This is a genomic window from Frankia sp. BMG5.23, assembly GCF_000685765.2.
Taxonomy (GTDB): domain Bacteria; phylum Actinomycetota; class Actinomycetes; order Frankiales; family Frankiaceae; genus Frankia; species Frankia casuarinae.
Window position 1 is genome coordinate 1 of record NZ_JDWE01000018.1, and the last position, 57671, is coordinate 57671.

A 57671-nucleotide genomic window follows, 5' to 3' on the forward strand; every position below is an offset into this window, starting at 1 on the left:
AGCCTCGCCGGGCGCCCCGGGCACCGAGCCTCGCCGGGCGCCCCGGGCACCGAGCCTCGCCGGGCGCCCCGGGCACCGAGCCTCGCCGGGCGCCCCGGGCACCGAGCCTCGCCTCTACACCGCGTGTGCACAACCCGACTTGCAACGGTCATTGTCGACGTAAACCACCCGGGTGTCGGGGGCGAGGCCCTGGGCGATCTCGTGCAGGTTCGGGCTGGTGGGGATGCCGGTACCGATATCCAGGAACTGGCGGATCCCGACCTCCCCGGCCAGAAACCGGGTCGCCCGCGTCATGAACGCCCGGTTCTCCCGGGCCGTGACGCGGGCGTTGGGGAACGCGGCGATGACCTGCTCGGCGGCCTCCCGGTCGGCCGGGAAGTTGTCCTTCCCGCCCAGGTAGTAGTCATACATCCGGGCCGTATGAGGAAGATCCATCCGCAGGTTCACCGGCTCCCGGTCCCCCGTCGTCGCTACCCACGCCGGGTCCCGTGTTTCCGTCACCGCTCCTCCATCCCCTTGCCACTCGGACATCCGCTCGCCACTCGGATGCCACTCGGATGCCACTGACGAGCACCCTAACGGCACGGGCAGGCACCATCCACAGCAACCCTGGAGAAGGCCCGACCCTGGAGAAGGCGGCCGCTGGAAACGGGCCCGGCCCGGCAGATCCCGTCGCCTTTCCCACCCACACCCGGCTACGGAAATGGGAACGTCCCCACCGCCGCAACGCCGGCTCCACGCACCCGAACCGCCCAGTCCAGGCGCGATACCAAAACTTTAGGTTCATGTCCATTCACGGGTGAACCCGTGGTTTTCCCGTCCGGCGATCGCCGGGTGGGTAGCCAGGGGCGGCCAGCCAGCGGCGGCCGGCCGCCATCCCGGTCCTGCACGCAGGCGAGCCGCACCAACACCGTCAGCAACGGGAGCACCGTCGGCGGACGTGGACGTTCGTGCCCTTGAGGTGGTGCCCGCCGGTCTTTCGACGGTGGCGGGAGCTCGGATTCGACCACCGCCCATGCTTCTCGCCACGCTCCGCATAAAAAAAGAAGATCTAAACCAGGATCTCCGGGAAGAGTGGCTTCGCTCAGGACACTGACCACCCGATTTCCAGCTATTGACTACCCGGAGGGGTGGTGCACCACCCCCCACCGACTGCAAGGCTGTGACTCACTTCATACAACAAGGCAGCGGAAAGCCGATGGGAACCCTTGTCAACGTCGACAACGCTGACACGCTCACCGACCTGTATGCGACGGACGGTGAACCTGTCACGCAGGTCAAGACGGTGACAGCACTGCACGATCAGGCGCGGTGTTTCGTCGACCGCCAACCGTCATGATCGTCGCTGGCTGTGCACGCAATACGGCGATCCGGGTTGACACCCCGCCAAGGAGAAATAATGACCCCCGTATACCCGATCACCCACGATAGGTGGTACACGCTGGCGAGGACGCCCGCCGTCGAGTTCTTCCAGACGAGGACTCGGGAACTTGCCCCGCAGCGGCCAGCCGAATCCGGCAAGACCTGGGGAAAACTGGTCGTAAATCCGGAGACCCCCCGAATCGCGTCGATTTTCCTCGACGCCGCTGCCCAACTGGCCACTGCGGCCGCCTGCTTCCGGACCGCCCGGCAGGTTCGCGGGACGGAGCGCCGCCGGCGGTTCGCCCGCCTCGCCGCTGGCGGCGTGCTGGTCGCCAACCTCGCGACGGCGGCGACGTTCCTCGCCGGCGGCTTCCTGACTGGCCGCATGTCCCCGAGCTATGCCATCTTCCTCGTTCTCTACGGGGTGGCCCTGGCCGGGCTGCTGTCCCTACCCACCGCACCGGTGGAAGGCCAGGGCGAGAACACCAGGACCGCGCGACACAGCGGATACCGCTGGCATACGATCACCCTGCTGGACTGTGTGCTGATCGTCGGCTCGATCATCCTGCTGGCGTGGGGGACGACTCTCGCCGCGCTCGTCCCGGCCGGCCCGCCCGACCCCATCCAGCTCTTGGCCGCCCTGCTCCACCCGGTCGCCAGCCTGATCCTCGCCACGGCGGTGCTGCTGATCACCTGCTTCCGCCGGCCGCGTTCCCCGGCGGCGTCGGTACTGCTCAGCACGGGCCTGCTGATCGACGGACTCACCAGCAACATCTCCGTCTACAGCACCGCGCCGGACAGCCACCACCTTCCCCCCTGGGCCATGATCGGATTCACCCTCGCCTTTATGATGATCTTCCTTGCCGCTCTGCTACCGGCGCGCACGCACCCGGACAACCCCACACCCGACAGCCTCACGACCGACAGCCTCACGACCGACAGCCTCACCCCGGGCGGCCCCCGGGCGGTGTGGGCGCACGCCGTGCTGCCTTACGCCGTGCTCGGTGCGGCCGGCCTGCTGATCCTGGGCAAACTGTCGACCGGTGCGCAGCTCGACCGGTTCGAGGCGTACGGCATGGTCGGACTGCTGCTGGTGGCGCTGGTCCGGCAGATGGTCACCCTGGCGGAGAGTAACCGACTGTTGGCCGAGGTACGCCAGCGCGCACGGCAGCTTCACCATCAGGCGTTCCACGACCCGTTGACCGGCCTGGCGAACCGGGCGCTGTTCACTCGGCGGCTGCAACGAGCCCTCACCCACGACCCCGACAACCCCGACAACCCCGACGCCTGCCACGCCGGCGACTCCGGGACGGTGTCCGTCCTGTTTTTGGATCTCGACGGGTTCAAGCTGGTGAACGACACGCTCGGCCATGCCGCCGGGGACGAACTCCTCAAAATCAGCGCGGAGCGACTGCGGGCGGACACCCGCGCGGTGGACACCGTCGCCCGGCTCGGCGGGGACGAGTTCGCCATCATTCTCGGCAGCGGCGGCGTCGACGCCCGGAAGGTGGGTGAGCGGCTCGCGATGGCAGTCCAGGAGCCGTGCCTGCTGGCCGGGCAGATCTACACCCCGCGGGCCAGCTTCGGCCTAGTCACGCTCGACGGCTCCACCACCCGGCCGGCCAGTCCCGACAGCCTGCTGCACCAGGCCGACCTGGCCATGTACGCGGCCAAGCGGGAACGCGCGGGCAGGCTGGTCGTCTACCGGCCGGAGCTGTCCGCCCTCCCCGAGCACCGCCACCCGGACCCACCCAGCCAGGACGACCCGGTGGGCGCCTACGGCCGAGTAGTAGGCCTGATGTGATCCATCTGCCTGCCCCGTTCCGCGCGCGTATCACCGGCCTGGGGAGGAGCGCCCCGTTCAGGTCGGTCGCCGTCTGATCGAGGTATCCAGTGACCGACCGCACCGTTCACCCCGGTGCTCGACTGGCCGGACCGCCAGTCGAGCCGGAACCCAATTTGGATCTTGAGTGGATCCTCGGCGACCTGCTCCGGTTCTTCACGGGTGGACCGGTGCGCCCACGCTGGTAGTGATCCGCCCCAGCGGCGAAGCGCCGAAGTTCGCCAGGGTTTCCTCGTTGTGTCTCCCTAGAGGTGATCTGGGGAGACACAGCTTCTCTGGAGGTGGGTACCGCCAGCATCGGGGCCGATCGGAGGGACGTTACGGTTTGCGGCCTACGGCGCCGTAGTTGTTGACCTGGGCGTCGGTGACGTCTTTCGGCGTGGTGTCGTCCGGCCGCCAGCGATGCACGACCTGCACGCCCGGCTCGACGAGTTCCAGGCCAGCCAGGAAACGTTCCACCTCGGCGCGGCTGCGTGGCTGCGTGGGATGCCGCGTTGCCGATAGGTCTCGGTCGCCGCCAGCAGGGTCGGGTCGAAGTCGACAGTGGCATGGGTGAGGGCGAGGTAGCTGCCGGACAGCAGGGCGTCGACGAGCCGTCCCCGATGCCGTACGGGTCGTCGGCATCGGGGACGAAGGGAAGGACCGCGATCCTGAATCATCGCGTCTCCTCTCAAGCCTGCTGGATCCGAAGGTCCCTGCCGCGCAACACCATGATCATAGCTCCTTGCTGGCTCGACGACGCCGGGGAGGAGACCACGGCGAGCCGTGCTGTCGCAGTTTCTCTGGGGCTGGATCGGGTCGACATCGTCAACAAGGGTCCGGCGGTGCGGTGGTCGGTGTACGGCGTCCGAGCCGTGCGGCATGTGCAACTCGGGTGCGGACCAGGGGCCGGCCAGCAGCAGTTCCAGGCCACGGTGCGCATCCCCAGGTCCGGGAAGAAGCCCGGCGACCTCATCTTCTTCGGGACTCCCGGCAACATCACCCACCTGGGCATCTACGCAGGCAACGGCTATATGTGGGCCGCGCCACAAACTCGACGAAATGTCAACCTACAGCCCATCTACAGCAGCAGCTACTACGTCGGCAGGGTCCGGTAAGCCGCTCTTTCGACCGTGCGAGAGACGAGCCGGCCCGGGCGCGGGTTTTACCGAGCGCCTGCGCGTGGAGCATCATGCAACGGTGAGGGTCCGGCGCCGAGGAAGAGAAAAGAGCACCCCGGGCAGGCTGCATCTGCTCCCGCTTCTCGTGCCCGTGCTCCTCGGCATTCTGCTCATGCACGGCGGCCTGTCCGCGCACGCCGGCCATACCGACTCCGGCACGCACGGGCTCCCCGCGGCCCGGAGCGAATCAATGACGATGCCCGACGCGACGATGCCCGACGGTGGGATGAATCCGCGCTCCGCGCCCGTCCACCTGGCCGGTCTCGACCCGCGGACCAGGGTCACGATGCCGGCCACAGACGCAGGCCACGACGGGCATGCCGGTCAGCTGTGCCTGGCGTTCCTTCGCCTGGCCGGCGTCCTGTTCATCGCCTTGCTGCTCACCCGCGCCGTCCGCTCGACCTTCACCGCCCGGAGCCGGCTACGTGTGGCGTCATCCCGGCCTGGACGATCGCCCCCCGGCGGACCGCCACCGTCCCACGCACCCTCACTCGTCTGCCTCTGCGTGCTCCGCCTGTAGACCGGTCGGCTTTCGCCTGCGCGTCCCCACGGACTTCCGCACGGCGAACCCGCACAAGGATCTACCGACACCTGGCAGACGAGGAACCAGCATGAGACGACTCATCCTGCTCATCCCGGCGCTTCTGGCCGCAGCCGTTCTTACCGCGTGCGGCAGCGGGGGAAGCAGCACCGGTGCCACCGGTGCCACCAGTGCCACCGGCAGCACCGACTACAACGCCGCCGACGTCACCTTCGCCCAGAACATGATCCCCCATCACCGGCAGGCCATCGAGATGGCCGACCTGGCCGGCACCCACGCCCAGAACCCGGAGGTGAAGACCCTCGCGCCGCAGATCCGCGCCGCGCAGACTCCGGAGATCACCACGATGGTCGGCTGGCTCACGGCCTGGAAGCAGCCCACCGCTCCCCCCGCCGGCGGCGGCGGATCGGGCCCCGGCATGGGCGGCCCCGGCATGAACGGCCACGGCATGAACGGCCACGGATCAGAAACCATGATGCCGGGCGACACCATGGAAGGAATGATGTCCAGCGCGGACATGACCGCGCTGGGGAACGCGACCGGACCCGCCTTCGACAAGATGTTCCTCACCATGATGATCGCACATCACCAGGGAGCCGTCACCATGGCGAAGACGGAAATCCGCGACGGACGCTATACCCCGGCGCAGCAGCTCGCCGAGAATATTCAGAACACCCAGAACGCCGAGATCACGAGTATGCGGAACCTCCTCGCTAAAATCTGAAAGATCTGACCGAGCTGCCTGGCTCGCAGAGATGGTGGCCGCGACACACCCTCGCGGCCACCATCTCGCGGCCAGCCGGTCGAGTGCTTCAGTCGAGTGCTTCAGGGGAGGGAGGGTTCGTGGATCGGCGCCGACCCTGACCACCCGGCCGGGTGCCGCGAGGCCCGGGAATCCCCTCCCTCGGGGGAGGAGAGGATGTCAACCGTGGAGCTCGATGCGCCGTCCGCGGCCACCCCCGCTCACCCGAGCCTGCTCGCCGTGTTACGGGAATGGGGCCGGATCGGCTGCCTCGGCTTCGGCGGCCCGCCGACGCACATCGCGCTGCTGCGCCAGCTCTGCGTGGAGCGACGGCGGTGGCTGACCGCCACCGAATTCGAAGACGCCGTAGCGGTCTGTAACCTGCTGCCCGGACCGGCGTCCACCCAGCTGGCGATCTACTGCGCTTGGCGGCTCCGGGGCCGGCCGGGTGCGCTCGTTGGCGGGATCGCGTTCATCGTGCCAGGTCTGATCCTGATTCTCGCGCTGGCGGCGATCTTCCTCGCCGGCTCGCCGCCGCGGTGGGTGCGCGCCGCCGGCGCCGGGGCGGGTTCCGCGGTCGCGGCCGTCGCCGTCCAGACCGGCGTCGCGTTGCTGCCGGCAAGCTGGCGGCGGGCCCGCACGGTCAGCCGCCTGCGCTGGCCGTGCTACCTGGCCACCGGGGCGACGGCTGCCGCCGCTGTCGGCCCGTGGCTGGTGCTCGTCCTGCTCGGCTGCGGCGCGTTCGAGCTGGCCGCCCGCCGCCACCATCGGCCCGGCCGCCAGCCGGGCGCTGCCGCGCCACCCATGCCCTTGCTCGCCGCCGCGGCAACCGGCACCGGCGGGCTGCTCGCGCTGATCTGGGTTGCCTTCAAGGTTGGTGCCCTGTCCTACGGCGGCGGCTTCGTCATCATCCCGCTGATGCAGACCGACGCGGTCGACCACTATCACTGGATGACCGCCGACCAGTTCCTCAACGCGGTCGCGCTCGGACAGATCACCCCCGGCCCCGTCGTGCAGACCGTCGCCGCCGTCGGGTACGCGGCAGCCGGGATTGACGGCGGGCTACTGGCCGCAGCCGTCGCCTTCGGTCCGTCGTTCGCGTTCATCCTGCTCGGCGGTCCCCACTTCGCCCGGCTGCGGGCCGAACCGCGAATCCGCGCCTTCCTCGATGGCGCCGCCCCCGCCGCGGCCGGCGCCATCCTCGGCTCCGCCATCCCGCTAGCCGGCGCGCTCGACCGGCCCTGGCAGTATGCCACCCTCGGCGGCGCCATGATCCTCCTGCTGCCCCTGCGCCGCGGCGTCGTTCTCACCCTGCTCATCGCCGCCGCGGTCGGGGTGGTCGTCACCGCCGCCGGCGGGCCTCTCCCTCAATGAGGGAGAGGCCGGTCGGCCTTCTCGGTCTCCTCGTCCTTCCCGTCCTTCCCGTTCTTCTCGTCGTCCGTTCGCGTTCCCTTCATCGGGAGTCCGGTTCGCCCTGCAAACGTCCTTCACGGTCGCACGCAGCGGCGGCGGCGCGGCTGCGGGGTCACCGACCACCGGAAGCGAGGAGCTGACAATGGATGCCGATTCCCCGTCCGGTGCGGCCGCGGTCGGCACGCCGCCGGCCTTCGGCGCGTTCGATCCGGCCCGACGCCATGATCCCTACCCCAGCTACCACGCCCTACGGGAGGCGGATCCGTTCTACCGTCTGCCGCTGGGCGCCCAGCAGGTCACGCTGCTCACCCGCTACCAGGACTGCATGCACGTTCTGCAGGACGCCGCCTGGGGCCGGGGTGAGGGGGGAACCAACGCCTGGCGTTCCGCCAACAGCTTCGACGGCGGGCTGCGGTCGCTCCTCGGCGTGAACCCGCCCGATCACACCCGGCTGCGCGGGCTGGTCAGCAAGGCGTTCACTCCCCGGGTCATCTCCGGGCTGCGGCCACAGATCACCGTCCTGGTCGAGTCGCTGCTCGACGCCGCGCTCGCGGCTGGCGAGGTGGATCTGATCGACGCGTTCGCCCGTCCCCTTCCCCTGAGAATCATCTGCGATCTGCTGGGTGTGCCCGTGCGGGACGAGGAGACGTTCCGGGCCTGGGGAACCGCCCTCACCCGCGGCCTCGATCCGGACTATCTGCTCACACCCGACGAGCTGGCCCTGCGAGGGAAGGCCACCGTCGAGTTCGACGCCTACTTCACGGATCTGATCGCGGCCAGACGGGCTCGGCCGACCGACGACCTGCTCGGTCTTCTCGTGGCGGTGCGGGAGCAGGGTGACAGCCTGACCGAGGCCGAACTGCTGGAGCTGTGCGCTCTGCTGCTGGTCGCCGGGTACGAGACCACGATCAACCTGATCGGCAACGCGGTGCTCGCCCTGCTGCGTGACACCGACCAGCTCACCGCGCTGCGGGCCGACCCCGACCTGGCGCCCGCACTCGTTGACGAGACGCTGCGCCACGACCCGCCCGTCCAGTTCGTCGGGCGTCTCGCGCTGCGTGGCACCGAGGTCGCCGGGCACTCCTTCGCCGCGGGCGAGGTCGGCGTCATCATGCTGGCCGCCGCCGGGCGGGATCCGCGGACCTTCGCGGAGCCGGACCGGTTCGACATCCGCCGGTACGCCGGGCCGACACCCGCCCCCCGTCATCTCGGCTTCGGGTTGGGGATCCACTACTGTCTCGGCGCGCCGCTCGCCCGACTGGAGGCGGAGATCGCCCTGCAGGCACTCGTGCGCCGGGCCGGTAGCCTCACGCCGGCCAGCGACCCTCCCTCCTATCGCCCGCATCTGGCCGTGCGTGGCCTGGAGACACTCCCCATCCGGCTGTCGCCCTGACCATGCGGTGTCGCCCTATGACGGTGCTGGGCGACACCCCGCACTACCGCGGCACCCGCACTACCGCGGCATCCGCACTACCGCGGCATCCGCACTACCGCGGCACCCGCACTATCCGTGGGCCGGAGAGCCGGCGGGTGCGGCTCAGCAGCGGACGATAACGAAACACAATCTCACGATCGATTACTCCGGCGCATGTTCCGGAACCGGCCACGACGGCTGTTACGATCGGAAAAGTTCGGGCCGACGACCCATCCGCAGCCCTCCGGAGGAGGCGGTCGAGAATGGCTGGCTTCCAGCCTGCAACGCACATTCCTGAAACCGGGTACTCTGAAAACGGGTACGGAGCCGATGGATCCACTCCCCGCCGGAAGACGATCAGCAATTCCTACCTGCATCGCCTGCAGCGCCGGCACTTCCTGCTGTTCGACGTCCTCCCGATTGCCGGCACCGCCGCCGCCATCGCGTTTCTCGCGGTACATCCGATCGGGGCCACCGAACTCGCCCTACTCTTCTCGATGTGGCTCCTGACCGGTCTGGGCATCACCGTCGGCTATCACCGGCTCTTCACGCACCGCGCGTTCAAGGCGGCGCCGGCCGCGGCGGCCGCGCTCGCGGTACTCGGCTCGATGGCCGGCCAGGGCGGCGTGGTGTCCTGGGTCGCTCTGCACCGGCGGCACCACGAGTGCAGCGATCGCGACGGAGACCCGCACTCGCCGAATCTCGCCGGCAACGGTCTGAAGGGCCGGCTCCGCGGCCTGGCCCACTCGCACTTCCTGTGGATGCGCCGCCACGAATATCCCAACGTCGTCCACTACGCGCCGGATCTGATCAAGAACCGCGCGCTGGTCCGGGTGGCCCGCCTCTACTACTACTGGGTGACGCTCGGGCTTCTGCTCCCGGCGCTCGTCGGTGGCCTCGTCTACCAAAGCTGGACCGGGGCGGTGAGCGGCTTCCTCTGGGGTGGTCTCGTACGGATGTTCGTCCTCGAACACGTCATCTGGGGGATCAACTCCTTCCTGCACATGTTCGGCACCCGCCCCTACGAGTCCCGGGAGAACAGCAGGAACGGCGGGATCTTCGCCCTGCTGAGCCTGGGCGAATCGTGGCACAACAATCACCACGCGTTCCCCGATTCGCCCTCCTTCGGGCTGCGGTGGTACCGCCTCGATCCGGGTTACTGGCTCATCAGGCTGCTCGCGGTCAGTGGCCTCGCCTGGGATGTCAAACTTCCGTCCGAAGAGCGGATGGCGGCGAAGCGCATCGCCGCCAGAAGATCCGCTCCGAGTACCGCGGTATAAGGAGCGAGCACGGTGGAGCCAAGCAGGGAAGAGATTGTCACCTGGTGCCAGGAGTATGTCGCGGGTCTCCTCGAGATACCCGCGGAGGAGGTCGATCCGGACGCGGACTTCGATCGACTGGGAATCGATTCCGCCCTCGCCGTCTCCCTGCTGATCGAGGTTGAGGAACGCTACGGCGTCGACCTACCGCCCGAGGCGTTGTTCGAGAACCCGAACCTCAACGCGGTCGCCACGTACCTGCACACGCAGCTCCCGCGGCACGTGGCATAGTCGTCATGGCCACCTCGGTCGGACACGATCGGACGGTCGGAGCGGCGGCGGCCATCCGCCACCACTACGACGTCGGAAATGATTTCTACCGGCTCTGGCTGGACCGCTCGCTGACCTACTCCTGCGCGCTGCGGGAAGGCGCGGACGACACCCTGGAAACAGCCCAGGAAAGGAAGCTGCGGTTCCACCTGGACGCGATTCGCGCCGACCGCGCCGAAAGCGTTCTGGACATCGGCTGCGGGTGGGGCTCGATCCTGGGGCGACTGGCGGAAACGCACGGGGTGCGACGCTCCGTCGGTCTCACCCTCAGTGCGGAGCAGGCGGCCTTCGTCCGGTCCCGCGGCTATCCCGGTGTCGAGGTGCGCACGGAGAACTGGGCGCACTACGAACCCGGCACCCGGTTCGACGGGATCATCTCCATCGGTGCCTTCGAGCACTTCGCCGGACCCGACGACTCGTCCGCCGAGAAGATCCGCCTGTACCGGGAGTTCTTCACCCGCTGCCACGGCTGGCTGAAGCGGGACGGCGTGTTGTCGCTGCAGACGATCGCCTACGCGAACATGTCCCGCGAGAACGCGAGCGCCTTCATTCAGCAGGAGATATTTCCGGCGGCGGATCTGCCGACGCTCACGGAGATCACCGCCGCGGCGGAGGGTGTCTTCGAGATCCAGTCGGTGCACAACGGTCGGCTCGACTACGCCTGGACATGCGAGGAGTGGGCCCGCCGACTGCGCCGACACCGCGAGGAGGCCGTGGGTGTCGTCGGACCGGAGGTGGTCGCCCGGTACGAGCGTTACCTGAAGCTGTCCGCCCTGGGGTTCCGGATGGGAAAGATCTGCCTGCTCAGGCTCGTCCTTCAGCCCTTCGGGAGCGGATACTTCGAGGGCCGCGGGGTGCGGGCGGGATGAGCACGGGCGGGATGACGTCCCCGACACCCAGCACCGCGACCGCCGACACCGCGACCGCCGACACCGCGACCGCCGAAGCCACCCGGGCACCGATCCGCTTCAACCCCTTCGGCGCCGAGTTCCGGCGCAGTCCGTACCCGCTCTATGCGCGGCTTCGAGGCGCGCAGCCCGTCCACCGGACGCTGGGCATGTGGGTGCTCACGCGGCACGCCGACGTGCGCGGTGTCCTGCACGACCGGACGTTCAGCGCCGGGCTCATCCCCCAGCTGGTCAGCCGGCAGGCGTCGCGGCTGTCGCGGGACGACGTGGCGCGGATCGGGCGGCTGGCGACCAAGTCGCTCGTCTTCACCGACAACCCCGACCACGCCCGGCTGCGTGGCCTGGTGAACCGGGTATTCACGGCGCAGGCGGTCGCCGAGCTGCGCCCCCGCGTCCACGAGGTCGCGGAGCGGCTGGTGCGGCGAGCCTGGGACGACGGCGGCATGGACGTCGTCGCCGATCTCGCGGGGCCCCTACCGCTCACGGTCATGTGCGACTGGATGGCCCTTCCGGACAGCCTGCGCGAGCGCGTCGGGCCTTGGACGCATGACATCCGCTTCCTGCTCGAGCCGGGGCTGATGAAGACCGAGGACTTCACCCGGGTATCCGACGTCGTCGAGACATTCGCGCAGGCCCTGGACGACGTGGTCACCGAACGCCGGTCCCGGCCGGGTGACGATCTGATCAGCCGGCTGCTCGCCGCGCGGACGGCCGGGGGCGACCGGCTCAGCGATGAGGAAGTCGTCTTCGTCTGCATCATGTGCTTCGTGGCCGGCAACGAGACCACGAAATCCCTCATCGGCAACGGTCTCCTCGCGTTGCTCCAGCACCCGGATCAGGACGCGCGCCTGCGCCGTCGGCCGGAGCTGCTGGGCGGCGCCGTCGACGAGGCTCTGCGCTACGACAGTCCCCTGCAGCTGACCAAGCGCGTCGCGACGCGCGAGGTCGAGATCGACGGAAGCCGGATCCGGGCAGGCGATCAGGTTCTGCTGTGCCTCGGCGCCGCGAACCGCGACCCCGCGGTGTTCAGCCGGCCGGACGAGTTCGACATCACCCGCGACGCACGAGGGCATCTCGCCTTCGGCCACGGGATGCACGGGTGCCTGGGCGGGATTCTGGCGCAGTTGCAGGCCCAGGTCGCCCTTGATCGGTTGTACCGGCGAGCCGAACGCCTGGAACTCCTGGTCACGCAACCCGACTGGCAGGATCACAGCTTCATCGTCCGCGGGCTGAAGCAGCTTCCGGTCTCGGTGCGGGGTGTCGGGTGACGGGCACCGGGGTGACGGGCACCGGGCTGACGGGCACCGGGCTGACGGGCCGGACGTGGCTGCGGTACGAACCGACGGATGCCGCCGTGCGGCTCATCTGCCTCCCGCACGCCGGTGCCGGAGCCAGTTCCTTCGCCAGATGGCTTGGGCTGTTCCCGTCGACCGTCGCGGCGGTGCGGGTCCAGCTGCCCGGTCGTGAGGACGTGGTGGCCGAGCCCGCGCTGCGCCTGGTGCACGATGCCGTCGACGCGTTGCTACCACAGGTGACCCGGCTGATCGACCCGCCCGTGGCGTTGTATGGCCACAGCATGGGAGCACTGGTCGCCTTCGAGCTGGCCCGCGCGCTGAGTGCGGCGGGTATCCCACCGGTGCATCTGTTCGTCTCCGGCCGCCGGGCGCCACACCGGCCCGCCAGCAGGGCACCGATCCATCACCTGCCGGACGACGCGCTCGTTGCCGCGCTGAAGACGATGGGTGACACGGGGGGCTCACATCGGAGTGCGGCCTTCCTGCGCTACACGCTACGGCTCACCAGAGTCGATCTGACGCTCAGCGAGGAGTACGCGTACCGCTCCGAACCCAGGCTGCGCTGCCCGATCACGGCCTTCTACGGAACCGCGGACCCGGTTGTCGACCTGGCCGAGATCGAAGCCTGGCGGGACGAGACGGACGCGGCCTTCGCGGTCCACACCTTCCCGGGCGATCACTTCTTCCATCAACGCCACCGGGTGGCCATCGCGGCGCGCATCGCCGCGGCGTTGGAATGAGCTCCGTCGAGCCGCTCCCGGGGCGGGAGGGAAAGTCGAGGGAAGGAAAAAGGGTGCCGCACGCGACATTGCTGCCGGAAGTCCTACAGAACCGCGCCGCCCGCCAGCCGGCCAGGCGGGCCTACGTGTTCGTGGATGAACACGAGGCGGAAAAGGCGGTACTGACGTACGGCGACCTGCACGCGCGGGCGCTCGCCGTGGCCGGGGAGCTGATCCGGCACTGCCGGCCCGGCGACCGGGCGCTGCTGCTCTTCCCGCCGGGTCTGGATTTCATCGTCGCCTACTTCGGCTGCCTCTACGCGCAGGTGATCGCGGTCCCCGTCAACCCCCCGCGCAGGAACCTGATCCAGGACGCGACCCGGAGCATCATCAAGGACTGCGAGCCTTCGGCCGTGCTCACCGTCGGCGCGATGGTCGAGCACATCAGGCCCGTCGTGGAATCGATCCGTGGCCCCCTCCCCTGGCTGCCGGTCGACCAGGTGGCGGACGAGACGAACGAGACGGACCAGGCGGGCACGAGCTTCCGCCCCCGGCCCTGTCCGCCGGATTCCGTCGCCTTCCTTCAGTACACCTCCGGTTCCACGTCCGATCCGAAGGGGGTCATGGTCTCCCACCGGAACCTCGCCGCGAACCAGGAGATGATCCGGCGCGCGTTCGACCACGATCAGGACTCGACGTTCGTCGGCTGGGCACCGTTCTTCCATGACCAGGGGCTGATCGGCAACATCCTGCAGCCGCTCTACCTCGGGGCGACCAGCATCCTCATGGCGCCGATGACGTTCATCCGGTGGCCCCTGCGCTGGCTGTCGGCCATCTCCCGGTACCGGGCCCACACCAGCGGCGGGCCCAACTTCGCCTTCGATGTCTGCGTCGCACGGGCCGCCCGGGGGGATGTGCCGGACCTCGACCTCAGCTGTTGGAAGGTCGCGTTCAACGGGGCCGAGCCCATCCGTCACGAGACCCTGCGCCGGTTCTCGACGATCTTCGCGCCCCACGGGTTCGACGAGAAGGCGTTCTACCCGTGCTACGGCCTGGCCGAGGCGACCCTGCTCGTGACCGGCAGCCGGAAGGGCCGCGGTCCCCGCGCCCTCGAGGCGGACGTCGAGGCGCTCGGTCACCGGCGCTATGTGCCGGCATCGGGCGGACGCGGCCGGAGTCTCGTCGGATCCGGGCTCGTCCTCCCGGAGGAGGAGCTCCGGATAGTGGACCCCGAAACGGGACGCCCGTGCCCCGCGGACGAGGTGGGCGAGATCTGGGTCTCCGGCGACCAGGTGGCGCAGGGATACTGGCGCCGCCCGGAGGCGACGGCCGAGGTGTTCCACGCCGAGTTCGACGGCGAGACCGGCCGGGCTTACCTGCGCACCGGCGATCTCGGCCTGCTGGTCGACGGCGAGGTCTACGTCGTGGGCAGGCTGAAGGACCTGGTGATCATTCGGGGCCGGAACTACTATCCCCACGACATCGAGCTCACCGTCCAGTCGGCCCACCCCGCGTTGCGCCCCGGCGGGTGCGCCGCGTTCTCGGTTCCCGGTGCCGACAGCGAGAAGCTGGTCGTCGTGCAGGAGATCAGGGACGAGCAGCGCCTCACCGCCGACGCGAGGGACGTCGCTGCGTCGATCCGGGCGGCGGTGACGCGGGAACACGACCTCTCGGTGAACGACCTCGTGCTGGCCCTGCCGGGCCGGCTACAGAAGACCAGCAGCGGCAAGATCATGCGAGCCGCGGCCAGGAACCGCTACCTGGCGGCCGGGTTCGAGATCTGGGAACCGGGGATGTCCTCCGTCGCCTGACGGATCCGCCGGTCCGCCTGGCGGAATGCCGCCAGGAAAGCCGGACCGCGGCCCGGCGGCTACGTGCGCCGCCGGGCCGCGGGCGCGGACCTACCGCCGCAGCGCGGCGGCGGGAACGGACTCGGGTCGGTAGGTGGCGATGATCTTGCAGAAGTCGAACGGGTTCTGCTCGACGTAGGTGCACTTCGCCAGGTCGTTCCCGTTGAAGTCGGCGCATTCGGGCAGGCGGCCCTGGTTGTAGTCCCGGGTGGCGTCCCAACCGGAGACGGCGCCGATGTTGTGGGTACGGGCGAACTCCACGAGCCGGCGCATGTGGTCCAGCGTGAAGATCCGGCCGTTGATGTGGCGGCCGAACATCGGGCAGGCGCCGATCCGCCGCCAGACCTTCTGCTCGTCCCAGTCGCGCCAAGCCCCGGCGATGTGCGTGAACATGCCGTTAAGCGCGATCACGCAGCACTCATAGGCGTCCGAGGGGGCCGTCTGGCCGAACTCCATCAGCATGCCGTTGATCAGCGATGGCTGGACGCCCGCGTCGGCGAGCAGATGCAGCAGACGCACCCCGTCGGGGTTGAAACCCACCAGGCTGCCGGGAGCGCCGTCGACGGGAAGCGTGTAGGAGATCTTCAGGCCGGGGTAGGCCGGGAGCACCTGGGAGATGGCGGCGACGTGCCGCTCCAACCCCGCCCGGTTCTGGATGAACGCTCCCTCGAAGTCGAAGTCGACATGGCTGACCCCGTAGTTCGCGAGGATCGCCCGATACGTCGCCACAATCTTGGAAACGTCGGTCTCCACATCCTCCAGGGGGACGTTGGAAGCACCCCCGAAGGAGAGGATGACCTTCCCGCCCTGCGCGGTGAACGCGGCGAAGTCCTCCTTGCCGAAATCGCCTGTCGCGGCCTCCCCGTAGCTCGGATAGCCGCCCCAGTACACCTTCTTGTCGCCGCCCGGCTGCGCCACCAGGAAGCCGACGAAGAAACTGTCGATTCCGGACAGGGAGCCGTATTCGGCGAGCTTCGGGTTCGGCCATGCGGTGTAGTCGACGAAGGGCGCTCGCGGCGCATCCCAGGTACCGGGGTCCGGGAGGGGGGCGGTAGTCGACGCGGCTACCTCCTCGGACAGCTCCGACCGGTTGCCGCTGACGTCGAACGCGCGGACCCGCAGAATGTACTCCGTCAACGAGTTCAGCCCCGACACCGTGGCCTCGGCGGCGGTGGTCGCCAGGACACGGGGTTCTCCACCCGGAGTCCGGTAGAACACCTCGTAGCCCGCCACCGCGATGTTGTCCGTGGACGGATCCCAGGTCAGGTGCAGGCTGTGCGGCGCCCAGCCGGTGATGCGCAGCTTCTCCGGCACCGTGGGCGGATCGGTGTCCTCGGGTGGGTTGGCGTTCTCCCCGTTGACCGTGAAGCCGTTCGGCAGCAGGGCGGGATCCGAGCCGGCGCCCGTACCACCGTTCTGCATCGCGAGGGTGAACTCCTGCGATCCCCTCGCCTGGATGATCTTCCGTTCGGACACCAGGCGGCCAGTGACGACGTCAGTCGGCCGATCAACCGGGTTGAACACCAGTCCGTAAACATTCCGGATGAGCCGGGGCGCGGCGAACGTACAGGATATCTCCGGATCCACCACGTCCTCGGTGGAGTAGTTGGAGATGGTCACCTTGAAGTTGGCCCAATGTTCGGTTCCGTTGGGCAGCCACTCCGCTGACGCGAACACAAGACCTTGCGAATCCGACACAGTCTGTCTCCTCCGAGGGTTTTGTCGGGTTCAGCCGGCATATCAGCGTGGCACCGCTAAGGAGACGTTACTCCGGACGCCGGACTGATACGACGCGACCCCAAGATATACGCCGTCGTCTCGGTGGACGTGCGGACGCGCCCGTTGGCTCATGGACCACCTTCGGCCGAGCGGGCCTACGGAAATTCTCGGTCGGGAAAGCCCCCAAAACCGGAAGCACGGTACCCCTGGAACACGGCGGTCCGGAACACGGCACCCCGGAACACGGCACCCCGGAACACGGCACCCCGGAGCGGCACGGAACCACGCATCAGGGTCTTGATGCGCCGCGATCCGTCAGCTCATCAACCTATTATGATCAGCGGAGACCGGATCTCGCCCGCCATCCGGACGTGCGCCCGATGACCCCGGTCGCGACGCATCGGAGGTGCCATGTCCACGCCCCCGGGATCCACGCCGCCCACGGATGGCTTCACCAGCAACTGCACCGCGTGACGCCCGCCGGGCGGCCGACCCGTTCGTCAGTCGTCCAGCACGCGCAGCGCCTTCGACGGACACAGCGCGACCGATCGGCGCACAGCGTCCAGCCGACCGGCGGCGACCTCTTCGATCAGGGTGACGACGAGGCCGTCGTCACCCTGATCGAAGACCTCCGGCGCGGTCATCACGCACATCCCAGCGCCGACACAGACGGCGCGATCAGCGACAATCTTCATGCGACACCCTCCTGTTCCGCCCTCTTCCACCAGGGACCGGGTCTCACCAGGTGACCGGGAGTGCGTGCAGCCCGTGTACGACATGATGGGCACGGAACGCGACCTGTTCGTAGGGCACGGCCAGCGCGAGATCGGGGAAGCGTCGCAGCAGCGCGGGGAACGCGATGCGCATCTCCATCCGGGCCAGCGGCGCTCCCAGGCAGTGGTGCACGCCGTGGCCGAAAGCGACGTGGCCGGGAGCGCCACGGGTGATGTCGAGCCGGTCCGGATCCCCGACGAGAGCCGGGTCTCGGTTGGCCGCGGGTAGCGCCAGGAGCAGTTGTTCGCCCGCCGGGATGCGGTGACCGGCGATCTCCACCTCGGTCGTCGTCGTGCGGGGCACACCGGAGGGCACGATGGACAGCCACCGCAGCAGTTCCTCGACGGCGGGCTCGACCTGGGCCGGATCGTCGCGGACCATGGCGAGCTGGTCGGGATGGCGCAGCAGCGCCAGGGTGCCGAGAGCAAGCATGTTCGACGTCGTCTCGTGCCCGGCGACCAGCAGCAGCGAGGCGATGCCGACCAGCTCGGCGGTGCTCAGTTCGTCGCCGTGCTCGCGCACCAGCATGCCCAGCAGGTCCTCGCCCGGGGCGGCCTGCGCCCGCGTGACCAGCCCGGCCATGTACGCACGGGCCTCGCGCTGCAGGGCCAGCCGCTGCTCGATCGGCAACGAGGCGTCGATCTGCCGGCGGGTGCGCTGCTGGAACTCCGCGCGGTCGGAATACGGCACCCCCAGCAACTCGCAGATCACCAGCGACGGCACCGGAAGCGCGAAGGTCGCGACCAGATCGGCAGGCCGGCCGGCCCGTTCCACCTCGTCGAGCGCCGCGTCGACGATGTCCCGGATCCGCGGCTCCAACCCGCGCATCCGGCGCACGGTGAACTCCGGGGTGAGCATCCGGCGCAGCCGGGTGTGATCTGGCGGATCGAACGCGAGCATCTGCCCCGCCCGCAGTTCGGCGATTTCCTCATCACTCAGGACGGGACCGCCAGGACCTACGACCCACTGATTGACGTTGCTGAACCTGCCCGGATCCGCGAGTATCTCGCGGACGTCCTCGTACCGGCTGACCAGATACGCGGGTATCCCGAACACGGTGACAACGCGGCAGACGCCGTCGGTGTCCCGGATCCGGACGAGTTCCTCGATCGGATCGAACTGCGCTCGCCGTATATGCAGCGGAACTATCGGTGCCGCGGCCATCGCCTGTCCACCCTTCGTCGTTCACGCGGGACCTCGGACACCGACGACGCTACCATCCACGCGAAAAATTGCTGTCGTTTGAACGGACCGCATCCGGATATCCACCGCCGAAGATAACCCCGAGGAAGAGAACATCCATCAACAAGTGGATCGGCATTGTTCGACACGTCAGTATTATTTTATATTTTTTGACAAAATTCACCATAGTTCAATATTGTCTACCATTTTTGATTTCCCATCTATCGCCATCGGGAAAAATGCCATGGTGAATCATCCGTAGAGAATCGGCCTTCCCCACGCCAGGCTCGCGCCCGGGCGCGGATGATGATCCGACCACCCGCCGAGTGGGCCTGGACCGGTCAGATCGACCGAGGACAAGATCCGTGTTGCGGAGGGTAACCGCGGCTCCTACAGTTCGGTAGTACCACCGGATGCCGCGGAATCCGCGCCCTCCGGTGAGTTCTGACCCCGCCCCGCGCCGGCCGATTCCTCGCCACCGGCCGGTGCCCACATCCTGCGTCATGACGGGTACCGAGCGACACACAGGGGAGCCAGAAGATGAGGGACCGCAGGGAGACAGACGTCGTCGAGCTGGCGCAAGAACACGCGGAGCTGCTGCCCGAGCGCATGACCCTGGCGGCGATCGAGATAAACCGCACCGAGTTCGACCCCACCTTCTACCCGGTCGGCTCGCCGGGCAGCAACAATGCCCAAATCGATAATCATCCGGAGCCGCAGACCGCCTACAGCGACGGAGCGTTCGTCAAGACCATCGCCAACAGCTGGAACCGCATCGAGCAGTGGTGAACTCCGGAACGATTCTGCTCCTCACGCCGGTCTCCCCGGCCGGGTAACCGCACCCGACCACGTTCTCCCGAGGTCGCCAAGGGCACCGTGCACCCGCGGCCACCGGCCGGCCGACTATCCTTCGGCCGGCCGGAAGGCATGCCCTCGCCTCGGTCAGGCCGATCCGAGAAGGCCAGCCGAAGTTTCGACCGACGCTGGCACGACCGTGACACACCTTGTGCAGGTGCTGGCCACCAGGTTGAGCGGTGGCTAGCGTTCCCACCGCCCGAATATCCGAGGCAACTCAGATCGGTGGGAAACAAGGATGAACGATATCACGGGCAACTGCGCCGGCGAGCTGAATGGAGAACTGTTCTTGGAATGGGCGGAACTACTACCCGAACGGACGACTCTCGCCGCGGTCGAGATCGGTCGGAAGGAGTTTGACCCAACCTTCTTTCCGGTCGGCTCCCCCTGGTCGAAAATGGCACAGATCGACGCTCATGCGGAGCCGCAGGTCGCCGGTGGATTCCTGCCCATTCTCATCACACTGGTACCGAGCATCAACATCATCATACAGAAATAACACCGACCGCTTTACCGCTTTACCGCTTTACCGCTACGACCGACAGATACACCGCCGGATTCCTCCGGGGTGGTCACCCGGCCTGCCGCCGGTCGACGGACCGGCGGCCGGCTTCCCGCCAGTTCATGACAATGAGGATGGGACGCAGATGACCGAGTCCACCCGGTCGTCCACCCGGCCGACAACGATGCCGCCGGTGCCTTCCAAACCGGACCGGACGCCCGACCTCACCGATATCACCGGCGTCACCGATATCACCGGCGTCACCGGCGTCACCGATCCGACGGGCGTTCCCGGGCCGACCGAGGTACCCGCCAGACCGAGCCGGGCCGACGGCCTGGCGCTACTCGGCGAGTTCACCGGGTCGGGCCTGGCCCGACCCGTCTTCCTGGCCCGCCGCGCCGACGGTCAGGTCGTCGCACTCACCGAACTGCTCGCGCACATCCTCGAAGCGGCGGACGGCGCCCGCGACGTCGCCGCGATTGCCGACCGGGTCACGGTGGTCTGCGCCCGCCGGATGAGTGGCGCCGACGTCGCGTACCTCGTAGCGGATCGGCTCATGCCACTCGGCCTGATCGCCAGCGAGAACGGCGTCACCCCGGCACCACGGGCGAAGGCGCTGTTCACACTCGCAGCCCGGCACACCCTGCTACCCGCGCCGGCCGTGCACCGGGTCAGCCGGGTGTTCGCGATGCTGTTCCGGCCAGCGGCCGTGGCCCTGCTGCTGGCCCTGCTGGTGGTCACCGACGTGTGGACGTTCGGCCGGCACAGCGTCCGAGACAGCGCGGCGGAGGTGCTCGCGACCCCGGCGCTGATCCTGGTGGTGGTCGGCCTGGCCCTCGCCGGCGCACTGTTCCACGAATGCGGGCACGCCGCGGCCTGCCACTACGGCGGTGCCCGCCCGGGAGTCATCGGTTTCGGCATGTACCTGGTGTGGCCGGCCTTCTTCACCGACGTCACCGACTCCTACCGGCTGAGCCGGCTCGGCCGGCTGCGCACCGACCTCGGCGGCATCTATTTCAACGGACTGTTCGTTCTGCTGCTCGCCGGGGCTCTCGCGCTCACCCACGCCGGTGTGCTGGTGACCGCCGTCGTCCTTGTCCACCTGGATGCCATGCGCCAGCTTGCGCCCTTCGTCCGGCTCGACGGCTACTACATCGTCAGCGACCTGGCCGGGGTACCGGACCTGTTCAACCGGATGGGGCCGGCGCTACGCGCGACGCTGCCACGGCGGCGCAACCGCGTCCCGCGCGGGCGGCCTGCCCGATCAGCAGGACGGAGCCGACCGGACGGGCTGACCCCGCCGGACATCCGAAGCCGACCGGACGGGCTGACCCGGCCGGCCCGGATCGTGGTGACCGCCTGGGCGCTGCTCGCGGCGCCGCTGATCCTGGTGAACCTGGTCGTGCTCATGGTCTCGGTTCCGTTCGTGCTTACCCGGACGACCCGGGCCATGTGGGACTATCTCGGGCTGGCGGGCCGGGCGACCCGTGACGGGAAGCTGGTCACCGCATTCGCGGAGGTCGTCTCCGCGCTGCTGGTCGCGCTGCCGGCCGGCGGGATGCTGTTCGTGCTGTTCCTGCTCGCCCGGGGCGTGCTACGGGCGGTCCGGGCGCACCGGGAAGGCTGCCGACGCGGGTAACGGCCTCCCGCCGGCCAGCTCGCGACGGCACCACCACCGACAGCCCCCACCCGATCAGACGACGGTGGGCCGGTAGAGGCGGGCGTAGGCGCCGCCGTCGGCGAGCAGCTCGCTGTGCGTGCCGTCCTCGACGATCTGGCCGTGGTCCATCACGTAGATGCGGTCGGCGTCAATCACCGTGGACAGCCGGTGCGCGATCACCAGGCACGTCCGCCCCACCGCGAGCCGGTCCAGGGCGGTGCGCACGGCGGCCTCGGAGACGGTGTCCAGCGCCGAGGTCGCCTCGTCCAGCACCAGCACCCGTGGTGACTGCAGCAGGACCCGGGCGATGGCCAACCGCTGCCGCTCACCACCGGACAACCGGTAGCCCCGGGCGCCGACCCGGGTCGCCAGGCCCTCGGGCAGCCGGTCGAGCAGGGCGGAGAGGCTGGCGGCCGCCAGGGCGGCACGCAGCTCGTCGTCGGTTGCGTCCAACCGGCCGTAACGGAGGTTCGCCGCGATCGTGTCATGGAACAGATGCGGGTCCTGAGGGACGACGCCGATCATCGTGTGCAGACTATCCGGCGGGATGTCGTCGAGGGGAACCCCGCCGAGACGGATGCCGCCGCGCCGCGGCCGGTGCATGCCGCTGGCCAGATAGGTGATGGTCGTCTTGCCGGCCCCGCTGGCCCCGACGATCGCCGTCGTCGTCCCCGCGGCGACTTTCAGGGTCACCCCGCGCAGGTTCCACGTCGGGTCGTCGTCCGGCCAGTCGCCGTCCGGCCGGTCCTCGGCCGTGGCAAGATCGTAAGAGAACCATACGTCGTCGAACGTCAGATCGAGTCCCCGGCCGGCATCGACTCCCCAGCGAGCGGCGGCCGGCACCGGTTCCGTCCCGGACCGCGGTGCGCGGGGGACGGTCAGCGCGGGGGCCCGGGCCCCTTCGAACCTCAGGCGTACCTCGTCCTGCGGGACGTCAAGCAGGGAGAAGATCCGCCGGAAGGACGCGCCCGCACCCGCGAGCTCCGCACGCAGGTTGACAGCGGACGACAGTGGTCCGAAGGCCACCAGCAACGCGCCGCCCAGGGCTGCGACCGTCCCGAGCGTGATGCGACCGCTGGAGACCAGCCAGGCCCCCAGCGCCAGCACCGCCGTCATCGTCGCGATAATCCCGAGGTTGACCAGGAACCGGACCCGCGACATCAGCCGGGCCTGATCCTCGGCGGCGGCGAGCAGCTCGGCGCCCGCCGCGTCGAAGCGGGTCTGCTCGTAGTCGACCCGGTCGAACAGCCGCACGTGCAGCGCCCCGGAGACCGACGAGGTGTCGGCGACCTGGACCATGAGCAGACCGTCGAGCTCCCGCTGGCGGATGGACAGCGCGGCGAGCCGCCGCCGGCCCGAGCGGACGATCAGCAGCGTGGCCGGCGCGAAGACCATCACCGCCAGGCTCAGACGCCAGTCCAGCACGAAGACGACGATCGAGCCGACGACGATGTCCGCGATCCGGCAGACCACCGCCTGCACGGTGGCGGAAATCGCGTTCTGGGCGTTCAGGACGTCGGTGGACATCACCGTCATCACCTCCCCCTGCTGGCTGCGGGGAAAGAAGGCGAAGGGCAGGCGCTGCAGGTGAGCGTTCACCGTCTGACGGATCCGCACGGAGACAACGCCGCCGAGCCGAGCGATGAGCGCCATGCGCACCGAAAGCACGCTCGACTCGAACACCAGCACCGCGCACAGCAGCAGAACGGGGACGACGAGGTCACGCACCTGGCCGGTGGGCAACGACGTGTCGATGAGATGGCGCAGGACGAACGGCCCGACGGCGACGGCGGCCGAACCGAGAACGGACAGCCCGACGAGGACCGCGACGACCCGGCCCTGGTCGGCGAAGAACCGGACGCTGCGCCGCGCCTCGGGCGCGCCGGTCAACCGCGCGAGCGCACGCGCATGCAAGCGGATCACCCACGACGGGACGGGCAGCGACTCACGGATCACGCCGCCGAGGCTATGCCGACGCGCGCCGAGGCGGCGAGGGGCCTCCCGCGGGGCACAACCCTGACGCCCCACCGCCCTGACGCGAGTCGGGGCGGTGGGGCGTCAGGGTCAGACCGACCGCGGTGGCGGAAGCCGATGGGCCGGGAAGAAACCGGGGCCGGGATCCGGGGACCACCCGGGATCGTCAACGGTTCCCGGACACGGGTCGTTGGACGCGCCCCTCCTCCAGCCGCCTGCCTTCCACCGCGCCGGCGCCGAAGCCGGGAATCGCCAGGCCCTCCAGCGAGGCGGGCGGTCGGGAAACGCCCCGCAGCCGGAACCCCATGGCAATCTTGGTCAGCCCGATCGCCAGGGCCGTGAGGCCCACCCACAGGGCCAGCAGCGGCAACGAGACCCGCTGGGAACCCACCACCCAGAACGCCGCCCCGATCTCCAACGCACCGACGATCAGCGGCATCCACCACTGGGCCGGGGTGGGGCGGCCCTCCGCCGCGGTGGCGTACTGCCCGGCCGCGGCCTGCTGCTCAGTCCGTCGGGCGACGAACGAGTTGACGACGTCGTAGAGACCCTTGATCAAAAAGAACCAGGCCGCGATCCGGCCCACTGCCTTGACCGTGGGATCCGGCCAGACCAGCGCCACCACCCCGCCGGCCACGAACAGCACCGCGAGCAGCGCATGGGACCAGCGCCAGTCCCGGGCCGTCGCCGCCGCCGCCAGCAACTCACTCACCGCACCGAGGAGCAGGACGATCCCGAGAAGCACGGCGATCGACCATACCGTGGTCAGATCGAACTGCGGAATGGCCAGCGCGAACAGGGCAAAAGCTGCTCCAACGGCGAGAAAACCAAACCAGGGCACATTTGTGGATCTTTCATGTGTACGACGATCTGAGGCAGTTATGTCGCTCACGATCCTATTCTCCCCTCGTCGGTCACCGATACAAGGACCTTGCCGTCAGCTGGCGCTCGACATCACAGGTCAACAAGCTGATGCCCGCCACCCGGCGAACCACGCTTATCCGCTGGACATCATTCCGAACCGACGACGACGCCATATCGCCCGCGGCGTTACTCAACTCCTCCCAGCAGGTGGGTGCCGCCCTGGGGCGGGGGGCCACCATCACCACCGCTGCCGCCGCCACTGCCACCGCCACACAGCAAGATCATCCATGGGCGGCTGCGGCACCGAACGTCACAGGTCGATGACGTAGGCGCAGTGAGAGGTATGACTTAGGGTAGGCTTTCCTTACTTGTACATTGGCTGGGTGACCAAGGCAGGCCCGTCCCTCGCAAGCTCGACTGTGTTCCTCGCCCGCCACCTTGAACGGCACGGTGACCGCACGGCCGTTGTCACGGCTGAGGGCCGGCTGTCCTACCGCGAACTGGCGGCACGCGTCGACGCCGCCGCCGGTCGGCTCGGCGCCGGGCGGCGGCTGGTGCTCCTCGCGGCGGTCAACACGATCGACGTCCTCGTCCTGTACCTGGCGGCGCTGTCCGCCGGGCACGCGGTCCTGCTGGTGCCGGGTGACAACGCCGCGTCGACCGACGCCCTGATCACGTCCTATGACCCCGACGTGGTGATCCGCCCGGCCGGCACGCGGACCCGCGTCGAGCAGCGGCGGGAGGGCTCGAAGCACGACCTTCATCCGGACCTCGCGCTGCTGCTGAGCACGTCGGGCTCGACGGGCTCACCGAAACTGGTCCGGCTGTCGTACACGAACCTGCAGGCCAATGCCGAGTCGATCGTCGAGTGCCTCGGCCTTCGCCCCGGCGACCGCGCCGCGACGACCCTGCCCCTGTACTACTGCTACGGGCTGTCGGTCGTGCACAGTCACCTCCTGTGCGGGGCCGGTCTGATCCTGACGTCCCTGTCCGTCGTGGACGCCTGCTTCTGGAACCTCTTCCGGGACGGGCAGGGAACCTCGCTGGCTGGCGTCCCCTACACGTTCGACCTGCTCGACAGGATCGGTTTCGACGCGATGTCGCTGCCGCATCTGCGCTACATCACGCAGGCCGGCGGTCGACTGGCGCCGGACCGGGTGGCCCGCTACGCCGAGCTCGGACGACGCAACGGCTGGGACTTCGTCGTGATGTACGGCCAGACCGAGGCCACGGCGCGGATGTCCTGCCTGCCGCCGCACCTCGCGCCGACCCACCCCCACACCATCGGAGTCCCGGTCCCGGGCGGGTCGTTCCGGCTCGAGCCGCTGGCCGACCGCACCGGGAGCACCGACAGCACCGGGGATCTGGGGCAGCTCGTCTATTCCGGGCCCAACGTCATGATGGGTTACGCGCGGACGGCCTCGGACCTCGCGCTCGGTCCGACGCTCGACGAGCTGCGCACCGGGGACGTCGCGCGCCGCACCGATGACGGCCTGTACGAGATCGTGGGACGGCAGACCAGATTCGCCAAGGTCTTCGGGATCCGGATCGACCTGCAACACGTGGAAGACACCCTCGCCGGCCAGGGGCTCAGCGCCTGCTGCGTGACCGGCGACGACGCCGTTGACGTGATGATCGAGGGTGACCGGGACACGCCTTCGGTCCGCCGGCTGGTCGCGCGGGCCTGCCGGCTGCCGGAGAACGCCGTCCGCGTCCACCGCCTGGCCGCCCTGCCCCGCCTGGCCACCGGCAAACCGGATCTGGTCGCGCTGCAGGAGATCGCCCGCGACGCGCGACCGGCGCGCACGACCGCGCCCACCGGACGGGACGGACCGTCGGACGGAACAGCCGACGTACGCCGGCTGTTCGCCGAGCTGCTCCACCGCGACGATGTCACCGACGACAGCACCTTCGTGAGCCTGGGCGGCGACTCGCTGTCCTACGTGGAACTGTCACTGCGGCTGGAGGACGCCCTCGGACACCTGCCCGCCGGCTGGCACACCATGGCCGTGCGGGACCTGAAGCCGGCCACGCGACCGAAGCGCCGGGCTGGCGGCTCTGGCAGCTCGATCGAGACCAGCGTGCTGCTCCGGGCGGTTGCGATCGTGCTGATCGTCGGGACGCACGCCAACACCTTCGACGCCGTCGGCGGCATCCTCGGGGGCGCCCATCTCCTCATCGCCGTCGCCGGCTACAACTTCGCCCGTTTCCACCTGACCGCGGCGCCGCGGCGCGACCGGGTCCGCGGGCTGCTCCGCAGCATCGCGTACCTCGCGATGCCGAGCATCGTCTTCATCACCGTACTCGTGCTCGTCATGGACGAACACGAACCCGCCAACATCGTGCTGCTCAACAGCGTGTTCGGGCCGGACCGCGCGGGCCCACCCTGGGAGTTCTGGTTCGTCGAAGCCCTGGTCCAGATCCTGCTGGTCCTCGCGGCCCTGCTCGGCGTGCCGGCGTTCGACCGCTGGCAGCGGCGCCGCCCGTGGGCCGTCGCCGCCGGTGTCCTCGCCGCCGGTCTGCTCACCCGCTTCGACGTCGTGGCCCTACCGCCGGGACCACGCCACACCCAGACGTCGGTGGCGGTGCTCTGGCTGTTCGCGCTGGGATGGGCCACCGCCGCCGCGACCACGGTACGGCAGCGGCTGGCCCTCACCGCGGCGGCGGCGCTCACCATCCCCGGGTTCTTCGCTGACGCACGCCGGGAGCACGTGGTGCTCGGCGGCGTGCTCCTGCTGGCCTGGACCACGAGCGTCCGCTGCCCACGCCCGCTGCGCCGGCTGGCGGGCCCGCTGGCCGGCAGCTCGCTCTACATCTACCTGACCCACTGGCAGGTGTTCCCCCTTCTGCAGGACGACCATCCGGTCCTGGCGCTGCTGGCCTCGCTCACCGTCGGCGTCGCCGCGTGGAAGGTCTCGTTCCATGCCATGGGCCTTCTCAGCCGGCTCACGGCGGGCGTGCCGATCCCACTCGGCGCCAGGCGTCCGCTCCGCGGTTCGCCCGCCAGCGCTCCCGACTTGTGCCACTCGTCACATTCTACGGCGCTAAGGTAAGCATGAGTTAACTTCTACACCGATTAGGGGTTCGAGGTCGGTCGGACGTGTCTGTCCAGGTGGAGGGTTCAGGTGGAGTGTTCAGCTGGAGGAGCCCGATGGGTTCGTTAGGAAGAACCTTGGTCGTGCTGGTGACGGCCACCTGCCTGGCCGGCCTGTCAGCGTGCGGCTCGGGGGACGACGGGAAGACGATCACGCTCTACAACGCGCAGCACCAGGACCTGATGCGGGTGATGGTGGACGCGTTCACCAAGCAGACCGGCATCAAGGTCGAGTTGCGTCGCGGCGGCGACCCCGAGCTGGCGAACCAGATCGTCCAGGAAGGCGACAGCTCGCCGGCGGACGTCTTCGTCACCGAGAACTCGCCGGCCATGACGCTGGTCGACCGCGCCGGCCGCTTCAGCAAACTGGACCGGGCCACCTTGGGCCAGGTGCCTGACCAGTACGTCCCGAGCACCGGCAACTGGGTCGGTTTCGCGGCCCGGTCGACGGTGTTCATCTACAACCGTGGGCAGGTCGCCAAGAACGAGCTGCCCACGTCGATCATGGACCTGGCGGGACCGGCGTGGAAGGGGAAGGTCGGTGTCGCGGCGGCCGGAGCGGACTTCCAGGCCATCGTCAGCGCCGTACTCGCGGTGAAGGGCGAGGGGGCCACCGCCGAGTGGCTCGCCGGGCTGAAACGCAATGCGAAGATCTACGACAACAACATCGCCGCGCTGCGCGCCGTGAACGCGGGCGAGGTCCCCGCCGCTGTGATCTACCATTACTACTGGTACCAGGACCAGGCGGAGTCGGGCAAGGACAGCAGGAACGTCGACCTGCACTTCTTCGGCCACCGGGACCCGGGCGCGTTCGTCAGCGTCTCCGGCGCCGGCGTCCTCGCGGCCAGCGACCAGCAGGCCGAGGCGCAGCGGCTGGTCGCCTTCCTCACCAGCGACGCCGGGCAGAAGGCGCTGGTCGACAGCGGTGCCCTGGAGTACGCCGTGTCCGACGCGGTCCCCACGAACCCTGCGCTGAAGCCGCTGTCGACCCTCGATCCGCCCGACATCGACATCTCGACCCTGAACGGACCAAAGGTCGTCGAACTGATGCAGCGGGCGGGCCTGCTCTGAACGGCCAGCCCACGACGGCGGGATGGTGGGTACGCACCGGCCCGGCGTACCCGCGCCCGCTGCTGCTGGCCTGCGTGCTCGTCGCGCTGCTCGCGGCCGTCCCACTGTTCTTCGTCGTCGGATACACGGTCAGTGTGGGCTGGTCGGAGGCCTGGCGGCTGCTGATCCGGCCCAGGGTCGGCGAGCTGCTGGTCAACACCACCAAGCTCGTGACCGGCGGGATGGCGGCCAGCGCCGTCCTGGGCACGGCCGCCGCCTGGCTGGTGGAACGGACGGCCCTGCCGGGACGACGGGTCTGGCACGTGCTGCTCGCCGCTCCGCTGGCACTGCCCGCGTTTGTCGTCAGCTACGGTTGGGTTTCGCTGACCGCGGACGTCGAGGGATACCCGGGCGCCCTGCTGATCGTGACACTCGCCTACTACCCGCTGGTCTACCTCCCCGTCGGCGCGACCCTGCGGGGGCTGGACCCGGCGCTGGAGGAATCCGCCAGGTCACTCGGGCTCGGCCCGTGGCGGACGTTCACCAGGGTCGTGCTCCCGCAGTTGCGCCCGGCCGTCCTCGGCGGGTCGCTGCTGGTCGGCCTGCACCTGCTCGCCGAGTTCGGCGCCCTGCAGATGCTGCGGTTCCCCACCTTCACCACGGCCATCTACGACCAGTACCGCTCGTCGTTCAACAGCCCGGCGGCGAACATGCTCGCCGGCGTCCTGGTGCTGTACTGCGCGGTCCTGGTCGGCACCGAGCTGAGCCTGCGCGGTCGGCACCGCTACGCCCGGCTCGGGCCCGGAGCCAGCCGCACCGCGCAACCCGCCCGGCTCGGCCGGCTCACCGCCCCCGCCGTCGGCGGGCTCGGCGCGGTCGTGGGCCTGGCGCTCGGCGTGCCGCTGGTGAGCCTCGTCCGCTGGCTGCTGGTGGGTGCCTCCGCCGCCTTCCCCGCCGTCGAACTGGCCACCGCCGCCGCGACCGCGGCCGGACTCGGCCTCGCCGGCGCGCTGTGCACCGTCCTGTTGGCGCTTCCGGTGGCGTGGCTCGCGGTACGCCACCCGGGCCGGATCGGGACGCTGCTTGAACGCAGCACCTACACGGCCAACGCGCTGCCGGGCATCGTGGTGGCGCTCGCTCTCGTCACGGTATCGCTGCACATCCTGCCGGCCGTGTACCAGACCACCACCCTCCTGATCGCCGCCTACGCGATCATGTTCCTGCCGCGGGCCACGGTGGCGGTACGGGGCGCGATCGCGCAGGCGCCACCCGTCCTGGACGACGTCGCACACGCCCTGGGCCTGCGCCCGACGCGGGCCTGGCTGCGGGTCACCCTGCCGCTGATCGCCCCCGGCGTCGGCGCCGGCGCCATCCTGGTGTTCCTCGCTGTGGTCACCGAACTCACCGCGACCCTGCTGCTGTCACCCACCGGCACCGACACCCTGGCGACCGAGTTCTGGAGCAACGTCCGCGACGTCGATTACGGCGCGGCCGCCCCCTACGCGGGGTTGATGGTGCTGCTGTCGACCCCGGCGACCTTCCTGCTCACCCGTTCTGCTAGGAGAAGCACGTGACAGCGCTGAGTGTCAGCCAGGTCACCAAACGGTTCGGCGCCACGACAGCCCTCGCCGGGATCGATCTGCGAGTGCCCGACGGCAGTGTGACGGCCGTGCTCGGGCCGTCGGGCTGCGGCAAGACCACCCTGCTACGGCTGGTGGCGGGATTCGGCGACCCGGACGGCGGGACGATCGACTTCGGCGCCGAACGGGTGTTCGGCCCCGGTCGCAGCGTTCCCGCCCAGCGGCGGCGGGTCGGGTACGTCCCGCAGGAAGGTGCCCTGTTCCCGCACGTGGACGTCGCGGCCAACATCGGGTTCGGCCTGCCCCGCGCCGAACGCCGATCCGCCGGGCGGGCCGCCGAGCTGCTCGACCTCGTCGGGCTGGACGCGAGCCTGGCCCGCCGGTTCCCTCATCAGCTCTCCGGCGGCCAGCAGCAGCGCGTGGCGCTGGCGCGGGCCCTGGCCCCGCGGCCGTCCCTGGTGCTGCTCGACGAGCCGTTCTCCTCCCTGGACGCGGGGCTCCGCCTGAACACCGCCCGCGCCGTCGTCGAAGCGCTGCGTGCCAACCGGACCACTGCGCTGCTCGTCACGCACGACCAGAACGAGGCGCTGTCACTGGCCGACCAGGTCGCCGTCATGGCCGCCGGTCGCATCGCCCAGACCGGCACGCCCCAGGGCGTCTACGCCTCACCCGGCAACCCGACCGTCGCGGCCTTCGTCGGCGCCGCCGTGTTCATGCCCGCCGTCGTCACCGGGCTCACCGCCTCCTGCGACCTTGGCGAACTCGCCGTCCGGCCCGGGTCTCCCCAGGGCGAGGCGCGCCTGCTCGTCCGGCCGGAACAGATCAGGCTCCTCGCCGCGGCGGACGGCGACAAGAACCAGAACGAGAACCAGAACGAGAACCAGAACCAGCACGAGAGCCAGGACCGAAACGAGAACGAAGAGCGGAACGAAGAGCGGAACAAGGAGCGGAACGTGGTGGTCGGCCGGGTCACCGAGGTGCGGTACTTCGGCCACGACGCCACCGTCCAGCTCCGGCTCGACCGGTCCGGCCGCACCGTGACGGCGCGGGTGCCGGGGCGCCAGCTTCCCGAACCCGGCACCCGCGTGCGGCTGTCGATCACCGGGCCCGTCACGGCCTTCCCACCCCATTGACTCCGTCGCGGCTCTCACCGACGCCGGTCCCGGCGCCGGCACGGTCGCGGCGGTCACGAGCGCCCTGCTACCGCCACGCAGGTCGATCGTCACCGCCTGACCGTCCCCGAACGACGACAGGTCGGCCGGTCGATTCGTACAGTCAGACTTATGACGTCGCCCACGCCTATGACGTCGCCGGCGGGAACCGCCCGGATCGACACCTGGATCTGGTGCGTGCGCCTGGTCAAGACGCGATCGCAGGCGACCGCCGCCTGCCGCGCCGGCCATGTCCGCCTCAACGGCGAGCGGGTCAAGCCGGCCCATCCGGTGCGGGCCGGCGACGAGATCCGGGTGCGCCAGCCCGGGCACGAGCGGGTCGTCGTCGTCACCCGGATCCCGCACAGGCGGGTCGGCGCGCCCGTTGCCGCGGAGTCCTTCGTCGACCGCAGCCCGCCGGTCGCGCGCGAGGTGCCGCCGGTGGTGGCCGTGCGCGATCGGGGCGCCGGGCGGCCGACGAAGCGCGACCGGCGGGCGCTGGAACGCCTGCGCGACCAGCCCCGCCGGCCGGATGCGCGGTAGCGGCGCCGCTACTGGGTGCCCAGTAGCGGCGCCCCGGTCAGGCGACGCCTCGGTCGAGGGAGTTCGCAATCGCCCACACACCATGACCATCCCCAGGAACCTTGCCCTGGGATTACTAACCCTGGTACTACCCGCCATGGGATTACTTCGCATCAACGGTGTGAAGAAAACGAAGGAAGCGACCGGGTACGTTGCCGGTGACCGGGACCGGGCTCTGCCGCTGCGTGCCGCGTAGCGTTATCCGCGCTCGTGGAACGCGATCGTGAGGTTGATCTGCCTGGACGACACGACCGCGGGTCGCGTCCCGCCGCACCGACCGGCTCGAACTAGAGTCAGGCCCATGGGGCGAGCGTCATCCGGGTTGGCTCGGTGGAATTCGCGATGAGCTACCGTGAGAAACCGAGCGTGGACATCCCGGACCATTCGGCGGGGCAGCCCGCCCGTAATGGGCGTTCGGTCCGGTTCAGCATTGTGATGCCGACATACAACCGCCGAGACGTGGTATTGCAGAGTATTGCGGAACTCAGGTATCTCGATATGCCGTGGCCCTGCGAATTGATCGTCGTCGTCGACGGTTCCACGGATGGCACTGAGAAGGCTCTCCAGGCTGTCTCTCTGCCGTTCTCCAAGCGAATCCTGTGGCAGGAGAACGCGGGCGCGGCCGCAGCGAGAAACCGTGGCGCCGCGGGCGCGCTCGGCGAGTTCATCCTCTTTCTCGACGACGACATGGCGGCGGACCGGCGGCTCCTCGTCGAGCATGAGCGGCTTCTCGCCGCCGGCGCCGACGCCGTGGTCGGCCACATCCCGATGCACCCCGCCTCGCCTCCTACGGTGCTCACCTACGGAGTCGACCGGTGGGCCCGGGCACGCCGCCGGAGGCTGCTGCGGTCGGACGGGCGGCTGACCGTCGCGGACCTGCTCTCCGGGCAGGTGTCGATGCGGGCGTCGACCTTCGCCAGGCTCGGCGGTTTCGACACGGGTTTTACCGCCGGCGGCAGCTTCGGCGGTGAGGACACCGACTTCCTCTACCGGCTGCTGCAGAGCGGTGCGCGGGTTCGATTCGCCGCCGACGCCGTCTCCTACCAGCGTTACGTCGTTTCGCCCGAGGCGCACCTGAGGCAGTGGACGCAGGCCGGGCAGGCCGATGCCGCGCTTTCCCGAAAACATCCGGGTCTCGGTGACCTGCTCTTTGCCCAGCATGGCGGGAAGACGATCAGAGGAAGCCTCACCAGGGCCGCGGCGGCGGCACCGCCCTGGGCGTCCCGCGTCCCGGCGGGTCTCGTGCTCGGAAGAGTCAGCGCCGGGAAGGTGGACCGGCCCACCAGATGGATGTTCCTGGGACTACGCGACTGCTCCTACTGGCGGGGAACCCACCAGCGCGGCGGTCTCCTGCACGCACCGGACGTTGGCCTGCGGATCCTTGCCTATCATGCGATAGAGGACGTGTCGGATCCCCTGCTGAGTAGGTATGCGGTTCCCCCGCCACAGTTCCGGGCCCAGCTGACAGCCCTGCTGGGCGCCGGCTTCACCTTCGTCGGGGTCGATGAACTCCTGCATCATCTCGACGGCCGGCCCGCCCGGCATCAGTCGCTGGTCCTCACCTTCGACGACGCCTATTCGAGTCTGTTCGAACACGCCGTGCCCGTCCTTCGGGAACTTGGTATTCCCGCGACGGTTTTCGTGGTCACGAAAGAGATCGGCGGTTGGAACAGGTGGGATGCGGTGAACGGCGCCGCCAGGCTGCCGCTCCTCGACGCGAGCCGGCTGCGTGCCCTTCACCAGGAAGGCTGGGAAGTGGCGGCGCACTCCCGCACTCACGGGCAGTTGACGAGGATGAGTGGGGCCGGCCTGTGGGACGATCTTTCCGCGGCGCGCGGCGACCTCGCGGCCATCGGGCTGCCCGTGCCACGCCTGTTCGCCTATCCCTACGGGGAACATGACGCGCGCGTGCGCATGATGGTGAAGAAGGCGGGATACGACGCGGCGTTCGCGCTGCAAACTCGGCGCGCCTTCCCCACGGCTCAGGACCGCTATGCCCTGCCCAGGATCGAGGTGGAGCGCCATACCCGCGTTGATGCGCTCGTCGAGACGGTGCGCAGATCGCAGGTTTACCGACGTCCCGACATCCGTCCCGACATCGAGCGGGAACTGGGTGGGGCATTGCGTCGAGTTCTCCCGGTCCAACGGACGATCCGCGGACACACCAAAGATCACGAGGCCGAAGATCACGAGGCGAGGAGCGTCGGATGAACCTGCACGGGAATCGGGAGTCCCCGGCCGGCCCAGCCGCGGCCGACGAGGGTATCTGGTGCTGTGAGCTCGAGGTGTCGGCCGGGGGCGTCGTGCGCTCGGTCGTGCCGCCACGCGACCGTCAGCGACGTGCGCGGGTCCTCGCCCTGCTGCACGGTGAGCCGCTCGGCTACGCGGCGGCCGCCAGGACGGCCACCGGCATCGACGTCGATGAGCTGCTCGGCAGGGTCTGGTCGGAGTTCGGCGGGCGCATCAACGATCACCTGGTCGGCGAGGGTCTCCGCCCGCTCGAGCGCCTCGACGCCCGCACCAGGCCTGCCGCGGCCACCGAGGCCTGCCCGAACAAGGTTCAATCCACCGATCTCGATTCCACGGATCTCGTCTCCGTCGTCGTCGCCACCAGAGACCGCAGTGAGATCCTGGCCAACTGCCTGCGTCGACTCACGGAGGTCACCTATCCGGCCGTCGAGTTCCTCATCGTGGACAATGCCCCGTCGAGCGACGCCACGAAGCGGGTCGTCGACTCGTTTTCGGCCACCGACGAACGATTCCGCTATGTCCCCGAACCACGCCCGGGTCTCTCCCGCGCCCGCAACCGCGGGCTCGCGCTGGCGCGGGGGGTGTACGTCGCCTATACCGACGACGACGTCTCGGTTGACCCCGGCTGGATCGACGGGCTGGTTCGGGGTTTCCGGCGCCGGCCGGACGTTGCGTGCGTCACGGGACTCGTCTGCACGGCGAGCATCGTGAGCGCGGCCGAAGTCTACTTCGACGCCCGGGCGTCGTACTGGTCCACCCGCTGCGAGCCGGTGCTTTTCGACCTCGCCGACAACGAGCGGCACGGTCCGCTGTACCCCTATATAGGTTTCGTCGGCACCGGCGCGAATGTCGGGTTCGACGTCGCGTTCCTGCGGGACCTGGGTGGCTTCGACGAGGCGTTGGGAGCGGGCACCAGGAGCCGGGGCGGCGAGGACCTCGATCTCTTCGTGCGCATGTTGCGGGCGGGCCGAGCGATCGCGTACGAACCAGCCGCCTTCGTCTGGCATCACCACCGCGCCGACGACGCGGCGCTGCTCGCTCAGATGTTCGGCTACGGCTCCGGTTTCACGGCCTTCCTGGCCAAGCTGCTTCTCCAGCGGTCGACCCGGGGTGAGGTGGTACGTCGCATCCCACGAGGCCTGCGTGGGATGGCCCGCATCGGCCATGCGACGAGCCAGCGGCTCGACGGGCGGGTCCAGGCCCCGAAGGGTGCCCTGCTGCGGGAGTTCGCCGGCTACGCCGCCGGACCGTTGCTCTACGCCCGGGAGCGGCAAACGGCCGCCTGGCGGTGACGACGACCGGAAAGGCTGTGACGCGTGACGTGATGCAACGTGACAGGCCCAGGGCGGGGAACCCGGCGGTCGAGCGGGAGAGATTCCCGCCGGAGTGGGCTCTCGGCTACTACCGGCGATCGCCGCAAGTGGTGCGGCAGATGGCGTACTGGACGCTGCGGAACGCGCCTGGGCGCCGGGTGTCGTGGGGGAACATGAAACGGGTCAGGCCGTTCAGCGACCGTTACGGATGGGACCGCGGGCTGCCGGTCGACCGGCACTATATCGAACAGTGGATCAGTCGGCATGCCAACGATATCCGGGGGCATGTACTGGAGGTCAAAAACGCGGAATACAGCTCGCGGTTCGGAACTCCGGGTCGGATTACGATCATCGACCGGGATAAGACGAACCATCATGCCGATCTTCATGTCGACCTCGATGTCGCGGACAGTCTGCCCGCCGCCGAGTTCGACTGTGTGATTCTCACTCAGGTCCTTCAGTACACCTCTCCGGGCTGCTGTCTGGAGAATCTGTGGCGGTCGCTTCGACCGAACGGCGTCCTGTTGATCTCGGTTCCGGCACTGGGACGTATTGACGTGGACGACGGGGCCGACGACAAGTGGCGCTGGACGCCGCCGGGTCTTCGCGCCGAACTCGCCCGAGTCGGGATCGAGGCCACGGTGGAGGGTTTCGGAAACGTCCTGGCCGGTGTCTCGGCGTTGTTGGGTCTGGCAGTCGGCGACGTCAGTCGCAAGGATCTCGATGTTCAGGACGCGCGCTTTCCGGTGCTGACCTGTGGGCGGGCGGAGAAGCCGCGGTAGGGTGGCGAGTCGACCTGGTCATCGCCGGTTCGACCCGCGGCGAGCACCACACACGCGGTCGCGGTCTGTGATCCGAACCAGGCCAGGCCGACCCCCGCCAGTCCCAGGCTCCCACCCAGCAGCCAGAGACTGGGCAGCACCAGCACCGCCAGCAGCGCCTCGATACACACGAGCCACCCGGCCCTCCGCTGCGCGCGGGCCGTGCACAGCTCCAGGATGACGACCGTGCGGGCGACCGAGCCCAACAGCAGCAGTCGAAGCACAGTGGTCGCGTCGGCCCGGTAGGAGGGGCCGAAGAGAGCCAGTACAAGCGGCGCGGCGACGATGAGGGCGAGGACGATTCCGATAACAATCGGGAGAATGCGGCGCAGCATCGCCCGTTGGAGGCGGCGAGAGTCGGCGCCGGGCTGCGCGCCTTCGACCGTGAGCGAGGTCCCGAGGCTCCAGGGGATTTCGTCGACCGTGCATATGATCAACCAACTGATTCCGAACGCGGCCCCTTCCGTCGCCCCGATCCGGGCGATGACAATCATCGGCAGGAGCGTCGTGCTGAGCTGGGACACCAGCTCCGCCAGCGAGTCGCCGGCCAGGTATTTTCGGAAGTCCGCGGCCAGCCCGGGTGGGCTTGGCGCACGTCCGGCGGGTCGCAGCCACACCAGCAGCATGACCGACGCCGGTATGACGGCTACCGCCGCGGGCATCACCCAGGAGGTGAACAATGCCAGTCCGCTCACCCCGCCACCGAAGGTGACGAGCAGAATGAGCTTGACGACGCTGTAAGCGGTGTTCTCGATCGGTACGACGACCGCCTTCCGCAGGCCAGTGAAGACGTTGTCCTGCAGTGCGAACAGCGACCAGATCGCCACCGAGATGGCGAAGAAGAGGGCGATCCGGGGTGACTGGAGAACTGCGAGAGCCGGGCTCATCCGGGCGGCCAGCAAGGCAAAACTCAAACCGACCAGCAGGCTGAGGCCGGCCGCGCCGGCGTAGGCGCCGACGACCAGGCGGCGCGCCTGGCCCCCCGCCTGCGGCAGGAAGGCGGTCAATGCGCCCCCCAGGCCCAGCTGGCACAGGTAGGACAGACCGGTGAGGGCCGAAATGAGGGCGGTGGCCTCGCCGACCGACGGCCGGTCGGCCTGCCGGGCGGCCAGCACCCAGTAGAGGCTGCCCACCAACGACGAGAGGCCGCCGCTCATCGCCAACGCCATGCCGTTGCGGTACAGCGCACCGCTCTGGGCACCGCTCTGGCCGGCGGCCCCGTTCGCCGATAGCGGCAGAGTCCGCGGCGAACGGGGCCGCGGCAGGGTCCAGGTGCTATCCGGCGAGTTCGTAGATACGGGTGTTCCGGGTCGCGTACCAGAGGCGGAACCGCGGCGAGGAGCGGACGGCCGTCTCCACCGCCCGCAGCGCACCGGCGGTCGCCGTCCGGTATACACGGTCATACACCTCCTGTGCCGTCGAGAAAACGAGGTAACCCCGTCCCGGGTACGTTCCGATGAAGTCGGCCACGGCATTCACCGTCGATGGCCTGATTGCGCGCTCGCCGAAGGTGTCGGTGATCAGGACATCGTCCACCTCGGGATATCGAGCCCCGTAGCGGCTCGGGAAGGTGGCCCCGGTCAGCACGGCCACCGACCCGGGCCGGGCGTGCGCGTACAGATAATCACCGGCCTGGACCTCGTCGGCGTTCATGAGATTCAGTTCCGTCTTCCCGAAGAAGGCGGGCATGAAGAGCGTGGCGAGGAGGAGAATCCCGCCGCAGCCCGCCAGGACGTGCCGCCGTCGCCACCGCCCGGTCATCGGCGCGACGGCGCAGCACACCAACGGCGCGCACCAGGGCAGGGAGAACAGAATCGCCCGCAGGATGCTTTCACCGCCGTAGCTCTGCCCGAACAGGATGACGCCCGGTGCGATGCTCAGCAGGATGAGCGGGAGCACCCGGCCGTCACCGCGGTGCAGCCGGCGCAGCCCGCCGACTCCGGCCAGCGCCCAGACCGTGCCGGTCAGGATCAGTCCGGTGGTTTTGGCCAGCTTCCCCGACGAAGGAAGCGGCGGCTCCTCTGACCGGGCGTTCGCGAACGGGTCGGGACTGCTGAAGACCCCGAAATGATCCTGAACATAGGCGAAGTGCGGGATCAGATAGGCGATCGTCAGACCGGCCATGGCGACCACCACCCACCGCGGCCGCACAAGCCCGGCCGCGGTCAGCGCACCGACTCCGAGGAGGAGCAGGTACGGGGTCAACTGGTGGCTGACCACCACCGCCCCGTCCAGGAGCAGCACGACGCCGACCGCCACCGGCAGCGGCCAGGTTGGGCCTGGCGGGGCGGCGAAGCGCAGCGGCGGCCTTCTGCTGTGGACTCCGGCGGACCGCACGGTCCGCCGCAGGATGGCCCTCGGCGCGCCGGTGCGGAGTTGCCGCAGGAGCACCAGGTACAGGGCGAGGGCCAGCGTCCGGCTGAGGGCCTGGGGGGCGAAATAGTCCTGCCCGACCCAGTTCGTCACGACGAAGACCAGTGCCGCGCCCGCAGCGATCCGTGGCTCGCGAAGCAGCGTCCTGGTGGCCGCCCAGACGAGAAGGGCGTCGATGCCGGTGAAGAAGACCTCGGTCCAGGCGGCGAAGGCGATCGGGTTGGGTCGGCCGGCAAGCGAGCCGAAGACCGCGGTACCGGCGAAGAAGCCGGGCCATCGGTGGTAGATATCGATGTCGATGTCGACGCCGCCATGCTGCTCGATATAGCGGACCACGCCGATGTGCTTGTACACCCAGGGGTAGTGCGGAACGTCCAGGATGAGCGGAAGGGTGCCGTAGAGCACGAGAATGCAGGCAAGCAGGTAGGCCGCCGCGATGAACGGCTGGAAGCGGGCCCGCCCGACGGCGCCGACAGCGCCGAGCAGGAGCACGCCCAGGCCGACGTACCAGGCGATGGGCAGTGCCGGCGGGAGACCGTAGTCGGTGAGGTTCTCGACGTGGATCCACCGCAGTGACAGCCCCCAGAGGGTGATGCCGACCGCCAGCGGAAACAGCCAGCGAAGGCCCGTCGCGAAGGGGCCTGACAACCGCGCCGGCCGCCGGATTCCGGGGTCCTCGGGCCGTCTTTGACGGACCGAGCGCAGGCGGGCCCGGGCAGCCGCGGCGTGGGGCTGGGAAGCCGCGTTCTGGCCGAGCCGGGGATCCGGTATCTCCGGCGGAAGCAGCGGTCTGCCGGTCAACGCCCTCGCACCTTCCCGTCAGCGCGCGGCCGGGCGCGCGGCTGGGCGCGCAGCTCCGCGCGCAGGCTGTGGATGAGGACCGCGCAGCAGGCAAGTCCCACGACGGACTGCATCACGGCTGGGTGCCACCATCCCGACCAGACCATGAGCATGCTGGTCAGGACGTCGACGGCAAGGCTGATGGCGACGGCAAGCCCGATCCATGCCGCCGTCCCGTCGACCGGGAGCCTGGCCAGCACGGCGGCCCCGGGAAGGAGGAAGGCGGCGGGGACGGCGAGCAGGACCCGTACCGGAGAATCTGTTCGGCAGACCACAAGAAAGGCGAGCATCACGGTTACCGCCACGAGCGCCGCCTGCGTTGTTCGGCGGGCGTACACGCTGCTCATGGTTGCGCTCCAGTGGTCACGGTGGAGATCCGCGGTTCGGGGATGGGCGCCCTGGGAAAGGGGGCGGGGGGAGCACCGGGAGTCGGTGCGTGGTCATGAGGAAGATCGCGCTGCCGGCGCCGGGCGAGGGCCCGGCTGGCGGCATAGCCGACCGGCCCTCGGGCCACACCGACCAACTCGATCAAGGTCAGGGACCGGGGATAGTCACGGGATTTGCCGGCGTTCTTGCTGCTGCGTGGGTGGAGAAGATGATGCAGGCCGCCGGGGACGAGACGGGCGATCTGGAGGCGTTCGGCGGGTTGAGTCGCGATGCGTTTGGTGACCATCGCCCCGAGGCCGGCCCCGTAGTCGTACATCTGGCGCCGCAGTTCGACAGTGGTCCGCTTGTGCAGGTGGCGGATCAGCGCGGCCGGCTCGTAGACCAGGACGTGGCCACTGCGCACCACGGACAGGAAGATGTCGAGATCCTCGCCACCGCGGGCCGCGGTGCCCGTGCCGAGAAATTCGTCGAAACCACCAAGCTGACGCAGCGTATCAGTCCGGAAAGCGCTGTTCGCGCCGCTGCCGAACACGCCCGCGGTATAGGGATAGAGCAGGTCGCCTGATCGATTTTCGGTGCGGTCGAACCGGCGTCCGACGAAGCCCTTGCCGAAGCCGCCGAACTGCTCGAACCACACCTGCGCCGGGGTTGAGAGCTCCAGTGGCCGGATCAGCCCGGTGACGCACCCCACCGTCTCGTCGACGACACCCGAGCCGGCGGCGAACCCGGACAGGAGGAACTCCAACCAGCGCGGGTCGACCTCGACGTCGTCGTCGGTGAAGACGACCACCGGTGTGGTCGCGGCGGCCAGTCCGGCGTTGCGGGCCCGGGAAAGCCCCCTCTCTGGCTCGGCGACGTAGCGCACCTCGCCGGCCATCCGACTGAGCTGTTCGCGGATGCCGCTCGTGCGCGGCCGGTTGTCGACCACGATGATTTCCTGCGCTGGCACGGACTGCGCCAGGATTCCCGCGAGCGTGGCCGCCAGCGAGGGGGAGGCGACGCAGCTTGTCACGACGACGGTCCCGGCGAGCTCGGCGGGGAGCACCGGCCGGCAGACGTCTGACGTCACAACTCCGTCGATCGGGACCGTTTCGGGAACCGCGAGCCCGTCCGCGGTCAGGTGGGCGGCCACGTCCGGCCCGAGTCTGTCCATGACCCGGCCGGCGAGCTGGTCCGGGCGCAGGCCGGCCGGGGACAGCGTCGCAGCGACCACCCCCAGGGGACGGCCGTGCAGCCGGACCAGCACCTGTGCCGGCCCGTCACCGGTGAGCACCGGAAGCGGCGCGGACAGTTCTACCTCGTGCAGCGCGATCGGACCGTCGCCCGGCAGCATCATGGCCGGCGGCGTGGTGGTCACGGCCGCACCTCCCCGAACGCCGCCGGGACGGCTGGTACGGGCAGATCGGCTGGTACGGGCAGATCGGTGACGATTGGTCGGTAGGGTAGACGCGGGCCGAGGAGCCGAGCCCTCGTTCGACGGGAGAGCCGGCTGCCCCGCGTACGCAGCAACTCCCGAGCGGGGGCCGCGCGGCCGGCCCCGTCCAGCCACGCCCTGATCTGCCGGTCCGGGGTGTCGACCGTCACGGTCAGTCGGGCAAGGGCGAACGGGTCGTCGGCGCCGTGCGACATCATGTTGCGCACCCCGCAGGCGGACGTGAAGCCGGCCTGCCCGACGAGCCGCCGAACGGCATGGTCGTAATTGCCGTGGGGGTAGGCGAAGGAGCCCACCGGTGCGCCGATCGCAGCGGTCAACCGGGCGTTGCAGTCGCTGATCTCCCGGCGCGCCTCGTCGGGGCGAAGCTCGTCGAGCCGGGGATGGGTGTGGCTGTGACCACCGATCTCGACCCCGAGGCCGGCCAGGGTCCGCAGGTCGGCGCCGCGCAGCATGCCGACCTGGCCGATCCAGTCGGTGACGACGTAGCAGGTCGCGGTGAGCCCGTGCGCGACGACCTCACGAGCGGCGGCCAGGTTGTCGGCGAATCCGTCGTCGAAGGTGATGAGGACCGGTCGCGGAGGCAGGGTCTGGTGCCGCCTCCGTTCGACATACTCGGACACCGTCAGCGGTACCCGGCCGGAACCGGCAATGAGGGTGAGATGGCGGACAAAGGTTGCGGTATCGACCGTCCAACGTCGATAGCTCGCCACCGGATAATCGGTCACCGAGTGGTACAGCAGAATCGGGATCACAGCTACCTCCGACGGGATCGGCTGACGTGGCGTGTCACGCCGGCCGGCGGCGAGGCGTAGCCGGCCGCGTGCGTAGCCGATGGCCGTGGACCCGGTGCCGACCAGCACGGCCCCGGCTCGCGGCCAGGTGCCCAGGCTGTGGCGGTCACGAGCCAGTGCTCGGGGCAGCGTCCGCCTCAGGTACTGCCGTTCGGTGGCGAGCGCCGCGTCCGCCCCGGCCCGGTCGGCTACCGCGGCCTTGGACAGGCCTTCGGCATGGCAGCGTGCCAGGAAGTACCGCAGGGAGGCCCGGTCGCCGGTTACCTGGTGCCAGACCCGTGCCCGTGGCTCGTAGCGGACGACAGCGTCCGGGAGGATCGCCTGAAGGCGGATACCGAACTCGGTTTCCTCGCAGCCCAGCGGTGTGGTGCCGACCCGCCCAAGCCCCTCGGTGAACCCGCCGACGCGATCGAACACGGCCCGCCGGAACGACATCCCCGCTCCGATCGGGTTACGGACCGCAGCCGTGTCGGTCGGCAGCCCGACGTAGCTGCATCCGACCACCCAGTCGAACTCGGGGGGGAACCAGCGGGGTCGGCGGTGCGGCCACACCGGCATGGCGGCACCGCCGACCCCGGCGACCCGGGGGTCGGTGTAGTGGGCGGCCAACTGGGCCAGCCAGTCCGGCTCGGCGTGGGCGTCGTCGTCCAGGAAGGCGACCACGTCGCCGGTGGCGGCCCCGACGCCGCAGTTGCGGGCACCGGACAGGCCACGGCGGCCGGTGTTGGGGATCACGGTGGCACCGGGGTACGCAGCCTCGGCCCACCGGCGCAACCGGTCATTGTGGTCGATGACGAGGATCAGCTGGTCGGCCTTCCTGGTCTGTTCGGCGATGCTGGTCACCGCGCGCTGCAGATCGTGCCGGCGCCGTTCGGTATAGGCACAGATGACCACCGAGAGCCGCGGGCCGGCCGGGGGGGTCATCACGCGTATTCCGTCGCGCCGGTTGTCCTGCGCCGGCCATGGGGAAGGTCGCCCGGACGTCGCTGGCTGACGATGGTCGATACCGGTTGACCGGGACTGCTGAGCAGCATGCCGTCCCACCTGGCGCGGTTTCGTGACCGGGCGGTAAGGTTTTCCGACCATTCGACGAGGATGGTCCGCAGGACGCGCATACCATCCCGGCCCGCATTCAGGTTGCTCGCGCCGTGAAGGCGCTTGTGCTCAAAGCTGCCGACCTCGGTGACCCGCAGGCAGGCCTTGGTCGCACGGAGGGTGATCAAGGTTTCGATCTCGAAGCCGTCGCCATGCCGCCGAATGCCGTCGGTTTCTCCCGGCATCAGCCCGAGCATCGGCAGACAATCTCGCCGGAATGCGTTGTAGCCGTAGCACAGGTCGGTGAACCGGCGGTGGAAGAGCAGGTTGACCAGATGACAGAAGAAGAGATTTCCAAGAGTACGCAGCAGGGTAATGTCGTTGCTGCCGCCACGGTGGGCGAATCGGGTTCCCTTGACGAAGTCGGCGCCCTGGACGAGGGCCGCGACGAAGGAGGGTATCTCGGCCGGGTCGGCCGAGCCGTCGGCGTCGAGCGTGACCACGATGTCCCCCGATGCCACGGCAAAGCCGCAGGCCATGGCGTTGCCCTTGCCGTATCGGGTCTGGCGGACGACGACCACGTCGGGGCGTAGCTCGCGGGCCAGTCGGACGGTGTCATCGGTGGAGTTCCCGTCCACCAGGATTATTTCGGCGTCCACCGGAAGTCGGCCGAATACTTCCCGCAGATTCCGCGCCTCGTTGAGCGCCGGAATCACCACACTTACCGATGGCGAATCACCCGAACCAGACAAGGACGCCCCCCTGGACAGACCTGGATAGTCGGTGGACCACGGTGGAATTTCGTCCTGCCGAGCTTCCGACCACGCGCTCGTCACGCGCCGTGACTCTAGATAATGGATGTTGATAGCTCTGGAAACCCGGGATGCTGGCGTGTCGCCGACGGGGGTCGGGATATTTCCTCATCGCCGGCGGCGGATGGCACGCAACCGGCGGCTCAACCGTTTCCCCGGCCGGTCGGGGCATGGCCAGCGGATGCGTTCACCGGGACACGGTCGCGGCAGCGATACACGTTCAGACGAGGTGTCCAGACGGGGTTCTGGACGCGCGACCACTGAGGTGCGTACGTTCGCCACGACCGGCGGGTCGCTGGGGCTGCTCACCGACTGGCTCACCTTCGCTGGCTACGGAAGAAGGATCGTTCCAGGTCCAATCCAGCAGCAACTATGAACACCCACTGCCATCCGATGGAGCGGAGAACAACCAATATGGCCAAGGCCGGGGACACCGCACGACGAAGGCCCGAGGTGTCTGACTCGACCGGGGGGCGGGACGAGGACCCCGCGGTGCTCTCGTCGGTGGCGGCCACGCCCCGGGACACGACCGTCCCGGCTATTCCGCGACAACGGCAACCAGAGCCGCCGGCAGCCGGGCCGCCGGAGTGGAAGGTCAGGCTGACCGCCAGAATCTTCATCATCGATGCCACGGCAATCACGGTCGCGCTTACCTGTTCCTATCTCCTCCGGTTCGGCATGAATGCGAACCCAACCGTCCACGGGGCGTCATATCTTTCCGTCGCGATAGGTATCGGACTGGGCTGGATCGCCATGCTCGGCGCCGCCGACACCTATCAGACGAAATATCTGGGCATCGGAACCGAGGAATACCGGCGGATCAGCGTCGCGACATTCCGACTGTGGGGCACGACGGCGATCCTCTCCTACGTCCTGCGCGCAGAAGTCGCTCGCGGGTTCTGTCTGGTGGTCCTGCCGCTGGGGCTACTGCTGCTGATTACCGGTCGGATGCTCGCCCGCCGACGGCTGGTGGCGGCTCGGCGGGCCGGCCGTGCCCGCCACCGGGTCGTCGTCGTCGGCGACCGTAGCACGGTGGCCGAACTCGTCAGCGAGCTCCGATATGAACCCGCAGCCGGATTCGAGATCGTCGGCGCATGTCTACCCCGGCAGGACGACTACTCGGCCGATTATTCTCCCTTTCCCGTCCTCGGCGCCCTGCCGGCGCTGCGGTCCACCGTCGCCCGCGCCATGGCCGACACGGTGGTGGTCGCCTCGTCCGTGGCGGTCAACATCGAAGCCGCCAAGCGGATCGCCTGGGACCTCGAGGGGACCGGTGTCGATCTTGTCATCGCGTCGAGCATGGCCGGAATCGCCGGGCCGCGGGTATCCCTGCGGCCGATCGCCGGTCTCCCCCTGCTACACGTGGAGAGCCCGGTCTATACCGGTTGGCGAAAGGTGGCCAAAGACATCTTCGACCGGGTCCTTGCCGCCGTGGCCCTCGTTACCCTGTCCCCGCTGCTGCTTCTCGTCGCGTTGACCATCCAGGTTGACAGCACCGGACCGGCATGGTTTCGCCAGACCCGGGTGGGTAAGGACGGCCGCGAGTTCCAGATCCTCAAGTTCCGGACGATGTACGTGGATGCCGAACGGCGCCGGGCAGCGCTGGAGGAGCGCAACGAGGCCGACGGACCACTTTTCAAAATTCGCGACGACCCCCGCGTCACTCGGGTCGGACGAACGCTACGGCACCTGTCGATCGACGAGCTGCCGCAACTCGTCAACGTCCTCCGCGGCGAGATGTCGCTGGTGGGGCCGCGGCCGCCGCTGCCGGCAGAGGTCGCTCAATATCACGACTCCGTCCACCGTCGATTCAAGGTCAAGCCCGGCCTGACCGGACTGTGGCAGGTGAATGGGCGTTCAGAACTGCCCTGGCGGGACGGGGTGCGACTCGACCTCTACTACGTAGAGAATTGGTCGATCATGCTCGACCTCGCCATCATCGCCCGGACTGTTAGCGCCGTGCTGCGGCGGTCCGGCGCATTCTAGGCTGGCGGAAGGGGCGGATAGCCGGCCCGCCAGTCGGCCCGCCGGGTCCATACGACGCGCCAGCCGCCGCTCCCGGTGCCGGCCGGCCGGCCGATTACCGTGGCGAGGGCCGCCCGCAGCGCCACCCCGAGGACCAGCATCGCCAGACACACCGTCCGGCGCCACCCGGTCCAATGGGTCCGCGCCAATGTCACCTTGCCCGTCATCACCAGCACGTGCTTGTCCGCCCATCCAGCGGAGGACGCACCGCCATGGTGAACCACGACCGCGGCGGGTGTGATCACGGGATCCAGGCCGGCCCGGCGGGCCCGGATCGACAGGTCGACGTCCTCGCCGTACATGAAGAAACGGGAGTCGAAGCCACCGAGCTGCTCGAACAGCGCGCGTGGGATGAGCAGCAGGCAGCCCGTCACCACCCCCACGGTCCGAACCGTGTCGCGAGGCCACGGTCCCATCGATTCGGGATCGAACAGGGCCGAACGCCGGAAGGCGGTGGACAGTCCGAGGCCGAAGCACACATGGCTCCAGACGGTCGGAACAGCCCAGCACGACCTGGGGTCGACGGTGTGGTCTGGACCGAGGGTGCGACCGCCGTAGATGCCGTGCCTAGGGTTGGCCCGCGCAAAGTCCAGCAGGTTCGCGACCGCGCCGGGGAGCACCACCGTGTCGGGGTTGAGGAGGAGCAGGTACTCCCCCTTCGCCTGGGAAGCCGCGAGGTTGACCGCCCGACCGAAGCCGAGGTTCGTCCTCTGCTCGATCAGGTTCACGCTGGGAAACCGATCACGGATGATCGAGACGGAGTCGTCCGTGGAGGCGTTATCCAGGACGATCATCTCGGTCGCGAGGCCGTCGGACGTGGCCGCACAGGACTCCAGGCATGCCGCCGTCATCGCGCCGGTGTTGTACGAGACGATCAGGATCGAGACGTCGACGCCCATTTCCCTCTCCAGACCCAGGTAATCTGTGACCCAGGTAATCTGTGTCGGCAGTGGTGGTCCGGCCATCGGCCGTAACGCGAATCGTGCCGGCTGGCCCCGGCCGCCAGTTCCTGCCTCACCCTAGACGACGGGTTGTCGTTCGGTTGGTTATCCGACCGCAGGCCGGCGGGCGTTTCTGGCGTATTCCGGATCCTCGCAACGTGGGCCAGTATTCCCACCCGGTCTCCTGGTCTGCTCCTCGGGGTCAGCAGCTTCGCTGCCAGATCAGCGCCTTGGCGAGGGCGCCCCACTCGTAGGCGATCGCATAAGGCCATTCCCGGAGGCGACGCGGACCGACCACAGTGACCCGCAGATCACCGTGGAAGCAGCGGCTGATGCGGATGCGGGCGCGGGTGTCCTGCGCGCGGCCGGTGACGAAGAGGATCCTGGTCCAGCCATGTCGGGCGGCGAGCTCAGCGGCTGCCCGCGCCTCGCCCCGCGTGGTCACCGGGTGCGGAGAAAAGCAGATCACCTCCGCCTTCGGTGCCTCGTGGGCCGAGCACCCCCGCGTCCCTGGGGTGGACATCACGAGGACGGGAGCGTAACCGGTACGGGCCAACTCGATCGCCTTGCCGGTTCTGTCCCCCGGACCCGCCAACATGACGATGGCGTCCGCCTGGACGGGCACGTCGGCGGCGGGGAATACGAACAGCCGAAGGGTAAGCGCGGTGAAACCTGCCAGGAACACCGCGAACAGCATCACGATGAGCCGGCGTCGCCCCGCTCGTCCCCGCCGGTGGCGCGCAGCCCGGCCCGCCCCCGGCGGGGGACCGGATGACCCCCGCTCACCGGCCGGCGGTGACGACGCAGCGGAAACCACACCGTCATTCAAACATACCGGTGTCCGACCACGACCGAGGAAACCGTCGGTGCCCGAGGACCCCGGCCGGTCCCGAACGCCCATCTGTCGGTATTTCTCCTGACCACGGATTCTCCGTTTTCCGGGCTGGGCTAGAGCTCTCTCAACAAAGTCGCGAACCGGCGGGCCTGAGCTTCCGTGTTCAGGCGATGCTCGACGTCCAGGCGGGCGGCCGCACCGAGCGCGGCCGCTCGGTCCGGGTCGAGCACCAGATGCACGACCGCTTCAGCGAGCGCATCGGTGTCGTAGGGCGGAACGAGAATCCCGGTACGGCCGTGATCGACGTAGTCCCGGATGCCGGGGGTATCGGTCACCACGACGGGACGACCACTGGCCATCGCCTCCAGCACGACGGTTACGCCGCTCACGTGAAGATTGGGCCGGAGGCAGACGACCACCATCGACGCGGCCCTGTACAGATCGCTCACCTCGGGAAGAGTAAGACGGTTCCGACGCCGGCCGAGCCACGGTGGCACGGCCACGTTTCGGGCTGTCACCAGCTCGAGTCTCAGCTCCGCCAGCCTCAGCTCCGCCAGCCTGCTCCACCCCTGGGACAGGCCGCGGATCAACGTTTCGAAGTCGCGGTGCCGATCATTTCCGACACTCACCACGAGCCCTTTCTTCGGAGGGTTGACAGAGGTCCGGAAAAATGTGGAGTCGACCCCGAACAGGACGTGCGAGAAACGTCCTTCAGGAATGCCCAGCTGCGTTCGGAGCGGCGGGATCTGGGCGGTGGAAAGCGTAAATATCCGGCTGGACCTTCGCAGGGCACAACGGGCGATCTTCAGCGAGCCGGGCCGTCGACCGGCGACATCGGCCAGCCAGATCACGCCGGTCACGACGGGGGGATGGTTTCGCGTTCCCGCCATCAGCGCCGCCGGGACCCCGACCCGCTCGTCCCAGCACAAGACGACGTCCGAGCCACCGACCGTTCGGCGGGAGGCCGCGGTCTCCACCCACTCATAGCCGCCGAAAATACGCGGACCACGAACGAAGAACGCGTCCCGGGATACCCGCAAGCTAACCGGAGAGACTTTCACTGAATAGCGCGCCAACCGATCGAACCCATACGGAAGAGCGTCCGGAACCTCGCCGCGACCGTGACGCTCGCGCCACTTGTTCGCGTCAAGGCCGCCGCTGTAGTGAAGCGCAAGATTACATTCGACCATTAGTCCACCTAAGTTCTGGTAGTTCACGAGAGTTCTCATCGCCAGCGCCGGGCGTCACCACGGGGAGTGTCGTCGGGTCCCCACGCACGCGCCCGGTCCGGTCACGATGGTCTACCGTGTGTGCCGCCCGCCTACCTGAATACGACTGCGTCGCGCGGGCCGGCGCCGGCCTGGGGTGATCAGACCGTGGATTTTGTCATGCAACAGTCAGATCGCGCCGACCGGGTGAGCGGAAAAACCCCCGCCACCCCGGCGCACTATAAGCATGCGCGCGCAAGCGTCGTCATTCCGGCCTATAACGAGGCGGCCGTGATCGGCCGCTGCCTTGACCGGCTCGCCGACGGCGCCGCCCCCGAGGACCTGGAGATCGTCGTGGTCGCCAACGGCTGCTCCGACGAGACCGCCCGTCGGGTCCGCGACCGAGGTGTCCGCTGCGTGGAGACCGCGAAGGCCGGCAAGGCGGCCGCGCTGAACCTTGGCGACGCCGAGGTCACCACCTTCCCGCGATTCTATGTGGACGCCGACCTGGAGGTGTCCGGCGCCGACCTGCTACAGGTGGCCGACGTGCTGCGGACCGGCCCGGCACTGGCCGCATCACCGCACCTGACAATCCGTCTTGCCGGCACGAGCCGTGTAGTACGCGACTACTACCGCATCTGGCTGCGGCTGCCCTATGTGCGCAACGGCCGAATCGGTGGGGTCATCGGAGTGAGCGAGCAGGGCCGGGCCTGTTTCGATCGTTTCCCGGACGCAATCGCGGATGACTTCTTCCTCTATCACCGGTTCGCACCGGATGAGCGATCCACGGTCGACGGCACCTGTTTCGTCGTACATCCGGCCCGGACCGCACGCGACCTCGTTCGACAAAAGAGCCGGGTTTTCGCCGGCAACGCCCAACTGCGCGCCCTCGGGCTGGCGCCCGCGGGCGGTTCCACGAAGGATGGTCGTGGCATCGTCGGCGGGTCCGTGGACTGGCTCAGGGTGGTCCGCGCCGAGCCCCGCCTGCTCGGCGCGGCGCCGGCGTACCTCGCGGTCTCCACCGTGGCGAAGGTGCTCGCCCGCCGGAAGGTGCGTCGCGGGGACCTCGGCACGTGGGAGCGTGACGGCAGCAGCCGCGGAGGCAGCCCGGCACCGTCGACGTCGACGTCGTATCCCTGACCTTACTTCGGGTCCGGCCACTCATCGGGTCCGGCCACACAGGTCATCGGCTCTGGCCACACAGGACCACCGGCCGGCCGTTGTCCGCCCAGACATTCCCGGCACTGAAGAAAGTGCTCCTACCGGCATCGTCGTTGCCCAGCCGGCAGACATTCCAGCGGAAGCCGCGGCCGAAACGGTTGTCCGTCACGCGGAGATTCTTGGCGGCGACCACGAGCGTCGTTCCGCCGGCGTTCAACCAATTGTGGTCGACGACCACGTCACGGTTACCTCCGTTCGCCCACTCCAGAAAGACGACGGCTGTCTGGGTCTTGTCGTACGGGGAGAGGTCGATGTTGTTGCACACCACACTCAGTTTCCGGACGCCGCGGACCTGGATGCCGTCGGTGTGGGCCCCTTTCGGCGGCCTTCGGTCGTGGACGTAGTTATGGCGGATGATGACGCCGGAAACCGGTTCGAGCGTGGACGAGATGTGGAAGCCGTCGTCGCCACCGGAAAGATTGCTGTACTGGATGACGTGACCGGTGCCACCGCTGATCGCAATCCCACTTGTCGCCACGTGATCGATCAGCACGTGGCTTCCGCGCACGCGGATGCCATCGTGGACGATCGAGTTTCTTATCGTCACGTTGTCGGCGTAGATGTCGATGAGTCCGGAGAACTCCTTGTTCTCCAGTACCTGTCCGGGAGTGGCCAGTTTCCCGGCGGGCATCGGCTGGAACCGGGATCCGGGCGCGGGGCCGGTGTTCGAGGCGTCCGGCTTGCGGTCGCATCCTCGGGCCGCGGCCTGGTCGTCCCCTGGTAGGCCGCGGGTCGCGGCAGCGCCATCCGGTGAAACCCCGGCCGGGACAGTGGCGGGGGCCGGTGCGCCCGCCGTCCGCGCGGGCCCGCCTCTCGAGCGAAGGGCGACCAGCAGCCCACCGCCCGCCACCAGCACCGCAAGCATCGCCACGGATCCAATCAGGACATACCGGCGTCGATTGGTCAACTCAGCGCGAGCCATCGAATCCTTCCAGGGATATCCCACTGAGCCGGAGGCCGCGCCATACCGGCTCTTTTCGCGGGTCCGCAGACCCGAGCGAGGACCGCCAGCCGGTCTACGGCTGCACCGCCAGAAGACGGGATTCGGCCGGCGCGGCCGGGCCAAGGACGAAGTCCAGGAAGGCGACGTGCCGAGCGGACCAGCTGTTGTCCGCGACGAAATCCAGCCGGTCAGCCTCCGTGACGGCCGGCCAGATCAGGACCTCGTTCATCGCCGCCACCGGATCGTCCCCCGGGCGCAGCAACCGGACCCGCCGCCCGATGCCCCGAACCGGGGCGAGGTCCGTGGCGAGGACGGGACGCCCGGCCGCCAGATATTCGTAGATCTTGATGGGGTCCATGGCCTCGGTCAACGGAGTGCTCCGGTGGGTGAGCAGGCACACGTCGGCCGCGGCGATCAGACCGGTCACGGCCGGCCGGGGCAGATGCCCAGGCAACCGCACCGACCGCAGCAACCGCAGCGACCGGACGGAGGCCTCGTCCGGGATGGGGCCGGCCAGAATCACGGTGCCGGCCGACGCCAGGCGGCGAATCATGTCCAGATCGAGGCGAGTGTCGACGGTGCCCGCATACACGCACCACGGCCGCGGGAGGCGCCGGAGCCAGTCCGGCGGGGACGGCGGGCGCAGCCACTCGGCCGGATCGACACCGTTGTGCACGACCAGCCCGGCACCGGTCGGCCCGGCACCGGTGGGATGGAGGCGTTCCAGCAGCGGCCTGGACACCGCGATGACCGGCAGCCGCCGGCGCCGGATCTCCTCGTAGGCATGCCGGAAGGCCGGATGCCACCGCCGTAGCGGTGGGTAGGTCGCCCAGTCGTCCCGGGCGTAGTACATGACCGAGCCGGCCCAGGACATGTCGGCAAAGCCCGCCAGCGGCGGATACATGGTGATCACGACGGGTCGTTTACAGCCGGCTCGGGCCGCGGCCCGGCCGAGCCTCCTGTCATACCGCCGATAGGCCGCCCGCAGCGACGGCAGCGTCACCGGGTCCTTGCGGCGCCACCGCTGCGGCGACACCAGATGCCCCTCAACGCCACCGGACGGTGGCAGGACGGTGCTCCGGCCGCCCCGCAGCACCGTACCGAGATGGCTCCGGAACGGCTCGGCCACCACCACGCGCCGGACCCGGGGCGATCGCAGCAGGGTTAGCAGGAGACGATCGGGAGGACGCATGTACGCCCTGATCGCCATGTCCTGGAGCGTCTCGATCGGCAGGGCCAGCACCACGTCCCGCTGATCCGCCGTGGGGGCGTCTTTCATAAGAGTGAACTCCTTCACCGTTGAGCCATCGGGTTCACCCGTGAGCCGTCGGGCCCAGCGCGCCGTCTCTGCGCGACGACGCCGAAGCAGGCTGCCCCGAGCCGGCGCTCGCGCGCCGGACGCACTGCAGTAGGTCCGCCAACGCGGGTGGACGTTGCCTCCACGTGATCACGACGTAGGTCGCGGCACCAGCCAGCACGCTCGCCAACAGGCACACCGGGCGGGCGAGCCGGAACCCGTGGGTGAGCCACTGGACGGCGGCCATCACGGCGACGGTCCCCGCGGTCGCCACGACGTGCGGCCAGACCGCGGTGACCAGCTCGCGCGGCTTCGCGTCCACCAGGCTGAAGGGAATCGCGAAGCCGGGCGGCAGCAGGAGGACGATCACGATGGCGTACGCCGCCGCGACCCCGTTGATTCCCCACGGCAGGCCGGCGAAGTAGCTGCCGAGCATCAGCAGGCCGGAGAAGATTCCCCAGCGCAGCAGCAGGTCGGTTCTTCCCTTCACGTTGTAGAGGACTCCGACGCTGAAACTCACCGACTGGATGCCGCCGATCGGGGCGAGCAGCCAGATGAGCGGCACCAGCCGTTCCCAGCGCGCGCCGAGCACGACCAGGACGACGTCGCGCGCGACGACAGTGAGTCCAGCCATGACCGGAAAACAGACCAGAGCGGCGACCGCGCATGACCGGAAATAGACCCGGCGGATCGCGGAGTGATCGTTCTGGAGCCGGGAAAGACCGGCGAACATGACTTCCTGAAACGCCGTGGAAACAGTGCTCACCGGATACATGAGCACCCGCTGCGCCAGGCCATAGTAGCCCAACTGCTGGGCTCCGAGGAAATGCCCGACAATCACCTTGTCGCCGTGCAGCAGAAAGAAGTTGAAGACGCTGAACCCGCTCAGGTTGGCGCTGAAACGCAGCACGGACCTGACCTCGGCGGGGCTGAACGAGGCCCTGGGACGCCACGGCGACTGCAGCCACGCGACGAGGGTGGTGACCCCGAATCCGACCAGATAGCCGATGACCAGTGACCACACCTGGTAGCCCAGCAGAGCGAGCACGATCGAGCAGGCCGCGTTGGCCGCCGTCCCGATGATGTTCGCCGCGGCGACGGCACCGAACTTCATCTCCCGGCGGAGCAGCCACTGTTGCAGGTCACCGAGGCTGGCGAGCAGCAGGCCGAGGCCCAGGACCTGGAGCACGGGCGTCAGCGCCGAGTCGCCGTACAGGCTGGCCAGGCCGGGCGCCAGCAACGCCAGCAGGCCCGAGATGACCAGACCAAGCCCGATATTGAGGAAAAAGACGCTGCTGAGCAGCCGCTCGCTGATCTTGTCTCGTTGGACGACCGCCATGCCGGTCCCGAAACCCCGCAGAATTTCGAGGAACATCACGATGACCAGCGCCATCGTCATGAGACCGAACGCCCGCGGTTCGAGCAGGTGCGCCAGGACGACCTGGACCAGCAGGCGGGTGACCTGCACGACAACCTGGTTCACCGACATCCACCGGGCGCCGCTGGCCATCGAACCGCGCGGCGCCCGACGGGGCGGCGACGGTTCCGCCACGGTCTCCCTCGCCCCCGACGGGGCGGCCGACCGGGTCACGGCCGGCTGGGTCACGGCCGGCTGGGTCACCGCTGCCCCCCGGGGGCCAGGACCGCCGGTGCGGCGGTCATCCGCCAGAGTGCTCCGGCGCAGCCGATGAGCAGGAACAGCAGGCCGGCGAGCAACGCGAAGCTCAGGGCGTCGAAGGTGAGGAAACTGGCGACCCCGGCGAGGATCGAGGCCGTCAACGCCTGGCCGAGCTCCCGGTCACGCTGTTCCCGGGCCCACCGCCGCGCCCCACGGGCCACCGAGAGACCGACGGCGACCCAGACCAGCAGCACGGTTGTCCCGACGACTCCGGTCTCCAGCACCGAGCCGAGTAGCTGATTGTCAAGGTAGAAGTACTGGTGGGGGGTGAACGTGCCCAGCCCACGGCCGAGGAGCGGCCTTTGCGTGAACAACTTCCAGACCGGGGCATAGTCCTCGGTGCGGCCGGTCACGCTGGGGTCCGCGTCGGCCCGCAGGAACAGCGAGACGGTCGCCTCGATCAGACCGGGAAACACCGTGTGCAGGACGAGGACGGACCCGGCCAGCGCCAGCAGGCCGTTGAGGCGGCGGCGAACCGGCCAGATCGCCGTCAGGGTCAGGATCGCCACGGCGAGGCTCACGGCGGTGCTTCGCGAGACGCTCATCGGCAGGACGGCCCCGATGACGGCGACCTGGGCCCAGGCACCGACCCGCGCCCACCCGCGGGCGGCAATGGCGTAGTGCAGGGCCAACGGCAACACCACGGCCAGGACAACCCCGAACTCGATCGGATGCACGGCCGTCGCGGCGACCCGCTCGAAGCCGGACCGGACGTCAATGCGATCGACGTCCGGACTGAGCGACAGTCCCGGGGGGACCAGGACGGCGCTGTAGTTACGACCGGTCAGAAACTCGATCCCGCCGATGGCGGCCATGAAGGTGGCGCCCAGCACCACCCGGCGCAGCAGGCTGTCCAGCCGGGTCCGGCACCGGATCGCATCGGCGGCCAACAGCGTCACCCCGGCCTGTGCCACCACCGTCACGAGACTGCGATGAGCGGAGCTGACCTCTGTCGCCTCCACCACGCGGGTGAACATCATCGCGAAACTGAGCGTGAGAACCCATACGAGTACCAGCGTCGCGGCCCGCACCGGCTGGAACACCGGGTCGAAGCGGGCACGTCGTGCGGCCTGGTGAACCAGCCAGCCGGCAAGACAGCAGAGGCCGACGGGCACGGTCAGCTTCCCCAGCGGGGGGAGCCGGTAGGTCGCCGGCACGGCAAAGAGAACGAAGACCATCGATGTCAGCAGCGTCACCGCGTCCCGCCGACTCGCCAGCAGGGGTACCGCCACGGCCGGGACGGCCAGCACCACGGCCGGCCCGACCGGCCCGAGCACCATCGCCGCCGCTACGGTGGCGGATCCGAACGCGACCGCGGCGAGCACCGGCCCGGCGACGCCGGGTGCCTGGCCGGTACCGAACGGCCCGACCCCCGGCGCCGCCCGGCCGACGAGAGAGCCGGCGGTCATCCGGCCACCAGCCCGCTGATCACCGGTTCGCCTCTCACCGATTCGCCTCGAACCGCCAGGCGACCCGTCGAGTGCCCGCCATGGAATCTTCGGGCAGTGCGTGCCGTCCGCGCCGACCCCGGCCGCGGCTGGCGCCTGCCCGGGCGGCACCGTAATGCTCCGCCCGTGACCGTGACCGGGCCCGGCGCCCGACCTCGGCGTCGACGGCAAGCGCCAGCCCCAGCGCCGCCGCTACGCCGAGGAACGCGACGGTGCCAAGCAGCTTGAGGCTGCGGGCGGGCCGCACGCTCATCAGCGGCGGCTCGGACAGCGGCGCTATCCGGTAACGCTGGTCCGGCGGCACAGCAGACTGCAGGCCGTTCGACTTCGCGGTGATCACACGTACCACCTGATCCAGGGTGCGAGTGGCCTCGGTGGGATCGGCGGCCGTGGCCGTTATGTCGAGGAATACCGTCTCCGGTTGCACCGAGATCTCGTAGTCACCATGGAATCCAGCCGAACGGATCTCCTCCCGTACCTGGCGAGAGTCCATGATCTTCGACTCCGTGAGAGCCAGCGACTTGAGCGAATCGCCGAAGTAGGAAAGCGGGTTGACGGGCTGCAGGATAAACCCGGAACCGGAGGAGGATGCGGCGAGCTTCTGCTCCACCGACGGGCCGACCACGAGGACCATGGCCTTCGTCTGGTAGACGGGCTTGGCGACAGACATCGTGATCCCGATTGCGGCCGCCGTGGCGAGCAGGATCGGAAGCATGACATACCATCGGCGGAACGCCGTTCTGGAGACCGTCACGATGTCCATGTCGGACTCCCCCGGTAAGCCGACGACGCCGACGGCGAGGCCTGGTCCGCACCATGACCGGAAGGTTCTGTCATTCGGGGCTCCAAGGATTCATGCACCTGAACCGATCCCATCATCAGCCTGGACCGATTCAATGTAGTCGCCCTGCGCCGCGCCGATATGCAGGCCGACCCGCGTGTCGCCGCGCTACCTGGACCGCTGGGAGGGGAACTTCGCGGCGATTCGTGTCCCGATTCGGGTCCCGATTCGGGTCCCGAATGCCGCGCGTACCTCGCCACCCATGTGCCGAGCATGGGGCAATGCCCACTGCCGCCCCAGAACCGCCAGGCAGCGAGCCCGCTCGGCCCGGTCGAGCCGGTCGTGGGACAGGATCACGTGAACCATCCTGATGGTCTTCTCCACCATCGGCAGCGACGGCGCCCGCCGGTGCGGGTCAAACCACAGAGCGCGTTCCGCGGCATCTGGGTTGGCATTCATAGAAGTATTCTCGTGGAAACGCCTGAGAAACAGGCGTTCGGGCACCTCGACAAACTGGCCGCCCAGGGCGAGCTGCGCCAGGAGAACCACGTCTGAACCGACGTACTTTCCGATGAGATCCGTCTTCAGGAGCGCTTCTGCCCGTATGACGCCGAATACCGGATGGTATTCCGTACGGGTCGACAGGAAGTGTCGCAGACGCTCGTGCGGCGTCGGCTCACACAGGTTCATCCCATCCTCGAAGCCACCGGTCACCGTATCGTTCAGGTCGATGAGCGCCGTTTTGGGGTAGGCCAGGACGGCGGCGGACGACGCGGCAGTCAGGGCCTCGACGCACCGGCTGACGAACGCGGGGGCGCAGAGGTCGTCATGGGCGGCCCACTTGAAGTAGGTTCCCGCGGCGAGGTGGACGATCCGGTTGTAGTTCCAGGCCGCGCCGCGGTTCACCGGACTCCGGTGGTACTCGATCCGCGGATCCCGGCGGACGAATTCCCGGCAGATCTGCTCGGTTCGGTCGGTGCTGCCGTTGTCGGCGACGACGATCTGAAGATTCGGGTAGTCCTGCACGACGATCGACTCCAGCGCCCGAGCCAGGAAGTTCTCCCCGTTGAAGACGGGTAGTCCCACCGTCACGAGCGGCCGGGCGTCCGGGTGGGGTGACGGGACACCGGGCCCCACAACACCACGGTCCACAACATCACACCCCACAACATCACGCCCCACGACACCACGCCCCGCCTGGCGATCAGGTCCCTTGGGTCGGGCCTCGTCCTGGGTGCCGCTGTCGACAGGTATGGCCATTCTCCATCGTCCCTCCGTCCGACCGGAGCCGAACCTCTGCTGACGAGATTGTCAGCTGCTAAGTGGCACGACCTCCGCGGGCACACCCAGTTCCGCCAACCGGCCGCGCACCTCGTCCAGATACAGCGGATTCGGAAGAAAAACGCGCCCCACC

Annotated in this window: 47 protein-coding genes and 3 pseudogenes (1 of these 50 running past the window's edge); 26 read left to right on the forward strand and 24 right to left on the reverse strand. The window is 69.0% G+C overall.

Translation table 11 applies throughout. From position 1 onward, the window contains the following. Positions 1–147: 147 nt before the first annotated feature. Positions 148–501, reverse strand: a pseudogene (locus tag BMG523DRAFT_RS10540) (SAM-dependent methyltransferase); the annotation flags it as partial. Between the two features lie 697 nt (positions 502–1198). Here BMG523DRAFT_RS10540 and BMG523DRAFT_RS25265 point away from each other — a divergent pair. Together BMG523DRAFT_RS25265 and BMG523DRAFT_RS10545 are read left to right on the forward strand one after the other, a co-directional pair. Then, positions 1199–1339 (forward strand): hypothetical protein, encoded by a 141-nt coding sequence (locus BMG523DRAFT_RS25265; protein ID WP_023840896.1) that lies wholly within the window; start codon positions 1199–1201, stop codon positions 1337–1339. Between the two features lie 60 nt (positions 1340–1399). Continuing rightward, a complete protein-coding gene (locus BMG523DRAFT_RS10545) occupies positions 1400–3166 on the forward strand; it encodes a GGDEF domain-containing protein (protein ID WP_011436052.1) in 1767 nt (588 codons plus the stop codon). Between the two features lie 357 nt (positions 3167–3523). On the opposite strand, the pseudogene BMG523DRAFT_RS22985 reads toward BMG523DRAFT_RS10545, so the two are convergent. After that, positions 3524–3854: pseudogene (locus tag BMG523DRAFT_RS22985) on the reverse strand (SAM-dependent methyltransferase); the annotation flags it as partial. Between the two features lie 244 nt (positions 3855–4098). Here BMG523DRAFT_RS22985 and BMG523DRAFT_RS24440 point away from each other — a divergent pair. From BMG523DRAFT_RS24440 to BMG523DRAFT_RS10600, 11 genes and pseudogenes are all read left to right on the forward strand, one after another. Continuing rightward, positions 4099–4302, forward strand: a pseudogene (locus BMG523DRAFT_RS24440) (C40 family peptidase); the annotation flags it as partial. 82 nt (positions 4303–4384) lie between these two features. Further along, positions 4385–4885 (forward strand): hypothetical protein, encoded by a 501-nt coding sequence (locus BMG523DRAFT_RS10555; protein WP_011436050.1) that lies wholly within the window; start codon positions 4385–4387, stop codon positions 4883–4885. Positions 4886–4976: 91 nt separating this feature from the next. Continuing rightward, the gene (locus BMG523DRAFT_RS10560; RefSeq protein WP_043591045.1) at positions 4977–5630 is read left to right on the forward strand and encodes a DUF305 domain-containing protein; all 654 of its coding nucleotides are present in this window, start codon (positions 4977–4979) and stop codon (positions 5628–5630) included. Positions 5631–5825: 195 nt separating this feature from the next. Next, positions 5826–7022, forward strand: a complete 1197-nt coding sequence (gene chrA / locus BMG523DRAFT_RS10565) for a chromate efflux transporter (protein ID WP_051623824.1) — start codon at positions 5826–5828, stop codon at positions 7020–7022. 181 nt (positions 7023–7203) lie between these two features. Then, positions 7204–8454, forward strand: a complete 1251-nt coding sequence (locus tag BMG523DRAFT_RS10570; RefSeq protein ID WP_011436047.1) for a cytochrome P450 — start codon at positions 7204–7206, stop codon at positions 8452–8454. A gap of 284 nt (positions 8455–8738) precedes the next feature. Next, the gene (locus BMG523DRAFT_RS10575; protein WP_011436046.1) at positions 8739–9755 is read left to right on the forward strand and encodes a fatty acid desaturase; all 1017 of its coding nucleotides are present in this window, start codon (positions 8739–8741) and stop codon (positions 9753–9755) included. 12 nt (positions 9756–9767) lie between these two features. Then, positions 9768–10025: an acyl carrier protein gene (locus BMG523DRAFT_RS10580; protein WP_011436045.1), complete on the forward strand. Its 258-nt coding sequence runs from the start codon at positions 9768–9770 to the stop codon at positions 10023–10025. Positions 10026–10030: 5 nt separating this feature from the next. Further along, complete coding sequence (locus BMG523DRAFT_RS10585; RefSeq protein ID WP_011436044.1) at positions 10031–10933, forward strand: class I SAM-dependent methyltransferase; 903 nt, start codon at positions 10031–10033, stop codon at positions 10931–10933. Between the two features lie 11 nt (positions 10934–10944). Then, positions 10945–12240, forward strand: coding sequence for a cytochrome P450 (locus BMG523DRAFT_RS10590; RefSeq protein WP_049760874.1), 1296 nt, complete (start codon positions 10945–10947; stop codon positions 12238–12240). Beyond that, positions 12237–13007, forward strand: coding sequence for a thioesterase II family protein (locus BMG523DRAFT_RS10595; protein ID WP_152987844.1), 771 nt, complete (start codon positions 12237–12239; stop codon positions 13005–13007). Before BMG523DRAFT_RS10590 ends, BMG523DRAFT_RS10595 begins: the two co-directional genes overlap by 4 nt. Before the next feature lie 53 nt (positions 13008–13060). Beyond that, on the forward strand, positions 13061–14797 hold the full coding sequence (locus BMG523DRAFT_RS10600; RefSeq protein ID WP_043591063.1) for a fatty acyl-AMP ligase: 1737 nt from the start codon (positions 13061–13063) through the stop codon (positions 14795–14797). Between the two features lie 90 nt (positions 14798–14887). Here BMG523DRAFT_RS10600 and BMG523DRAFT_RS10605 read toward each other — a convergent pair whose 3' ends face one another. The 4 genes from BMG523DRAFT_RS10605 to BMG523DRAFT_RS10615 all read right to left on the reverse strand — a co-directional run bounded on the left by BMG523DRAFT_RS10605 (position 14888) and on the right by BMG523DRAFT_RS10615 (position 18493). Further along, on the reverse strand, positions 14888–16534 hold the full coding sequence (locus BMG523DRAFT_RS10605) for a fibronectin type III domain-containing protein (protein WP_011436040.1): 1647 nt from the start codon (positions 16532–16534) through the stop codon (positions 14888–14890). A 176-nt stretch (positions 16535–16710) separates the two neighbouring features. Then, positions 16711–16845 (reverse strand): pentapeptide repeat-containing protein, encoded by a 135-nt coding sequence (locus BMG523DRAFT_RS27330; protein WP_368671096.1) that lies wholly within the window; start codon positions 16843–16845, stop codon positions 16711–16713. A 210-nt stretch (positions 16846–17055) separates the two neighbouring features. Next, on the reverse strand, positions 17056–17250 hold the full coding sequence (locus BMG523DRAFT_RS10610) for a ferredoxin (protein WP_023840904.1): 195 nt from the start codon (positions 17248–17250) through the stop codon (positions 17056–17058). A gap of 43 nt (positions 17251–17293) precedes the next feature. After that, positions 17294–18493 (reverse strand): cytochrome P450, encoded by a 1200-nt coding sequence (locus BMG523DRAFT_RS10615; protein ID WP_011436038.1) that lies wholly within the window; start codon positions 18491–18493, stop codon positions 17294–17296. 558 nt (positions 18494–19051) lie between these two features. Between BMG523DRAFT_RS10615 and BMG523DRAFT_RS10620 the strand changes: the two genes are divergently transcribed. From BMG523DRAFT_RS10620 to BMG523DRAFT_RS10630, 3 genes are all read left to right on the forward strand, one after another. Further along, entirely contained in the window at positions 19052–19300 is a 249-nt protein-coding gene (locus BMG523DRAFT_RS10620; RefSeq protein ID WP_011436037.1) for a hypothetical protein, read from the forward strand. 304 nt (positions 19301–19604) lie between these two features. Continuing rightward, positions 19605–19865 carry a hypothetical protein gene (locus tag BMG523DRAFT_RS10625; RefSeq protein WP_011436036.1) on the forward strand — a complete coding sequence of 87 codons (261 nt, stop codon included), beginning with the start codon at positions 19605–19607 and terminating at the stop codon, positions 19863–19865. A gap of 148 nt (positions 19866–20013) precedes the next feature. Beyond that, on the forward strand, positions 20014–21507 hold the full coding sequence (locus BMG523DRAFT_RS10630; protein WP_011436035.1) for a hypothetical protein: 1494 nt from the start codon (positions 20014–20016) through the stop codon (positions 21505–21507). Between the two features lie 54 nt (positions 21508–21561). On the opposite strand, the gene BMG523DRAFT_RS10635 is transcribed toward BMG523DRAFT_RS10630, so the two are convergent. Together BMG523DRAFT_RS10635 and BMG523DRAFT_RS10640 are read right to left on the reverse strand one after the other, a co-directional pair. After that, positions 21562–23484 (reverse strand): ABC transporter ATP-binding protein, encoded by a 1923-nt coding sequence (locus BMG523DRAFT_RS10635; protein ID WP_023840905.1) that lies wholly within the window; start codon positions 23482–23484, stop codon positions 21562–21564. A 184-nt stretch (positions 23485–23668) separates the two neighbouring features. Then, entirely contained in the window at positions 23669–24343 is a 675-nt protein-coding gene (locus BMG523DRAFT_RS10640; RefSeq protein WP_235186898.1) for a DUF308 domain-containing protein, read from the reverse strand. Between the two features lie 406 nt (positions 24344–24749). Between BMG523DRAFT_RS10640 and BMG523DRAFT_RS10650 the strand changes: the two genes are divergently transcribed. From BMG523DRAFT_RS10650 to BMG523DRAFT_RS10685, 8 genes are all read left to right on the forward strand, one after another. Continuing rightward, on the forward strand, positions 24750–27419 hold the full coding sequence (locus BMG523DRAFT_RS10650; protein WP_023840906.1) for an AMP-binding protein: 2670 nt from the start codon (positions 24750–24752) through the stop codon (positions 27417–27419). Between the two features lie 98 nt (positions 27420–27517). Next, the gene (locus BMG523DRAFT_RS10655; RefSeq protein ID WP_023840907.1) at positions 27518–28531 is read left to right on the forward strand and encodes an iron ABC transporter substrate-binding protein; all 1014 of its coding nucleotides are present in this window, start codon (positions 27518–27520) and stop codon (positions 28529–28531) included. 74 nt (positions 28532–28605) lie between these two features. Further along, positions 28606–30084: an iron ABC transporter permease gene (locus BMG523DRAFT_RS10660; RefSeq protein WP_235463056.1), complete on the forward strand. Its 1479-nt coding sequence runs from the start codon at positions 28606–28608 to the stop codon at positions 30082–30084. Beyond that, complete coding sequence (locus tag BMG523DRAFT_RS10665) at positions 30081–31223, forward strand: ABC transporter ATP-binding protein (RefSeq protein WP_043591047.1); 1143 nt, start codon at positions 30081–30083, stop codon at positions 31221–31223. The genes BMG523DRAFT_RS10660 and BMG523DRAFT_RS10665 overlap by 4 nt, the downstream gene beginning before the upstream one ends. Positions 31224–31391: 168 nt before the next feature. Then, positions 31392–31784, forward strand: a complete 393-nt coding sequence (locus BMG523DRAFT_RS10670; RefSeq protein ID WP_023840909.1) for an RNA-binding S4 domain-containing protein — start codon at positions 31392–31394, stop codon at positions 31782–31784. 381 nt (positions 31785–32165) lie between these two features. Then, positions 32166–34034 (forward strand): polysaccharide deacetylase family protein, encoded by a 1869-nt coding sequence (locus BMG523DRAFT_RS10675; protein WP_023840911.1) that lies wholly within the window; start codon positions 32166–32168, stop codon positions 34032–34034. Further along, a complete protein-coding gene (locus tag BMG523DRAFT_RS10680; protein ID WP_011436025.1) occupies positions 34031–35365 on the forward strand; it encodes a glycosyltransferase family 2 protein in 1335 nt (444 codons plus the stop codon). Before BMG523DRAFT_RS10675 ends, BMG523DRAFT_RS10680 begins: the two co-directional genes overlap by 4 nt. 32 nt (positions 35366–35397) lie before the next feature. Continuing rightward, positions 35398–36168 (forward strand): bifunctional 2-polyprenyl-6-hydroxyphenol methylase/3-demethylubiquinol 3-O-methyltransferase UbiG, encoded by a 771-nt coding sequence (locus BMG523DRAFT_RS10685; protein WP_011436024.1) that lies wholly within the window; start codon positions 35398–35400, stop codon positions 36166–36168. Here the strand turns inward: BMG523DRAFT_RS10685 and BMG523DRAFT_RS10690 are convergent. The 6 genes from BMG523DRAFT_RS10690 to BMG523DRAFT_RS10715 form a co-directional block, all read right to left on the reverse strand. After that, positions 36114–37364, reverse strand: coding sequence for a lipopolysaccharide biosynthesis protein (locus BMG523DRAFT_RS10690; RefSeq protein WP_041257837.1), 1251 nt, complete (start codon positions 37362–37364; stop codon positions 36114–36116). The two genes, BMG523DRAFT_RS10685 and BMG523DRAFT_RS10690, sit on opposite strands and share 55 nt — an antisense overlap. Before the next feature lie 118 nt (positions 37365–37482). Then, entirely contained in the window at positions 37483–39381 is a 1899-nt protein-coding gene (locus tag BMG523DRAFT_RS10695) for a hypothetical protein (RefSeq protein WP_011436022.1), read from the reverse strand. Next, a complete protein-coding gene (locus tag BMG523DRAFT_RS10700; protein ID WP_011436021.1) occupies positions 39378–39767 on the reverse strand; it encodes a hypothetical protein in 390 nt (129 codons plus the stop codon). The genes BMG523DRAFT_RS10695 and BMG523DRAFT_RS10700 overlap by 4 nt, the downstream gene beginning before the upstream one ends. Continuing rightward, on the reverse strand, positions 39764–41164 hold the full coding sequence (locus BMG523DRAFT_RS10705; protein WP_011436020.1) for a glycosyltransferase family 2 protein: 1401 nt from the start codon (positions 41162–41164) through the stop codon (positions 39764–39766). The genes BMG523DRAFT_RS10700 and BMG523DRAFT_RS10705 overlap by 4 nt, the downstream gene beginning before the upstream one ends. Continuing rightward, on the reverse strand, positions 41161–42957 hold the full coding sequence (locus tag BMG523DRAFT_RS22990) for a glycosyltransferase (protein ID WP_011436019.1): 1797 nt from the start codon (positions 42955–42957) through the stop codon (positions 41161–41163). Before BMG523DRAFT_RS22990 ends, BMG523DRAFT_RS10705 begins: the two co-directional genes overlap by 4 nt. Then, positions 42957–43820 carry a glycosyltransferase family 2 protein gene (locus BMG523DRAFT_RS10715; protein ID WP_011436018.1) on the reverse strand — a complete coding sequence of 288 codons (864 nt, stop codon included), beginning with the start codon at positions 43818–43820 and terminating at the stop codon, positions 42957–42959. Before BMG523DRAFT_RS10715 ends, BMG523DRAFT_RS22990 begins: the two co-directional genes overlap by 1 nt. Positions 43821–44333: 513 nt before the next feature. Here BMG523DRAFT_RS10715 and BMG523DRAFT_RS10720 point away from each other — a divergent pair. Beyond that, positions 44334–45866: a sugar transferase gene (locus BMG523DRAFT_RS10720; protein WP_235463057.1), complete on the forward strand. Its 1533-nt coding sequence runs from the start codon at positions 44334–44336 to the stop codon at positions 45864–45866. On the opposite strand, the gene BMG523DRAFT_RS10725 is transcribed toward BMG523DRAFT_RS10720, so the two are convergent. The 3 genes from BMG523DRAFT_RS10725 to BMG523DRAFT_RS10735 form a co-directional block, all read right to left on the reverse strand. Continuing rightward, positions 45863–46804 carry a glycosyltransferase family 2 protein gene (locus BMG523DRAFT_RS10725; protein ID WP_011436015.1) on the reverse strand — a complete coding sequence of 314 codons (942 nt, stop codon included), beginning with the start codon at positions 46802–46804 and terminating at the stop codon, positions 45863–45865. The two genes, BMG523DRAFT_RS10720 and BMG523DRAFT_RS10725, sit on opposite strands and share 4 nt — an antisense overlap. Before the next feature lie 244 nt (positions 46805–47048). Continuing rightward, positions 47049–47531 carry a YdcF family protein gene (locus BMG523DRAFT_RS10730; protein ID WP_131728911.1) on the reverse strand — a complete coding sequence of 161 codons (483 nt, stop codon included), beginning with the start codon at positions 47529–47531 and terminating at the stop codon, positions 47049–47051. Between the two features lie 263 nt (positions 47532–47794). Further along, on the reverse strand, positions 47795–48721 hold the full coding sequence (locus BMG523DRAFT_RS10735; RefSeq protein ID WP_157902478.1) for a glycosyltransferase family 4 protein: 927 nt from the start codon (positions 48719–48721) through the stop codon (positions 47795–47797). A 348-nt stretch (positions 48722–49069) separates the two neighbouring features. On the opposite strand from BMG523DRAFT_RS10735, the gene BMG523DRAFT_RS10740 reads away from it, so the two are divergent. After that, the gene (locus BMG523DRAFT_RS10740; protein WP_235463059.1) at positions 49070–50029 is read left to right on the forward strand and encodes a glycosyltransferase family 2 protein; all 960 of its coding nucleotides are present in this window, start codon (positions 49070–49072) and stop codon (positions 50027–50029) included. Between the two features lie 43 nt (positions 50030–50072). Here BMG523DRAFT_RS10740 and BMG523DRAFT_RS10745 read toward each other — a convergent pair whose 3' ends face one another. The 7 genes from BMG523DRAFT_RS10745 to BMG523DRAFT_RS10775 form a co-directional block, all read right to left on the reverse strand. After that, positions 50073–50975 carry a right-handed parallel beta-helix repeat-containing protein gene (locus tag BMG523DRAFT_RS10745; RefSeq protein WP_235463062.1) on the reverse strand — a complete coding sequence of 301 codons (903 nt, stop codon included), beginning with the start codon at positions 50973–50975 and terminating at the stop codon, positions 50073–50075. A gap of 151 nt (positions 50976–51126) precedes the next feature. Continuing rightward, positions 51127–52332, reverse strand: coding sequence for a glycosyltransferase (locus tag BMG523DRAFT_RS10750; protein ID WP_043591052.1), 1206 nt, complete (start codon positions 52330–52332; stop codon positions 51127–51129). A gap of 34 nt (positions 52333–52366) precedes the next feature. Then, positions 52367–53860, reverse strand: coding sequence for a lipopolysaccharide biosynthesis protein (locus tag BMG523DRAFT_RS10755; RefSeq protein WP_011436009.1), 1494 nt, complete (start codon positions 53858–53860; stop codon positions 52367–52369). Positions 53861–53967: 107 nt separating this feature from the next. After that, positions 53968–55437, reverse strand: coding sequence for an O-antigen ligase (locus tag BMG523DRAFT_RS10760; protein WP_011436008.1), 1470 nt, complete (start codon positions 55435–55437; stop codon positions 53968–53970). 34 nt (positions 55438–55471) lie between these two features. Beyond that, positions 55472–56239 carry a Wzz/FepE/Etk N-terminal domain-containing protein gene (locus BMG523DRAFT_RS10765; RefSeq protein WP_011436007.1) on the reverse strand — a complete coding sequence of 256 codons (768 nt, stop codon included), beginning with the start codon at positions 56237–56239 and terminating at the stop codon, positions 55472–55474. A gap of 186 nt (positions 56240–56425) precedes the next feature. Next, complete coding sequence (locus BMG523DRAFT_RS10770; protein WP_011436006.1) at positions 56426–57517, reverse strand: glycosyltransferase family A protein; 1092 nt, start codon at positions 57515–57517, stop codon at positions 56426–56428. 51 nt (positions 57518–57568) lie between these two features. Next, on the reverse strand, positions 57569–57671 hold the 3' end of the coding sequence (locus BMG523DRAFT_RS10775; RefSeq protein ID WP_011436005.1) for a class I SAM-dependent methyltransferase. Its footprint extends 1142 nt past the window's final position; only the last 103 of its 1245 coding nucleotides appear in the window; its start codon lies off the right edge, out of view; its stop codon occupies positions 57569–57571.

Excerpts from the sequence above, each read along its gene's own strand:
- BMG523DRAFT_RS10755 (WP_011436009.1), bottom strand. The coding sequence starts at position 53,860 with ATGGCCAGCGGCGCCCGGTGGATGTCGGTGAACCAGGTTGTCGTGCAG.
- BMG523DRAFT_RS10700 (WP_011436021.1), bottom strand. The coding sequence starts at position 39,767 with ATGAGCAGCGTGTACGCCCGCCGAACAACGCAGGCGGCGCTCGTGGCG.
- chrA (WP_051623824.1), top strand. The coding sequence starts at position 5,826 with ATGTCAACCGTGGAGCTCGATGCGCCGTCCGCGGCCACCCCCGCTCAC.
- BMG523DRAFT_RS10585 (WP_011436044.1), top strand. The coding sequence starts at position 10,031 with ATGGCCACCTCGGTCGGACACGATCGGACGGTCGGAGCGGCGGCGGCC.
- BMG523DRAFT_RS10690 (WP_041257837.1), bottom strand. The coding sequence starts at position 37,364 with ATGAGCGGCGGCCTCTCGTCGTTGGTGGGCAGCCTCTACTGGGTGCTG.
- BMG523DRAFT_RS10625 (WP_011436036.1), top strand. The coding sequence starts at position 19,605 with ATGAACGATATCACGGGCAACTGCGCCGGCGAGCTGAATGGAGAACTG.
- BMG523DRAFT_RS10745 (WP_235463062.1), bottom strand. The coding sequence starts at position 50,975 with ATGCTTGCGGTGCTGGTGGCGGGCGGTGGGCTGCTGGTCGCCCTTCGC.
- BMG523DRAFT_RS10750 (WP_043591052.1), bottom strand. The coding sequence starts at position 52,332 with ATGAAAGACGCCCCCACGGCGGATCAGCGGGACGTGGTGCTGGCCCTG.
- BMG523DRAFT_RS10560 (WP_043591045.1), top strand. The coding sequence starts at position 4,977 with ATGAGACGACTCATCCTGCTCATCCCGGCGCTTCTGGCCGCAGCCGTT.
- BMG523DRAFT_RS10675 (WP_023840911.1), top strand. The coding sequence starts at position 32,166 with ATGAGCTACCGTGAGAAACCGAGCGTGGACATCCCGGACCATTCGGCG.
- BMG523DRAFT_RS27330 (WP_368671096.1), bottom strand. The coding sequence starts at position 16,845 with ATGCGTGGTTCCGTGCCGCTCCGGGGTGCCGTGTTCCGGGGTGCCGTG.
- BMG523DRAFT_RS10590 (WP_049760874.1), top strand. The coding sequence starts at position 10,945 with ATGACGTCCCCGACACCCAGCACCGCGACCGCCGACACCGCGACCGCC.
- BMG523DRAFT_RS10615 (WP_011436038.1), bottom strand. The coding sequence starts at position 18,493 with ATGGCCGCGGCACCGATAGTTCCGCTGCATATACGGCGAGCGCAGTTC.
- BMG523DRAFT_RS10740 (WP_235463059.1), top strand. The coding sequence starts at position 49,070 with ATGCAACAGTCAGATCGCGCCGACCGGGTGAGCGGAAAAACCCCCGCC.
- BMG523DRAFT_RS10670 (WP_023840909.1), top strand. The coding sequence starts at position 31,392 with ATGACGTCGCCGGCGGGAACCGCCCGGATCGACACCTGGATCTGGTGC.
- BMG523DRAFT_RS10765 (WP_011436007.1), bottom strand. The coding sequence starts at position 56,239 with ATGGACATCGTGACGGTCTCCAGAACGGCGTTCCGCCGATGGTATGTC.
- BMG523DRAFT_RS10655 (WP_023840907.1), top strand. The coding sequence starts at position 27,518 with ATGGGTTCGTTAGGAAGAACCTTGGTCGTGCTGGTGACGGCCACCTGC.
- BMG523DRAFT_RS10680 (WP_011436025.1), top strand. The coding sequence starts at position 34,031 with ATGAACCTGCACGGGAATCGGGAGTCCCCGGCCGGCCCAGCCGCGGCC.
- BMG523DRAFT_RS10610 (WP_023840904.1), bottom strand. The coding sequence starts at position 17,250 with ATGAAGATTGTCGCTGATCGCGCCGTCTGTGTCGGCGCTGGGATGTGC.
- BMG523DRAFT_RS25265 (WP_023840896.1), top strand. The coding sequence starts at position 1,199 with ATGGGAACCCTTGTCAACGTCGACAACGCTGACACGCTCACCGACCTG.
- BMG523DRAFT_RS10620 (WP_011436037.1), top strand. The coding sequence starts at position 19,052 with ATGAGGGACCGCAGGGAGACAGACGTCGTCGAGCTGGCGCAAGAACAC.
- BMG523DRAFT_RS10770 (WP_011436006.1), bottom strand. The coding sequence starts at position 57,517 with ATGGCCATACCTGTCGACAGCGGCACCCAGGACGAGGCCCGACCCAAG.
- BMG523DRAFT_RS10760 (WP_011436008.1), bottom strand. The coding sequence starts at position 55,437 with ATGACCGCCGGCTCTCTCGTCGGCCGGGCGGCGCCGGGGGTCGGGCCG.
- BMG523DRAFT_RS10685 (WP_011436024.1), top strand. The coding sequence starts at position 35,398 with ATGCAACGTGACAGGCCCAGGGCGGGGAACCCGGCGGTCGAGCGGGAG.
- BMG523DRAFT_RS10630 (WP_011436035.1), top strand. The coding sequence starts at position 20,014 with ATGACCGAGTCCACCCGGTCGTCCACCCGGCCGACAACGATGCCGCCG.
- BMG523DRAFT_RS22990 (WP_011436019.1), bottom strand. The coding sequence starts at position 42,957 with ATGACCCCCCCGGCCGGCCCGCGGCTCTCGGTGGTCATCTGTGCCTAT.
- BMG523DRAFT_RS10545 (WP_011436052.1), top strand. The coding sequence starts at position 1,400 with ATGACCCCCGTATACCCGATCACCCACGATAGGTGGTACACGCTGGCG.
- BMG523DRAFT_RS10725 (WP_011436015.1), bottom strand. The coding sequence starts at position 46,804 with ATGGGCGTCGACGTCTCGATCCTGATCGTCTCGTACAACACCGGCGCG.
- BMG523DRAFT_RS10575 (WP_011436046.1), top strand. The coding sequence starts at position 8,739 with ATGGCTGGCTTCCAGCCTGCAACGCACATTCCTGAAACCGGGTACTCT.
- BMG523DRAFT_RS10570 (WP_011436047.1), top strand. The coding sequence starts at position 7,204 with ATGGATGCCGATTCCCCGTCCGGTGCGGCCGCGGTCGGCACGCCGCCG.